This is a genomic window from Paenibacillus sp. LC231, assembly GCF_001860525.1.
GTDB lineage: Bacteria > Bacillota > Bacilli > Paenibacillales > Paenibacillaceae > Paenibacillus_AQ.
In genome coordinates this window covers 168401-225201 of the sequence record NZ_JFOM01000002.1, presented here as the reverse complement: position 1 = coordinate 225201, position 56801 = coordinate 168401, and the positions used below count along the sequence as shown (strand labels likewise).

The window sequence follows — 56801 nt, the reverse complement described above, 5'->3', positions numbered from 1 at the left end:
ATGCCTGAGTTCATTCTCTGCTTGGCATCTTCCATCGCTTTGCGACCTTCGAACCTCATCATGGCCACGCCAACCGCAGAGGTCAGCAGTGTCAATAGCAAGGTATTCATGCCGCCCACGCGATCCGCAACAAACTGAAAGCCGAATATTTCAATAGCAGGCACGAAGATCATCGCTGCCAGCAACCATTTGAACATGAAGCTACTCCTTCCTCCCCCAAAGGGTGTCCCTCAATGCATCATACAGCTTTGGCGCGCATTTATCCAGTCGGGCGGGCTTCCACTCTCTATTCAGCCATACATGACGGGTCGCGCCGGCCGTTAACAAGGCACCGGGAAGCTCGGATTCGGGAGACAGATCCATCGCCTCCAAATCTGCCTGCTCCTGTTCGCTCAGCAACCGGACCTCATATTCATAGTGTATTCGAAGCGGGGAGAAAGCAGTCATTCTGGTAAATACCGTTACAAGATCATCATACCTCGCAGGCTGGCGGTACTTGATATCAATATCAACCACCGGGAGGAGGACACCTTCTTCTTCCATTCCGCGATACGTAAATCCCATTTCACGGATCATTTGGGTACGTCCGATCTCGAACCAGTTTAAATAGTTCGCGTGGTATACGACACCCATTTGATCGCTTTCCTGGTAACGCACCCGAAATGATGTCCAGAACCAGCGGCTTAATGTCGGTACGGATGGTTTAGGCATCAACATCACCCCTTATCTATGCAAAAAGCAATGGTCGACAGAATCATCGTCCATTGCTTATATGCTGCTATATTCAGAATCCAACGGATTCTTGACGGTTGTATTACTTCTCCTGTGGAATTTGATCCACTTTCAGGAGGTTGGTCGAACCGGAACGGCCCAGTGGCACGCCTGCTGTAATGACAACAAGATCGCCTTCTTTCACGAGTCCGGACTTCACGCCGCCTTGCAGCGCGTAATCAAACATCTCGTCCGTAGAAGAAGCCTGTTCGCCTTTAACCGGCGTTACGCCCCAAGTCAGTGCCAAACGTCTCAATGTTCTGTCTTGAGTCGTGACGGCGACGATAGGAGCCTCTGGACGGTATTTGGATACCATGCGAGCCGTTTGACCGGATTCCGTGGACGAAATAATGGCTTTGGCATTCAGGTCAAGTGCCGAGATCGCAACGGATTGGCTGATTGCTTCGGTAACGCTGGTATCTTGAGCAATACGCTGCTTCAAGAACATTTCACGGTAGTTCAGCGCGGATTCCGCTTTCTCTGCGATACGGGACATAGTCAATACGGATTCTACAGGGTATTTACCTGCAGCCGTTTCGCCGGACAGCATGATGGCATCGGTACCGTCAAAAATCGCATTGGCAACGTCACTTGCTTCCGCACGGGTAGGACGTGGGTTGCGCTGCATGGAATCCAGCATTTGCGTAGCCGTAATGACCGGTTTGCCAGCCAGGTTACATTTTTCGATCATGCGTTTTTGAACCAATGGAACTTCCTCTGCAGGAATCTCTACGCCGAGGTCGCCACGGGCTACCATCAAGCCGTCGGATACTTCGAGGATTTCATCCAGGTTGTCAACGCCCTGCTGGTTCTCGATTTTGGAGATGATTTGGATGTGCTCGCCATTATGCTTCTTCAGCAATTCGCGAATTTCCAGCACGTCACTTGCTTTACGAACGAAGGAAGCGGCAATAAAATCGATGCCCTGTTCGATCCCGAAAATGATATCGTTGGCGTCTTTTTCCGTAATGCCTGGGAGAGAAATCGCGACTCCCGGTACGTTTACACCTTTTTTGCTCTTAATGGTTCCGCCATTGACGATGCGGCATCTGATTTCGGTGCCTTGAATCTCTACCACGGTCAGACCGATCAGACCGTCATCGATCAAGATCGTGGATCCGACTTGAACATCTTGCGGCAACTCTTTATAAGTAATGGACAAACGATTCTTATCACCAAGGATTTCCTCGGTAGTAAGGGTGATATATTCATCTTGTACAAGCTCAATCGGTTCCACTTCAAGTTTGCCTGTACGGATTTCCGGTCCTTTGGTGTCAAGCAGGATCGCTACCGTTTTGTTCAACTCTTCGCAAGCTTGGCGGATGTTCTTGATCCGGTTGCCATGCTCCTCGAAGTCGCCGTGAGAGAAGTTCAGACGAGCCACGTTCATGCCGGCCATAATGAGCTTCTTGGTGTTTTCCAACGATTCACTGGAAGGACCGATGGTACATACAATTTTTGTTTTGCGCATTTGGGTTTCCTCCGTTTATTCAAGGGTTCTCTATATCTCTTTTTCCAACAACTAAATCTACTACAAAAAGTCTAATTTGTATAGGAACTTTGTCATATCGTCACATACTCATCAGAACTTTTACATAATCACGTCTTCCTGTTCCGCCTTCGCAAAATCGAATTCGCCGATCTTGCGGAATTTGCGGTACCGGTCTTCCTTCAGCTCGCAGGCATCCATAACGGATAGTTCTTTCAGCTGGCTGATCAGTGCGCTTTGAATCGCGGCGGCTGTCTCTTCATAGTTTCGGTGCGCACCGCCCTTAGGCTCCGGTATAATTTCCTCAATGACTTCCATCTCGAGCAGGTCCTTAGCGGTGATCTTCATGGCTTCCGCAGCCTGATCCGCTTTGGATGCGTCCTTCCACAGAATGGATGCGGCGCCGTTCGGTGAAATGGCAGAGTAGATCGCATGCTCAAGCATCAGGACACGATTGCCTACAGCCATCGCAAGAGCACCGCCGCTTCCACCTTCGCCGATGACCACACAAACAATAGGCACCCCAAGGGACGACATTTCCCGTAGATTACGGGCAATCGCCTCGGACTGACCTCTTTCTTCTGCTGTATTACCCGGATATGCGCCTTTTGTATCAATAAACGTGATAATAGGACGCTTGAACTTGTTCGCCTGCTGCATAAGCCGCAGAGCTTTACGGAAGCCTTCCGGATGCGGGCTTCCGAAGAATCGCGCGATATTGTCCTTCGTATCCTTACCGCGCTGCTGACCGAGCACCGTGACGGGAACACCGTCAAGTTTGGCCAAGCCGCCGACAACGGCAAGATCGTCCCCGTAGAGACGATCTCCATGCAGCTCGATAAAATCCGTAAAGATCAGCTGGATCAAATCAAGCGACGTCGGTCGCTGCTGATGACGGGCCAGATGCATTTTCTGGGAAGGCGAAATCGAAGAATAGATTTCTTCCTCCAAGCGACTATATCGTTCTTCCAGGCGGGCGATTTCATCCGTGAAATCGATCCCTTTTTCCTGTCCGAATTGTTTCAATTCATCGATCTTCTTGCGCATTTCGGCAAGTGGCATTTCAAAAGGCAATTCGCCTGACATCAGAATCCCCCTTTCACGGTATGCATCTCCAGCAGCTTACCAAGCATGGAGCGCATATCTTTCCGATGAATAACCATGTCAAGCTGACCATGCGCCAAGTTGAACTCCGCTGTCTGGAAATCATCCGGCAGCTTCTGGCGAATGGTCTGTTCAATAACGATACGGCCCGCAAAACCGAATACCGCTCCCGGCTCGGCAATATTGATATCGCCAAGCGTCGCAAAGCTGGCGGATACACCGCCGGTCGTCGGATCCGTTATCACTGAAATATAGAGCCCGCCGAGCTCGTTAAACCTGGACAGGGCTGCGCTTGTTTTGGCCATCTGCATCAAACTAAGAATGCTCTCCTGCATCCGGGCGCCGCCGGAGGTGGAGAAAATAATGAGCGGTAAACGCTTGTCCGTCGCAAACTCGATCGCTCGGGTGATTTTTTCCCCGACGACGGAGCCCATGCTTCCCGTGAAGAAATCAAAACTCATCACGGCCACCACAACAGGCTGGCCGAGAATCGACCCTTGACCGGTAATAACCGCATCATGAAGACCGGATTTCATCTTCTGCTGCTCGAGCTTGGCCGCATATCCCGGAAACTTGAGCGGATCCACCGAGATCATATCCGCATCAAACTCTTCAAAGCCTGTCTCATCCAGCGTCATGGCAATCCGTTCTACCGCGTTCAGGCGCATATGATGTCCGCATTCCTGACACACTTTCAGATTCTTCTCAAGCTCTTTGCTGTATTGAATGGTGCCGCACTTAGCACACTTATTCATCAGACCTTCCGGAATTTCCCGTTTCGGGCGTTCGCCTTCCTGAGGCTGCCCTGCTGTCCCAAGTCGTTCCGATGGGATCGTTGCGTATTTTCTTTTTTTCTGAAACAAGTCTTTAAACACAACTACACCTCTCCAGCCGTAAATTTGAATGGCCGCTGCAATAGCACATCGCCGATCCGTACGCTAAGCTTCGCTATGTAACCCAGATGAAACTAGGGGTGCAATATCGAATTCAACACTTCCTGTACTTCCTCAAGCTCTCCGGAGGGTACCAAAATCTCAAACTGCTGTTTGGAAAGATTCACAGGACGGCTTTGAACCAAAAAACCTTCTTCCGTTAGCCTGGTCTTGATCATTTCCGCCACCTTTGCAGTTGGCGCAATATAGATTACCGTCCACATGCCTTTCAGATCCCCCTAATCTCGTCCCACAGGCATATCCTGAGCCGATATAATGGATAATGATAACATACTTCAGTTTTTACCTCAACAAAGAGAGCAGGGGGCTGAAAGCCAAATCTATACCCTCAGGCAGCGATTCGACACCGCTCGCGCAAATCAGTCAGAACCCGCGGTATAATGCGCCGCATCAGGATTGTTATGCGCGATGCGCGAGGAAGCGGCAGCGGCGATGCCTGCAACGAGATCATCCAGAAACACATGAATCCCGTCCGTTTTTTCATTTAATATCTCAATCACGCCAATTTTTTCTTTATCCAGGTAGCCGAAGCTGGTCAGTCCTATCATGCCATAAATGCTCGTGACGCCGAGCGCCATGGTCTCATCCACTCCGTAAAGCGGTTCGTCTTGCTCCATAATCGATTGCAGCGGCTCCGGCAGCAGTCTCTTCTCGGCCAACTCATCCAGCGCAATGCCTGTATACAGTGTATACTGCACTTCGCGCTTGCCGAGCACGGCCCGTACGCTTTCTTCACACTGCTCGATGGTTAACTTCGGATGATAACGCTGTTGAAGCTTCAATACAATATCCGCGATGGAGCTTACGCTGACTCCTCTGCGGCTGAGCATGCTTTCTGCCAAGTCCATTGACATCACAAATCCCCCCCGCGTCTCTGGCCGCGCTCTTTCAATCCTTCTCTATCATGAAAGAGCCTTCTTCATGCTAGTACTCGGCCAACATTACCTGTAGTGTCCTAATTGTATGCGGGAGGGATGCGAAACGTTCTTAAATTTTCATGTTACTTCACTTTAACGGTGTCCTTGCCCAGCATGCTTTCCATTTCGGTAAAAAGCTCTGTGGAAGGCTTGATTCGATAGGCATCGCTAAGCGCAAGCACCTTCTGGCTCCGCTCATAAAACAGCACCGTTGGCACATGCCCCGGATGCTGCTGCAGGAGCTCTTTCAGCTTCACCAGCAGCTCCGATTGCTCCGCATCGGCCGTTATTTTCACAAACACACGCTGCTCAGCCTTATGATTCGATACGACGGTACGAGATTCCTTCTCGGGCGATAGGCTGTCACCCGACGCTTCGTTTCGAATAGAGGTCGAATCCTGCCCACTCCGGGCGGCAAGCGGCTCCGGAGTCGGGACTGCCGATGGATTACCGGCCAAAACCGGCTGGATGCCGGCTGCACCCGATTTACCACTACGGCCGTTATTATCTCCGCCGGATCTTCCTCTGCCGCCCGCTGTTCCCCGAACCTTGCTCCGGTGAACCAGTTGACTCAAGGTTTGCGGCTCAAGCGGCGCGATTTCTTCGGCCAGCAGCTTGAAGCCTTCGTCCTGCAGTTGAACCTTCGCCCGGATCGCCAGCAGCGCGCCTTTCTCAATCAGATGCGCGCTTCGCTTCCATACTTCAGGAAAAAGAACGACCTCACAGCGCTCAATTTGATCCTCGCACTCCATGAAGGCCATCGCCTTTCCCTGTTTCGTCGTAATGGTCTTCAGTGTAACCACCATCCCGGCAACCGTAGCCATCGACTCATCTTCCGCTTCATGGAGATCCATTAACCGATCAGCTCCGGACTCCGTCAGCGTATCTTCGAAGCCGTCCAGCGGATGGCCGGACAAATACATGCCCAGCAGCTCGCGTTCGAATTCGAGCTGCTGACTTGCGGTATACGGCGGGATGTCCGGATATTCGATGTCCCAATTCGTGGTTTCCACGAAGTCGAAGAGCTGAATCTGGAGGTCATCCCGTTCCTTTCTCCACTTCACGGCCGCTTCGACCGTTTCGTCCAGCATGGCAATCAGCTGGGAACGGTGTCCCTGCAAGGAATCAAAAGCCCCCGCCTGGATAAGCGACTCGATCACACGCTTGTTGCATACGCGAAGGTCCACCCGGCGGCAAAAATCGAGCAGGCTTTCAAACGGCTTTTCACGCCTGATCTCGACGATATTCTCCACCGCCTGCGTGCCTACGTTCTTGATCGCGGCTAGCCCGAATCGGATTCCGCCTCCGGCAGGACGTTGGACTTCATCATCACCGCCCTGGGCAGCAGAACCGCTCATGACCGGCGTGAAATACGTTCCGCTTTCGTTGACGTCCGGCGGCATGACCTCGATGTCGAGGCGCCGTGCCTCCAGCACATATTCGGCTACCTTCCGGTGGCTGCCCATGACGGCAGTCAGCATGGAAGCCATGAACGGAACCGGATAGTGCGCCTTAAGATAAGCCGTCTGGAAGGCCAGCACGCCGTAAGCGGCGGCATGCGCACGGGGAAATCCGTAGTTCGCGAACCGGACGATCATATCGTACACGCGGTTGGCCTCATCCTCGCTATAACCGAGCTTGAGACTGCCCGAAACGAAATGGCTCCGCTCCCGGTCCAGCACTTCGCGCTTCTTCTTCGACACCGCTCTTCGCAGCAAATCCGCTTCCCCGAGCGAGAAGCCGGCCATCGTCGAAGCGATCTGCATGATCTGCTCCTGATAGACGATAATGCCGTACGTATCGCCTAGTATCGGGATCAGGTCCGAATGGGGATACTCCGGCTCGATCCGGCCGTGCTTGGCTTGAATGAACTTCGGAATAAACTCCATGGGACCCGGACGGTACAAGGCATTCACGGATACGATATCCTCAAACACCGAAGGTTTCAGATCCTTCAGCACCCGCCGGATGCCCGCGGATTCAAGCTGAAATACGCCCGTGGTATCGCCGCGCCCCAGCATCTCATACGTCAGATGATCGTCATCCGGCACTTGTTCGAAATCGAGTGTTCTGCCCGTCAATTCTTGAATCCATCTCAGCGTGCGCTCTATGATGGACAACGTCCGCAGACCTAAAAAATCCATCTTGAGCAGGCCCACGCTCTCCAGATTCTCCATGGAATACTGCGTCAGCGCCGTCTTCTCGCTGCCTTCCTGCAGCGGAACCGCATCCGTCAGCGGATCGCGGGAAATGACAATGCCTGCTGCATGTGTCGAAGCATGACGGGGCATGCCCTCAACCTTCATCGCCATATCGATCAGCTCGCGCACCTTCGGCTTCGTCTCGTACTGCTCCTTCAGCTGCGGGCTTTGCTCCATCGCTCCCGCGATGCTGATGCCCAGATGGTTAGGGATCAGCTTGGCCGCCTTGTCCACATCCCCGAACGGCACATTCAGCGCACGTCCAACATCACGGACGGCCGCCCTTGCCGCCATCGTACCGAACGTAATAATCTGGGCGACATGCTCTTTCCCGTATTTATCCACCACATAATCAATGACCTCTTCCCGGCGCTCGTCACTGAAGTCGATATCAATATCCGGCATCGTAATCCGCTCCGGATTCAGGAAGCGTTCAAACAACAATTTATATTTCATCGGGTCCACATTCGTAATCTGAAGAGTGTAGGCCACCAGGCTGCCCGCCGATGAACCCCGGCCCGGTCCAACCGCGATGCCTTGCCGGTGGGCGTAGGCGATAAAGTCCCATACGATCAGGAAATAATCGCTGAAGCCCATGTTCTCGATGACGCCGAGCTCATAGTTCAGTCGCTGCTCCAGCTCGCTGCGTTGTGCTTCATCCTGCCACCGCTCCGTATTCCCGTAACGTTCTTGCAGACCGTTCAAGCAGAGCTCCCGGAGGTATTCGGCTGCATTCTTCCCTTCCGGGAGCGAGCTGTATTCCGGCAAAATCGACTTGCCGAATTCCAGCTCCAGATTGCATTGGTCCGCAATCTTAGCCGTATTCAATATAGCTTCAGGCACATGGGGGTACAATCGCTCCATGTCACTGCCGCTCTTCAAATAGAGCTGGTTCGTCTGGATCTGCAGCCTGTCTTCATCTTCGACCGTCTTTCCCGTGCCGATGCAGATCAGGACGTCCTGAACCTCGGCATCGCTCTCGGTCAGATAATGCACATCGTTGGTCGCTACCAGCGGAATGCCGGTCTCGCGGCTTAGCTGAATCAGCTGGGGATTCACGCGCTTCTGCTCCGGAATTCCGTGATCCTGCAGCTCCAGATAGTAATCTTCTCCAAAAATCGCCTGATAACGAAGCGCGGCAGCTTTCGCTTCTGCTTCGCGTCCATGAAGCAGATGCTGGGGAACCTCGCCGCCCAAGCAAGCGCTGAGACATATGATGCCTTCATGATGGGCGGCCAGCGCCTCCATATCGATTCGGGGTCTGTAATGGTACCCCTCCAAATGCCCGATCGAGCACAGCTTCATCAAATTGCGATAGCCGGTCTCATTCTTGGCAAGCAGAATCAAATGATAGATCGGCTGATCCTTGCGGCTTCCCCGCTCCTTGCGGGAGCCTGCCGTGATATAGGCCTCGCAGCCGATAATCGGTTTGATGCCTTGCGCCAGGCAGGCTTTATAGAACGGAATGGCACCATACATCACGCCATGATCCGTCAGGGCCAGCGATTTCATGCCAAGCGCCGCCGCTTCCCGCACCAGGTCACCGATACGTGCCGCTCCATCGAGCAAACTGTATTCACTATGCACGTGCAAATGCACGAAAGAGCTCATCGTAACGCCTTCCTTTCGCCGGTACATGTATATTTGAAATCCATCCAGAAATATCTGAAAAAGTCTTTATACCATTTTATCATAATCCCGCTAGGCCCGCCCATAGAATGAAACTAGGGAATACGTGGACAGGCGTTTGCCATAACATCCACCGAGAGTAGAGAGTAGAAAGGAGACATGAGGGCATGAGCGTTTTTTTATCCAAAGCGATCCTGGACTTTTTTATAGCCTTCGGCATCGTGCTGGGGGGAGCCATGGTGGGAGGCGTGGGCGCCGTGCTGTCCTTGCAGCCCCCGACCCTGACCATGGTTGAAGTGGCCGACCGGATTAAGATATGGGCGCTTGCGGCCGCGATCGGGGGCACCATTGATCCGATGCGGGTCATTGAAAGCAACGTGCTTGACGGGAATTTATCCCCTGCCATCAAGCAGGTTTTATATCTGGGTTTTGCATTTCTTGGAGCACATATGGGCAGCGAGCTGGTCAAATGGGTGTGCTTCAGCCGGAGCTGAATGATGCGCGTACCTCCAGCCCACCGCTTCCGCCCCTTCTATCAGGTCGCATCCATCTTCGTGCTGGGGATGGTTGTCGGCAGCATCGTCTACAATTCGGTTTATCATGCAGCCTACAATAAATTATGGTTAACGAATCAGGAGCAGCAGCTCAAAATAACGCAATATGAAGAAGACATCGATTCTTTAAAAAAATACAATAAACAATCCACGGTCATCAAGGAAATCAAGATCCGCAGCGAACAAAACGACAAATTGCCGCTGGATCCCGTCATCATCAAAGAGCTCGTCAGGCTTATGAGCGACGATCTGGCAGCCCTTCGCGGCCGCAACGTGTTTGATATCGACGCAGACAGCAAGCTGACGCGCTCACTCCTCAGCGACAAAATTTATACGGTCCGCGAGAAAGATTACAAGGTCCAAATCAAGACCATGCTCGTCATGGAAGGCGTTCTGCAAATCTGGGTTAGCGTTGATCATGTGGATGCAAAGTCAACCGGATCATGATACAATACATACTATTGTAAATGATCGAATCTAACATGCTTTTAGAGATTGTTCAAAAAGTCATACTTTAGATCACGAAGCAGCACATGAACACATCCCTTTAGCCACATTGCGAGCATGTTACCGAATATGAAGGAGCCTTCCATTCATGATAACTGTCATCCACTATGTCCTGTACATCATTCTCGTTCTGTCCGTGGTCGCGGCGGCGCTCTATAGCATTCGCGCCCGGCGTGTAGCCGATCCCGCTGACCGCGGCATCTATATGTCCAAGATGAACCTCTGTATGGGCATTATGCTGGTTTCCCTATCGCTGGTCTGCATGTTTCTGTTCAGCGGCTCCACGCCGGCTGTCATTGTAGAAGCCGTGTTCTTGGTGCTTGGCGCATTTAATATATTTGCCGGCATAAGAAGCCGCAACTATTACAGCAGAATGAAGAATTCGAGGACGGCCAGCTAAGTTAAACTGAACGGAACAGGGGCATCCCGCAAGGTCCATGAAGACCTGCAGGATGCCCCTTTATTTGTCCGGAGTTTAACGTTAGCCGTGATCGATCGCCTGCATCGTCATGACCGCTTTTGCAATCAGGTTTGTCTGATGCTGGATCTCGATCTCCATCTTGCAGGTACGGCGGCTGATCTCCAGCAATTTTGGCATAATGACGATCGGATCCTCGATCTGCACGGGCCGGATAAAATACGTCGACAGATGATCCAGTACATGATCCCAGCCGCTAATATCCTTGGCCGCTTTAACCGCAGCTTGGCTCATGACGGTCGTGAGCACCCCTTGCGAAATCGTTCCAAGTTCTGAAGCCATTTGGGGCGTGATAAAACCGTGAAAGAACAAACGCCCTTCCTCATCCCGATCCTCTGCAATCCCATTCCAGATCAGCTGATCAAACGTCTCGCCGAGCTGAGGCTGGTTTCGCGCATCCCGCAGTGCCCCTAACACTTCTTTACGAGTAACCGTTGCAAGCAGCTTGCGGTTCCGATCCACAATCGGAAGAAAATCGATCCCTTCCCACATCATAATCTGCGCCGCAGATGCGAGCGACGTTTTCATGCTTGCCGTTACCGGATTGCGGGTCATCGCTTTCTCGATCGGCTGAGTTTCGGCGAGCCCTTCCACATCCCGAACCCCGACGATGCCGATGACCCGGTTCCATTCGTCTGTTACCGGATACCGGATTTGCCCGGTCGCCTGTGAAATCCGTTTGAATTCCTGAACGGTGACGGAGTTTTTCAACTGGTGATTCTTCGGCTTATCATGAGCGATATCCTCCACCAGCATAATTTTCTTCTTGATTAATCGGTCAAAAATGGCGCGGTTAATCATGGAGGCGACGGTAAACGTGTCATGCCTGGACGATATAATGGGCAGATGCAGCTGGTCTGCCAGCTGTTTCACTTCCCGGCTGGTTCCGAAACCGCCCGTAATCAACACGCCCGCCCCCTGCTCGAGTGCCAGGGAATGGGCATCTTCGCGGTTACCGACAATCATGAGGCTTCCGGCATCGATATATCGAATCATCGCCTCCACCTTCATGGCGCCAATCACATATTTATGCAGGCTTTTATTAAGCCCTTCCGCACCGCCAAGCACATGCCCTTCCACAATTTCAACGACATCGGCAAACGTAAGCTGCTCGGATATGTTACGCGGCTTCCGTTCCACACGAACCGTGCCGATCCGTTCCTTCGTGACCACGATGCCCAGGCTTTCCGCTTCCTTTACCGCCCGATAAGCGGTTCCCTCGCTGACGCCCATCTCTTTGGCTAACCGTCGTACCGAGATTTTACTTCCAACCTTCAAACTTTCAATATGCTGAACCAATTGCTCGTGTTTGGTAATCGTATCATCTCGAACGTCCAACTGTTACACCCCCAGAACACTATCTGTACCATACTGTATCTATTATATCACGTCCTATGAAGCTCCCATACCCGTCAGACACAAAAAACCTCCCCTGAAGGTTAACGGATGGGCGATCCAACCGTATCCCTTAAAGGAGGTTTTTGTTCATCACAGCGCTCGCTGTGATCCAACGCTTAATTGGCTTCTTGACTCTTCTGTTCCTCAGGCCATTTCAGTTCCCATTGACGCAATTTCTCCTTGCGGATCTCATCGAGCGCTTTCTGTTTCGCTTCATCTACACCGATAAGGTAATAGAGATGCGAACCGATCACGAGCAGGGCAAATCCTGCCCAGACTGCACCGAACAGCGAAACCCATGTGAACCCGCCAGAGAAAGAAATGCTGGGAAGGGCGTATATCAACATGCCGAGTGCAACCAATAAGTAAGCGGTGTGTTTAAACTTGTTCTTCTTTTTTTTCATTGTAAACGCAGCTCCTCTACTCTCTGAAATCTATATTTCTACTCTATGAGGAGCTTGCGCAATTTATGAGACAAGTTTTTAAAAATGTACCTAATTTGTGTTGAAGTTTATTGTCCGCAGCCCTAAAAAGGGAACGTCTAGGGTTGGGCTGGACCATACAGATGCTGAAGACTATCCGATATAATCTTGTTCACATCTTCGATGATGACACTCAGACGGCGCTCAGCGTCGAACAAACGGCGGATGTTCAGGTTCAGGCTCAGCACCTCAAACTGCTTCTCCATCTTCTCCATTTCGTCCTGTGCCGGCATATCGCCGGACATCATGCGCTGTTGAAGTTCCATCTGGCGCTGCCGGAAATCATCCAGCATGCGTCTGCTCTCCGGATCTGCATCCACGAGTTTCATAGCAGAGGTAATTTCTTCTACCTCCTTGCTTTCCTTCATCGCTTTTGCCAAATCATGTGCCTTGTCATAAATGTTCATTCGTAATTCCTCCAATATGCTCGGCTTAAACGCCGTATTTGAATTCGCCTCTCGCCTTAATCCTTACTCCATCAAAATTCTTATCTCCACAGTATGGTCAGCATGGATTGGAACAATCCGATCACTCCGCCCAGCAGCACCCCAAGCCAGGTGATGGCCCTGAATTCGCGGCCGGACACACTCAGGATGATCTCTTCCAGCCGCTCAATCGGGAACTTCTCCACCTGCTCCTGAACGAGCTGCGGTAAGTTTACAGCCTTCATGGCCGCCGGGATACTTCGCTCAAGGAAGCCCAGCCCCTTATCGAGCAGTCCAGGCAGAGCTGCTTCGATGGCAGCCATTCGCGGTCCAATCAGCTCGCCTACGCGAAGAGACTCGATTTGTTTAATCCACTTGGACCAAGGAAGCTTGTCATCCAATGTGCGGGAGATCCAAGCGAGGCCCGGCTCACCAGCGGCATGTTCGATGAAATTCCCGAGCGGCATTTCACCGTAATACGACAGCTTTCCTGAGATAATATCCGTGATGGTCTTGCGGACCTTCTCACTCTCCAGCTGCTGAATCAGCATGGGCGTCAGCTTCTGGACCAGCTTATCCTCATCCACAAAGATCGAAGCCATCGTCCCCAGAAATCCGCCTGCCTTATCGATGAGTGAAGAAGCCACATCCGATAGCATAAGCTGCCCCTTCGCGGACAACAGCGTGCTCCTCAGCTCCTTCAGCACAATATCGGCGGCAGCCCCGCTCCAGCCCTGAATCGTTTCCTCGGACCAACCGGGAACAAGCTCCTTCAGCGGTTTTGCCTCCAATCCGTATCCGTGCCATACTGCTGCGGCACCCCGGGCTGTGAACTGGCGGGCCGATTGTTCGGCACGGACCTTTAATTGCTCCCACTGTTCGGAGCTCCATACCTTTAGCGCCAAGTCTCCGAAGCTCAGCTCCGACTGGCTCCATTCCTCCAGCTTCCGATAGAGGCTGTCCTCTATCTTACCCCGAAACACCGGCTTTCGAATAAGCTCCTGCAATCCCTCGCTTGTCACCAGGTAATCCGAGACCACACGTCCCAACGACTCGGCTATTTCGTCCTTGCGCTTTGGAATGAGCCCTGGCGTGAAGGGTACGCGGCGGCCCAGGATGATTTTTTCTTCACGGGGATGAAACAGCATTTTTATTGCAAAGTGGTTCGTTATGCCGCCAACAAAAGCAGCAACACACACGTTCACCAAAATAAACAGCCAGTTCTGCATTTTCAGCACTCCTTTTTCCCGAGCAGTACAATCACCAAGGGATATATGTCCTCATATGATGCATTACATGCAATGATCAGATGAAGTCTTTTGTCTGTTCACTTAAGTATCCAGTTGTTGTCGGAAGGAGATCCATCATGCGCAAATCCAAGATCAAATCCAACACCAAATCCAAGATATCGACTCAATTAATCCGCTCAGCCCAGCTTTCGGATAACGATATCAAGCTTGGTGACCGGCTCATCAGACAGCTCCGTATCCCGACAGATTCAAAGGTACAGCTTGCCTTTGGCTCCTTCAAGCAGGAAGTCCGCGTTATCTCAGGAGGAAAATCGAACTCGCTGGCCTTAAACCCTTCGGTATTCAGCCATTCGGGACTTCTTCCTCGAACCGTCATGAATGTCAAATATTATCCAACGGAAAGAACGCTGAAGCTCGGTCCGCTTATCGGGATCATGGTCAGCCGATATCAACCGGATGAACCTGATAAACCTTTCGGATCAATCTCAGCTTTCTGCCTGGAAATGGTCAACGCGGCCAAAAAACAGGGCGCATATGTATATTTTTTCACACCTGACATGATCGGTTCGAACCCGTCGACACTTGAAGCCATTGCTTATGACGCGGGATGGAAAAAGCTCAGCGTTCCAGCTCCGGACGTCATTAATAACCGGCTGTCTACCCGCAAACTGGAGAATAGTCCTAGCGTACAGCATTTTATGAGAGAAGTAAAATCGCGATTCGGCACCCAAATCTTTAACGAGAAATTTCTCGATAAATCGGATGTCTTCGAGGCACTCGGGCCTGATGTGAAACTGCAGAAATATTTGCCCGAATCCTATTTGCTCAGCGGTTATCCGACGCTCAAAAAAATGTGCGCCACTTATCGGACGGTCTTCCTGAAACCGGTGCGGGGTAGTCTGGGAAAAGGGATCATCCGGATATCCCGCCAAGAGAACGGCAAATATCAAACGATGACCACCTCTCTTGAAGGAAGCAAGAAGAATACCTACTCCTCACTTCCAAAGCTGTTCAGCAGCTTATCTGGGAAAATAAAAAAAACGCGTTATCAAATTCAGCAAGGGCTGGATTTGATCCGCATCAACCGGCGAAACGTTGATTTTCGCGCGCTTGTTCATAAAGACAAGAATGGAAAGTGGGCAGTGACTTCGGTCGTGGCCCGTATTGCCGGCGGAAACCACTTTGTTTCCAATCTTGCCAGAGGCGGTACGCTATCTTCCGTCAAAGACGCGCTTGCCATGAGCAGTATCCCGTTAACCTCCAGACAAACGGCCCCCGCCCGAATGAATCAAGCGGCGCTCGATATTGCTCATGGACTGGAGGCTGCCATTCCTTATCATTTCGGGGAGCTCGGCATTGACTTGGCAATCGATACGGCTGGCCGCATTTGGCTCCTGGAGGTCAACTCCAAGCCGTCCAAAGGTGAAAATGCACCGCTGAATGCCGACTCCAAAGTAAGACCGTCAGCCGTGCGGCTCGTTCAGTACTGTCAATACTTGACGGGGTTCTAAAAAAGGAGAACATTATGTCGTCAAACAAGATAGGCACCCTGGGTGTCATGGTATGCCGCAAACCGGGCTTCCCTCCCTTCGCAGAGAAGGAATTCCTCCGTGAACTTAGCTCGAAGGCCAAGGGACTCGGCATGCAGGTATTTGTTTTTTGTCCGGATGATGCCTCTTCTGCTTCTGGTGTTGAAAGCTCCATAGATAGGATACAAGGATATCAATTCAATCCAGAAAAAGGCTGGAGTTTCGGCACCTTTCCTCCTCCAGATGTCATCTATGACCGATGTCTGCACCGAAACGGTGAGGAAACGGCTGCCGCCGGTGCGTATCTGAACCGAATGCTGCAGCAGGGCGTAAGACTGTGGGCACGCGGTCTGCCCGGCAAGCAGAAAGTGCATCAACTATTAAAGCGCTCCTCCGCCTTAAGGCCATATCTGCCGGCAACCTTAAGTTATACGGGAGCCGAATCACTGAGCAGGGCACTGCTGGCTTTTGACAGCAGACTTTTCATGAAGCCTAGCGGAGGCTCTCAGGGTCGGCATACTTTGTACCTCGCTTTGACAGATCAACAGCGTGTCAGACTGCAAGGAAGGGACCGGAGCAATCGCATGTTCCAGCAGACTATTCCCGCACAAGAGATGAACGAATGGGTGAGCCGTTTTACCGGTCGACGCCGGTTTATCATTCAACCCTACCTGGAGCTTCATAACCGCAACGGAGATCCGTTTGATATTCGGTCATTGGTTCAAAAGAATAACCGCGGCAGATGGTCCATCACAGGAATCGCTGCACGGCAAGGCGTAAGCCAAGGACTGACCTCGAACCTTCACGGGGGAGGCACCGCATATCCGGCCCTTCCCTATCTAACGACCGATTTCGGAGAAGAAAAGGCCATGAAGATCATTCAGACCATCCGAGATCTGTCCGCTCAGCTTCCATCCCTGCTCGAAGAAGGATTCGGCCGACTTGGCGAGCTGGGAATCGATTTTGGCGTGGATACAAAGGGACGGGTCTGGATCCTGGAGGTTAACTCCAAACCGGGCCGCCGCGCATTTACACTAACGGGAGATGGTCACGCAGCCCGGCTGTCCGTCGAACATCCGATTCAATACGCCCGTTATTTATTGCTTCGACAACTTAGGAGGGTAAATACATGAGTTTGAATTTCGGAAATATTCATTTCTCGCAGCAGCCCGAAAAAGTCGTCTTTTTATCCGGTTCGCTTCTGAAGAGCCTGGGGCTATCAAGCAGGAAATCGATTAAGCTACGCATCGGTACCAACACGGTTTCGGCTGCTGTAAAACCGATCGATCGATCGGGGAAACACATCTATTTAAGCAACGGTGTCCGAAACGGTATCCACGTTCCCAGACAGGGCCCTGTCTATATCCATTCCCCCCGTGAAGGAGAGATCGAGCTGGGGCCCGTGGTTGGGGTTCTCTCCGACGGACCTCATAATCCATCCAGCCCCTTTGGAGCCCGAACCTCGTATATTCGACAGCTTCTTCGTGAGGGCAACAAAAAAATGTTCGTATATGCCTTTGCCCCCCGGGATATCAATTGGCAGCGCGAAACAGTTCATGCCTATATGCTCGGTTCCGGCGGCGGTTTTGTCCGCAAAACCGTTCCGCTCCCAAATGTCGTCTATAATCGACTGCCTAGCCGAAAAACCGACTTCTCCCCTTTTACCAATCAACTGAGAGATCGGTTTCTGAAGCGCAACATTAAATTTTTCAACTGGGCCTTCTTCAATAAATCCGATGTGTACTCCCAGCTGGACGGCGACGTGCAGGCAGGCAAATATTTGCCGGAAACGCATAACAATCCTAGTCCCGAGCGGATTAAGGATATGATGGAGCGCCATAACTTTGTATATTATAAGCCCTCAGCCGGAAGCTTAGGCCTCGGGATTTACCGGTTAACCTATCTTCCCAAAAAAGGATACTTTGCGCGATATCACGGAAACGGGGGTAACACCCTTCTCAAGTTCCCAAGCTTTAACAGTCTGATGCGTATGCTTCAGGCCAAGCACGGCTCCAAGCTGCGTAACTATGTTATCCAGCAAGGAATCCGCCTCATTGAAATCGATGGCTGCCCTATCGACTTCAGATTCCATATGCATAAGAACAGCAAAAACCGGTGGTCCGTGGTTGGTATCGGCGCCAAAAAAGCCGGTCGGGGCAGCGTCACAACGCATATCAAGAACGGGGGCTCCTTGATGACGCCGGAGCAGGCGCTCAGCCGGGCCTTCGGCTCCAAAGCTCGGGATGTGCTGGAGCGTGCCAAGGACGCCGCCATCGCGATGTCGGAGGCCATCGAGAATCATCATCCGCATCTGTTAGGAGAAATCGGGTTCGATATAGGAATAGATGATAACGAGAGGATATGGATGTTTGAAGCGAATTCAAAGCCGGGCCGATCGATATTCAACCACCCTTCTCTTAAAGGGGAAGGAAAAGCATCGGTGGAGCATATTTTTGAACACAGTATGTATCTCAGCGGCTTCCACAGGGGGAATGACTCGTGAACAACCGAGTGGAGAGTGATGGAAGACCGGTTGTAGCCATCCTGACCATGCACGATTCGCATACGATGTTCAGGGGCAACCGGCAAAACTTTCAGGAAATCATCAAGACAGGGAAGGATATGGGCTTTCTGGTCTATGTCGTCACTGTACGTGATCTGAAGCTTGATACAGGTACTGTCAAAGGCTATATCCTGAACGGCGACCATTCCTGGGAGCAGAGGCTATGCCCTCTGCCCCAGGTTATATATAACCGGATCCCTTACCGAGAGGATGAAGCCCTTCCCTGGGTTCGACGCAAAATCAAGGAATGCCAAAAACATCCCCATATCGATATCTACAATCCACACTTCTTCAATAAATGGCGGCTGTTTGCTTGGCTGAACAAATCACGATTAACCAAAAAGTGGGCACCTTTGACAAAGCGTTTAAAGGGTTACCCTACTCTATATGAGATGATGAAGCGGAAGCCCTACCTGTATCTTAAACCCGAGGACGGCAAAGCCGGGCAAGGGATCATGAGGGTACGGTATCAGAAAAACAAATCGCTGCCCTACCGCATACAGATACAGAACAACAAAAACAGCACCACCTACAAAGCTGCCTCCTTAGAGCGGCTTTGGAACCGGGTTTATCAGGAGACTAAAGGAAGCTCATACCTGATCCAGCAAGGAATCGAGCTGGCCCAGGTCCACGGTCGCGCCTTCGACCTCCGCATACTTGTGCAAAAGAACGAGTACGGCTCCTGGGCAGTTACAGGAATTGGAGCTCGAATGGCAGGCGCCAAAAGCATCACCACACATGTTCCTCGCGGAGGAACGATTGAGGATCCGGAGAAGCTGCTGCCGATGGTGTTCGGTCAGGAACGGTCCGACGCCATCCTTAGCGAGGTTAAAAAAGCAGCCGTGCATATGGCACGGCAGATTGAAAAGAGCTCTGGTCAGATCCATGGCGAAATGTCCATGGACCTCGGAATTGATAGCGAAGGCGTTCTTTGGTTCTTCGAAGCCAATTCAAGACCCATGAAATTTGACGAACCCGCGATCCGGAAAAAGTCACTGGAGCGGATTTTTCAATATTCCGAATATCTGATCAATCAAAGATAGCCCCTGCATCAGCCAGAGCAACGGTTAAGGAAGACATGAAAGGAGGGGATCATGTGGAAATTTCATGTCTATCTCTCTCAAGCCCGGAAGAATGGCCGCATGCCAGACAGCAGTGCAGAGATTTCTTCCGGCGGTACAGCAACAAACGTCTAACCCGCGAAGGTTACCAGCGTCTGGCCTTGCTATCCTATGACGAGCTGCTGCAGCCCGGCACCTCGATTGTGGCAGCTACGGTTCGAAGTGATGTCGGCCGCATACCTGTGGGGATGTGCTTTGCGGCGGATTATGGGGAAGGTGCCTGCATGGTTGCTGTGCACCCTCTATACCGCAACCGGCATATCGGTTCTTCCCTGATCCGCTCACAATTATCCAAATTCGGGCGGCTGCGATGCAAAGTGGCCGCCGATCATTCGCCAAGTTTGCAAATGTGCTTTCATGCAGGGCTTCAGGCCATAGCGCTTGAGCAAGGTCCGACGGGCAAACCTACACTCGTTATGAGCGGAACCCTTCCCCTGCACCCATTCCACAGTTCTTCAGCATCTCGTGCTGACTCTGTTCAAGAAGGTGAACTTCTGTGTCAAAACCCGTCTTAGGTATTATGACGTTATACTTGGATGAACGGAAAACGCTGGAGGAGCGGCATATCTACGAGAATATGATCAGGGAAGGAAAAGCGATGGGGCTTGACGTTTACGTCTTCACCCCTGCTGACGTTAACAGTGCGCAAGGCCTGATCAACGCCATGGAATACGATCCGGATCGCCGGAGATGGGGCCGCAGATGGCGCTCGTTCCCCAATATGATCTTTGATCGCTGCCGCATTCAAAAGAGCCCTCGCTTTCAACAGCTGCTGCGCTTTCGTTCACGCTATCGGCATTTACTGTTTCTGAACAGACCTTTACGCAACAAATGGACGATTCATCAAGTATTATCCACCAAGAAACGCTTCCGTCCTCATCTGCCGGATACTCGGATCGTGACCAGCACAAGTGACATCCACCGGATGCTCAATGTTCATCCTACGGTCTATTTTAAACCGATTAACGGAACGGGCGGACGCGGAATTCTGCGGATTACGAAAGTCCCTGGTGTTGCGGGCACGTATGAAATCCGGGGACGAAATTCCAACCGGAGCATCATCAGACCCAAGCGAATGCCTTCAGGCCATTTGGCGCAATATCTGTCGGGCTGGGGCAATAGAGATCGATATCTGGTTCAAGAGGGGATCCAGCTGGAGCTGCCGGATGGAAGAGTGCATGATTACCGGATGCTCGTACAGAAAAATGGATCCGGTCAATGGCAGGTGACCGGCTGCGTGGGACGCGTCGGAGCGCCGAAAAGCGTGACCTCCAACCTGCATGGCGGCGGACGCGCGACCATGATGGAAGAATTGTTAAGTAAATGGATCGCAGATCCGGTAAAGCGCGCCAACATCCGCGAGGAAGCCGACTCCCTCGGTGTGGATGTAGCCCAATTTCTTGACGGACAGTATGGAGGCTTGTGCGAGATAGCCCTGGATCTGGCCGTGGACAAAACCGGAAGAGTTCTTCTTCTCGAGGTGAATCCGAAGCCATCAAGGGAAGTCTTCTCTCAAATCGGCGATATGGCTGCCTACCGTGAATCGATGGTGAAGCCTTTAGAATATGCACTGTGGGTGTACAGTCAGAAAAAATCCGCAAAAAATGCTTAAGTTAGATCGTAAGAAAACCGTATTAAAGAATCCAAAAAACGCGCAAAGGCTGTTTCCAAGAGGGTTGCTTGCTACCCTTGGAAACAGCCTTTGTGACTCCTATCTATCTATTCGGCTTGATCATGAAGCCTCAGCAGGTGTGAAAAAGAATGAATAACGACATCTGATCCCTTAAGCTCCTGCTCCCCGCCAAAGCCTGCATAGCGGCAGCCAATGACGGTTTGTCCGTTCTCTTTGCCCGCCTCCACATCCGATGACCGGTCCCCTACCATCCAGGCGTCCCGGATATCGTGTTCATCCAGCAGCAGCCTAACCAAATCCACCTTGGAAGCCGTTCCATGCTCTCCGGCACTGTAGACTCCTTCAAAGAGCGACATGATCCCTCTCGCTTCAGCTATGCCTTTCACATAATGCTCCAGGCCGTTGCTGGCAACAAACAATCGGACGCCCCGCCGATGAAGCTCCTCCAGCGTCTCCTTCACCTCGGGATACAATACGGCTGCTTCATTGCTTAAGCCTTCGAGCTCAAGCTGCAGCAGCAGCTCGTCTGCACGTCGATGGGCTGCCGGCGTTCCATTCGGTATGACAATCTTCCAAATGTCTTCGAGCAGCATTCCCAGACATCCAAGCATGAGCTCCTCATCCGGCGTTTCTCCTTCATAGTGCCCTTCTTCACGCAAAATGTCGAACAATTTGTGATAGGCGGGCAGCAGCAGGGTTTCCGTCTGAAACAGCGTTCCATCCATGTCAAATATCATCGCTTCCGGCTTGATCAACGTTGCAGTATTTTCCAATTTGGTCCTTCCCTTCGCTCCATATAATCTGATTCTAGTCTAATCTTTCCTCATCATATAGGAACCATATCACATCTGCAAACCCCAATTCCTCATTACTTTTGATCTTCTGCCCATAAAATATGCATAACCGAGGGAGCTTTATCGTTGTTATACATATAACGCGTACTAACGAGAGGAGGATTTACATGCCTGGAACAAGGGAGTCTGAACCTGCACCGCCAATCAAGCAGCTGGAAGTCGAGCTGATCGCAGAGCTGAGCCGCTATGAGCCCCATGAACAAGCTGCGATTCTCAAGCGGATGGTGTACCGCCTCAAGAAGGGGCGATATGTCCGCAGCCCGATCATAATTGTGAAGGATATGATCCGGACGCCGCTTATATGGCTGCTGCTGTCCATGGGAGTGATGATTCCCATTCTATTCTATATCCTGTTCGTTTGGGTATCGCTGGCGGTTGAAGGGTAAAGGCGGAACGAAGCGCTATGGTTTATATTCCGGGCGCCGCCAGATCATTAAAGTAGCGGCGTACCATGCCGAGGTAACAAACGGCAGGTACTTGAGACCCTTCAACCCGCTCTCATCTCCTCCATATATGATGTGCGACATAACGGCAATCGCTGCATTCAGAACGACCCCGCCCGCAAAACCTCCGATTAAAGCCATAACCACCGCGGCAAGGCTTCTCATGTTCGTGCTACCCCTACTGTTCCCGTCGATAGGACGGCAGGACACCACGCGCCGTATCCACCGCAAGCCAGAACAATCCGATGGCGATGACCGGATGCCAGGCCCCGGCGCCAGGCAGGTTGGCGGTGAGGTATTGGCTGAAGACCAATAACAACAGAACCAGCGATTTCCATTTATACGGGGCGGGCAGTTTGCCTGCAATACCAAATATCAGCATGAGGACCGGCACGATTTCAAAAAAATGGACAAACAGGGTATGGCTTCTCCACATCGATCCATCATGAAACAGCGCCATGCCGGCAAACAGCGTCTGAATGGCAATACAAACAACAAATATCCATGCCAGCCCTAACGATATCCATACGACCAGCGGTGTTTTTCCTACAGCTTGTTGCGTCATGTCGACACCCCTCTCTTGATTCAAATATCTTTACGAAATCATCCTATCACCGAAATGTTGCGATCTTGTGATGATGGCTTGCGGATTCCGTGAAATTTTCCAATTGTGGTTGGAAACCGTATATAATGGGGGGGATTTACGGCTGAACCTAACGAATCAAATGGAAAGGCAGGATCCTTGCATGGCACATACCTTGCTTCTTGTGGACGATGAACGAAAAGTCATTGAGTTTATGGAGCCGTTCCTCCGGCAGGAAGGATTTCACATCATTACTGCTGCGACAGGCACGGAGGCTTTGGCCAAAGTAAGGGACTTTAAACCGTCGCTGGTCGTATTGGATTGGATGCTGCCGGAACTAAGCGGCATTGAAGTATGCCGGGAGCTCAGAAAATCAAGCCGTGTCGGCATCATAATGGTTACCGCCCGGGTTGAGGAAACCGATAAGCTGATCGGGCTGGAGGTAGGGGCAGACGATTACATGACCAAACCTTTCTCCCTCCGGGAGCTGGCCGCGCGTATCCGGTCGGTCCTTCGCAGAATAGAAGGCGAAACGGTTACCGAAGAAATGCTGAAGCGCGGCGAGTTGATGATCTCGGAAAACCAATGCCGGGTATGGAAACGCGACCGGGAAATCCAGCTTACACCTACCGAGTTCAAACTCCTCCTGACCCTTGCTTCCAGGCCTGGCGTGGTTTACAGCCGCCTGCAGCTGCTTCAGGCGGCCATGGAGGATGATATTCACAATGATGAACGGACCGCAGACGCCCATATCAGCCGAATCCGCAAAAAAATCGAAGATGACCCGGCCGAGCCCGTTTTTGTCAAAACGGTGTATGGATTCGGTTACCGGTTTGAGCAGCAGCCATGAGCGTGGGCCGCAAAATATTCATCGTCCTCTCATCGTTCATTATCGGTTTCAGCACCGTCTTCGTTCTTCTTACTTATGTCGTCATCCGCGATTCCATGGATGCCATGCTGCAAACCTCGCGCGAAGAAGAGCTGGATCAGCTACAGGAGCGGCTGCTCGGTTACTACGTGAAGAATGGGCATACTTTCCGTGCCGTTCAGGATCAGGCGTGGTTAGCGGACAGTCCCCGTTCAGCCGACCGCTTGGAAAGCATCCTTCTGACATCCGGGGAACAAAAGACCCTCTTGCATGAGGGGGAGGCTGTGGAGAAGCAGATCAAACGCCTCGGGGTAAAGCGGACATTGCATGTTGAAGGCGAACCGGTCGCGGAGCTGTATTATTATGATACGGATGTGGCAAACCTGACCAAGCTTCGGGTCGGCACGCCCACATCGATCATCATTTTGCTGGGAGGAGGCACCATCCTCTTCGTCCTGCTTTCCCTCGGGGCGGCCTACTGGATATCGCGGAGGCTCACTGCCCCCCTGCGCAAACTCGTCCCGGCTATCGAACGACTCGGTCAGGGCGAGTATGGTGTTCAGGCTCCCGTTACCTCGGAGGATGAATACGGGAGGGTCGCGGTTGCTTTCAACGGCATGTCTTCCAGGCTCGAGCAGTCCGAGATGGTCCGCCGCAATCTGGTGGCTGATGTCGCCCATGAGCTTCGAACACCGCTGACGATCGTAAGAGGCAAGCTGGATCTGCTTCAGCAGAGCAGGCAACCGATCCAGCCGGAACTATTGCTTCCCATCCAGGATGAGTTGATTCGCTTAACCCGTCTCGTGGGCGACCTTCATCAACTATCTCTGGCCGAAGCGAAGCAGCTCCCGCTGGTTCGGAAACCCACGGATATGCTGGATCTTCTGGGTCAGATACAGGAACGCATCGAGCCAGATGCCGATGCCAAGAACTTGACCCTGCGTTTGACGAGCGCTACAGAGCACACTTCCGTTCCTGTGGATCCAAGCCGAATCACACAGGTGTTTTTGAATCTCTTCATCAACGCGGTTCGGTATACACCTCAAAACGGGCTTGTCCACACCACGATCCAAGAGGAGCCCGCTTCCGGCATGCTTCGGATTGATATTCGGGATACAGGTCCAGGGATTGAGGAGGAGCATCTTCCCTATCTCTTTGACCGCTTCTACCGTACGGACGGAGCACGTGCGCGGCATCAAGGCGGTATGGGACTGGGTCTGGCGATTGCCAAGGAATTTATCGTATCGCATGGCGGCACGATTCAGGCACAGAGCCAGCAGGGGCAAGGAGCTACATTTACGGTCCGGCTCCCCTATCATAATCATGACTCGGAGCAGCCGCACGGGATATAGCGGCCCCCCTAAATCCTATCTAACATAAACAGACAGGCCCGGACAGATAGCGACCAGGCCTGTCATTGTTTATACATTCGGATGTCGAAACGATACCCTCTCCCTAGAATATTTTTTTCGTTGCCCGATCTTCCTTGATGATCTCTACGGCTTCCCTGAAGCGGATGGAGTGGATAATTTCACGTTCCCGCAAAAATTTGAGACTGTCCTGCAGGTCCACATCATCCGTCATGTCGATGAGCCATTGATATGTAGCGCGTGCCTTCTCTTCCGCCGCAATGTCCTCATACAAATCCGCAATCGGATCGCCCTTGGCTTGAATATAGGTTGCCGTCCAAGGGACCCCGGCCGCATTCTCATAATACAGCGCATTGTCATGGTTGGCGTAGTGCGCTCCCAACCCGGCAGCCTCCAGCTCCGCCACGCTGGCATCCTTCGTCAATTTGTACACCATCGCGGCAATCATTTCGAGGTGTGCAAATTCCTCGGTTCCGATATCGTTGAGCAATCCGATCACTTTGTCCGGAATCGTATACCGCTGGTTCAAATAACGCAGTGCAGCAGCCAGTTCGCCGTCGGCGCCTCCATACTGCTCCATCAGAAATCTTGCCATTCTCGGATCACATTTACTGACGCGCACCGGATACTGAAGTTTTTTTTCATATACCCACATGGGCTCTTCCGCCTCCTTGTTCTCGCTTTTCCTCTTCATGAGGGCTGCATGAATAAGGTGAAAAAAAGCCGCAGCCCCCTTGCCATACCGTCATTGTTAAACCTGCCAAGGCCAAGGACCCTCGGCCCATTCAAACGGATACTTGGAATAAGCACGGCCAAAATTTTGCAGCGGCCCATACAGCTCTTGAAATTGCTTCGCTAGCACCGTTCTCTCCTGCGTCAGTTTATTGAACTGCTCGATGCTCTTGAGATCATTCGGATGAGTGTCCAAGAACAGATTCAGCTCCACCAGGACAAAATCCAATGCCTGAAGCTGCTCCAGCATTTCGTAATACTTCAGATCTCCAACCTGGGGTCTGGCTTCATTCACGGCATATCACTCTCCTTTAAATTTTCGCGAAGTATACGGGCTATACAAGGATGGCCATAACGTTCCGTGCCTTAGCGCCTCAGCAGGGCTAAACTGGGGCAGACCCGGCGGTTGAAACACGACATACTGGTTAACAGGTACCACATACGATCTGTAAAGCTTAGGCGGGCATGGATCAAATGGCGAATGAAACACCGGGTATACACGCACCTCTGGATTTTCCTTCAAAGGGATTTCCTCCTTATCGTTACGATCCGTCGTTATCAAGGACTCTTCGTATTTAACATATGTCTTCCGCCCAGAAAATGAACTCCAAAATGACAAAAAAACCCTCTTCCCTGGAATATTTCCGGGAAAAGGGTCTTCATGAAGTTGTCCTCAAAATTTGATTTTGATTTGGAACAAGCCCGCTTTACGCATAGCGGAATAGATAATAACGACAAGGGGGCCGATAAAAAATCCGATCACGCCAACCAGTTTAAATCCGATATACATGCTGACCAGGGCAGGCAATGCGCCGATGCCGACAGCATCCCCTATGACCTTCGGTTCCAGCACGCGGCGGATCACGGTAATCAGAATGAACATGAAGATCAAGCCGACTCCTGTAAAAATATCGCCTACCGCGAGCAGGTAGATGGACCATGGTATCAAAACGGATCCTACGCCCAGAATCGGCAGAATGTCGACAATGGTGACAAGCAAAGCGATGGCAAGCGGATAGTTAACGCCTAATACCAGTAAGCCGAGCAGCGTAATCACGTACGTAAACAGGCTGAGGATCAGCTGTGCCCGCAAAAAGCCGAAAATTGATTTTTTCAGGCTGATCAGCACCTCGTTCACCTGCGACTGTGATGTCTCATCAAACAGCGACAACACTTTCTCACGCATCGTATCGAGGCTGAAAGCGAACAAGTATACCGCTACGCAGAATACAATGAACGTGACGAACAGGTTCGGCAGCGTTTTGGCAAAGGACAAAAATGTTGATGATACAGAATTGACAAGCGACCGTATATAGGAAGAAATATTCGACATGAATTCGGTAAGACTGTCGGCAAGACCCGGCGAAATGCCGTTCAACATGTCTTGCGCTTGTATTATCGTATGCTGAAGGAATTCGTTGGCCCCTTCAAAATATTGCGGAGCCCGGCTCCAATATTCGACCAGCTGGTTAAACACCTGCAGACCGATCAAATAAGCCAGGAGCAGCATCAACAGGAGGAATAGCGTGCTTGTCACCGTTGCGGCCGCAATGCGGTTCATGCGAAGTCTTTTCATTAAGAGCCGATTTAACGGCTCCAATGCAATAGCAATCACGATGGCCAGCAAGAACGGAGCTCCAACCGTAAACATTCCGTACAGCAACAGGAGACTGAGACCGATAAAGATCAGCTGCTTAATCGACATAATCCACTTCCTAACAAATAGAGTCTTGCTAGTTCTAAATGAAGCTGCTCTCGAGCTTCTGATGAATCATGACGCGAGTTACACGCAACCGTGTAGACTCCTCTACCTCAAAGACCACCCCGTCAAAGGTGGTTTTCTTCCCGACCACCGGGTTCCCTTCAAGCTCTTTGAACAACCAACCGCCGATGGAATCCACGTTATGCTCTTCAATCATTAAACCGGTCAAATCATTCACTTCTTCAATGAGCATCCGCCCGTCCACTGAAAAGTACTCATCATACACTTCAATTTCAGGCCGCTCATCTTCAAATTCATCGTACAGGTCCCCAACAATCTCCTCCAAAATCTTCTCGGCTGTGAGAATGCCTGCCGTCCCCCCATATTCGTCCACCACGAGCGCAAGCTGCTCATGTCTTGCCTGCATCTTCCGCAGCACCTCGCTGATTTCCGTTGATTCCGATACGTCCATAATCGGTCTCATCAAGGAAGCCAGATCACGCTGCTTCTCAGGCTCCGCCAGCAAGAGATCGGTAATGTGGACAAATCCGATGATGCGGTCTTTGTTGTCCGTTGCGACCGGGTAACGGGAGTGCTTCGTCTCATTGACGATCCGAAGATTCTCTTCCAAGGTATAATTGGTGAAAAGAACGTCCATGTCCGTCCTTGGCAGCATAATTTCTCTGGCTCTCAAGTCAGAAAAATCGAACAGGTTGTCCATTAATTTCATCTCGTTCTCGTCAATGACACCGCTCTTTGCGCTCTCGTTCATCAGAATCCGAATCTCTTCCTCGGAGTGGGCCGCTTCGGCCTCGCTTGCCGGCTCGATGCCAACCATCTTCAGAATGCGATTAGCGGAAGCATTCAGGACCCAGATCACCGGCAGAAAAATGCGGTAAAACCAAAGCAGCGGCGCCGACAGAATCAAAGCCGTGCCCTCCGTCCGCTGAATAGCCAACGATTTCGGTGCAAGCTCCCCTAACACAATATGCAGGAAAGTGATAATACAGAAGCCCACCGCCACCGATATTGTGCCTATCAATCGCTCATCCGTAAATCCAATGCTATGCATAATAGGGGCCACCAGCAAATCTGAAATGGCAGGCTCCCCAATCCAGCCAAGACCCAGGGAAGTTAATGTGATCCCAAGCTGGGTTGCGGACAAATAGGCATCCAGCTTCTGGTTTACTTTCAGGGCAATGCCTGCCAGCCGGTTCCCTTCGCTAACGAGCTGGGTCAACCGGGATTGACGCATTTTTACCAGTGAAAATTCTGCCGCTACAAACACGCCGTTCAACAAAACGAGCAGGAAAACCAAGAGCAAATTCAAAATCAGTTTCCCGACCTCAAATTCCTCCGCCATGATGACACGCCTTCTTTCTAGGGTTCTAGTTTGTCTTTGCTTGCCTTGACTTGAAATCCACACCCCGGTAGTACATGTCGGCCACCAACAGGTTCGGCCCACAGCAGCTCACTGCATCGCAGTGACAGTTAACCGTCTGGTTCAACGGGTGTCCTGTTGTCCATTCGTTAAAAATATCGTCAAGCTTCTGTTCCTTAATATTACCAAAAGCCGGGATATCAGCAAAATCCGTTACATACACGTCGCCCGAGAATAAATTCACATTCACCCGGTTACGGCCATCCGGATCATTCCGGACCGTTACGTTCGGTTCTTGCCGCAGGCGGCGAATGATCTCCTGGTCATCATCATCGGAGCTGCAGGCATAGAAGGGCAGTGTTCCGAACAGCATCCACATGTCCCGATCCCGGACATCCAGCAAATGGTGGATGGCTGCTTTCGTGTCGTCCAAGGACAATACGGGCAGAGCGGAAGCAAAGTTTGAGGCATACATCGGGTGAACCTCGTGCCGCTTGCAGCCCATATCCTTGATCAGCTTGTGGATGCCGCTGAGTTTCGTATGCGTCCGGTAGTTAATCATCGATTCAGCGGATATGTACATCCCTGCCGCACTTAGTTTCTCCGAATTGACCAGCATTGTATCGTACATTTTGTATGCCGTTTCCTTGGAGACGGGACGTGCACTATTCGCAAACCCGACTTCATAGAAGTCGTCCCCGTTCAAATAATTGAATGAGATATGCATAACGTCCAGATAAGGCAGCATTTTCTCATACCGACTTATATCGAGCGTCAAATTGGAGTTAATCTGGGTCCGGATGCCCCTTTCCTTGGCATACTTCAGCAAGGGAACAATCACGTTATCCACCGTCTTACCAAGAAATGCCGGTTCACCGCCCGTCAGACTGATCGTCTGCAGATGCTCTACCTCGTCCAATCGCTTCAGCATCGTATCGAGGGGCAGCATCGGCGCTTCCTTCATGACAAGCATATCACCGACAGCGCAATGTTCACAGCGCATATTACAAAGATGCGTCACTGTCATTTCCACACTGGTCAGCACATGACGACCATGCTCGCGCAGTGAAGTTATCGGATCCCACGGATCATAACTCGGCGAAATGGGCCTTACGGCTGATGGAAATGGCTGTGCTGTATTACTCATGGTTCACTCACCTTATTTCTTTGAATTACCGATTCATTCAGTACAACTTACGCTATATGTACTCTACGGTTTTGATAATGTCCATTATATGATTATAACATACCCGAACAGAAGGCCTTCGGCTGGGAAATCATCCACTGTCCCCATGTTGGTCTGGGCCTTCCTTGGAAGTAAGCTTATGGGCCGGAAACATCCATCTTGGACTCCACCAATTCGCTCTGCCCATCATCTTCATAAACGCAGGCACAAGCAGCACCCGAATCACGGTGGCATCCAGCAGAATGGCTGCAGTCAGGCCTAAACCGATCGCTTTCATCACTTCATTATCCGTAAATACAAAGGCACCTACGACGACAGCCAGAATCAGGGCTGCGCTTGTAATCAGCCCGCCCGTACTCTCCAAGCCTTCGGCTGTGCTGAACTCGTTATCTCCCGTCCGTTCGTAATTCTCCATGATTCGCGAGAGCATCATGACTTCATAGTCCATCGATATGCCGAACACCACGCAGAATATCAGGATCGGCAAAAGCGCAAAGATGGATCCCGTGGAGGATACACCCAGCCACTGCGCGCCAATCCCCTCTTGAAACACCCATACCACGATACCGAGTCCGGCTCCGAGGCTGAGCATATTCATTATGCTTGCTTTTAAAGGGAGCACGACCGATCGAAACGCCAATAGGAGAATGACATAGGTAACTACAAATACAAAGACCAGAACGTAGGAGATATTCTGATGGATGGCTTCCATGATGTCCAGTTTATATGCGGGGCTTCCGGTGACATAGGTCGTCAGCTCATTCGTATCCATCGTCCGTAACGCTCGGACGAGAGCCATAGTCAATGCATGGGATTCGCCATACTCCGGGATCACGGCGACGGCTGCGAAATTTCCCCTAACAAAACGATGCTGCTCCAGCTGATGGCGGATATCTTCGCGGGACAAATATTTCGAGGCTTCCTCCACCGAACCTCTGCCGATGCTCAGATAACTCTCTACCTGCTTCACACCCGGCATCATCCTGATTTCATCCGTATATGCCTTCATTAGCTCGATGCTGCGCGAATCCTCATAAGAGGCCGGAAGCTCGACTGCTACAACAATCGAATTCAATTCACGCTTATCATAAGCCTGTGTGAGCAGGTCGTGTCCATATCGGGATTCATAGGCGGGGGGAAGCACTTCGGCTGCGGGGATGGCGATATTCATGTCCCGAACCGGATAAATCGCCACCAATAGTAAACCGATCGCTGCGATAGAGATGGTCACAGGATGCGCCATGACAAATTTGGAGAGCCTTCTCCACAAACCGGAGGTCTGCCGTGCCCGAAGCGTCCGGTAAGCGGCAGGGAATAGAGGAAGCGTTTCTATACGCGGACCCAATATTCCCAATAATGCGGGAAGAAGCGTATTACCGGCCAACACTGATAACAGCACCACGGTAATGCCGCCTATGCTGAAGGAACGGAAGATCGGCAGATCTATGAAACTCATCGCCACAAAACCGATCAACACGGCTGCCCCGGAGAACATCACCGCTTTGCCGGCGGTTGCGCAAGTGACAGCCAGGGCAGTGCCCACATCTCCGCTCCGTGTCCGCATCTCTTCTTTGAATCGGCTTACGACCAGCAACGCATAATCGATGCCCACGGCCAGGCCCAGCATCGTTACGACATTCGGTAGGAAATTGCTGATCGAGCCGTCGGCCAAAGCGACGAAATACAGGATTCCCATCGTGACCACCACACTGGCAACACCGGCTAACAATGGCAGGATCGCGGCAGTCAACGTTCCGAATACGACCGCCAGAATGAGCAGAGCTGCGGGAATGCCTATCATCTCGGCATGGATTATATCGCTTTTGACGGCTTGGTTCATATCGGCGAAGATGGCGGTATTCCCTGTTATGTAAGTATCCGCTCCCGTGATGCCCGGAACCGAGTCTCGAATCTCTTCAAACTGCTTCAAGGCTGCCGTGGAATCCAGATCCAGCAGCACCGTCACGGATACGATATGATCCTGGCCTGCCTTATGAGCTGCCATATTCATATAAATATCCCTGACATAGGGACGGGCTCGCAAAGGCTCAAGCTCCGTCAATATTCGCCGCTGTGCCGTGCCTGCCGTCAAATTCTCATCGTGCTGGCTCACTACGACAATATCCAGCGAAGCTGCCGACAATCCTAATCCCTCTTCCAGCTTCTCAATCCCGATCTGGGCCGGACTATCCTTCGGCGTAAACCCGTTGTGCTGCAGAATGGACGGCAGCTTGAATGCAAATGGAAGCAGCCCGCAAAACAAAAGAAGCCAGGTTACAACAATGGCTTTACGGTAGCGGTATATCTGTCGCCCCCATGTATGCAGCAATGTTGTATGGCTGTTACGTCTCACGAGTCTACCTCCTTAAGTGTAAGTTTGATCTATGGTGCTCGCCCGATACCAGCGATCATAATGGCCAGTGTTTCAGCCAAATCCAATTCATAAGGTGCAGATAGCGGGGTGCCTTCGGCATCGGTTAATACGCGGACAACAGGTCGATGCGGCACATGTGCGTGAATTTTGGATACCACCCCACTCTCACCCGTATGTAATTTCACGGTGATCCCAGGAGGATATATCGCTACCCGATCCCGAAACATGGCCAGGAATGACTGTTCATATAGTGTTCCCGAGCCTGCATACATCACCTCTACCGCTTCATGCGGCAATAAGGCAGGCTTGTACACCCGCTGCGTTGTCATCGCATCGTAAGAATCCGTAATCGCAATCCATTTAGCGTATTCATGAATCTCAGGTCCCTTCAAGGCTCGGGGATAACCGCTGCCATCCAGGCGTTCATGATGCGACAGGGCGCAATGCGCCGATAACAACGGAATGTTCGGTTCGTCTTTCAATATTTTGAACCCGATCTCGGTATGCTTCTGGACCTCGCGAAATTCTTCTTCGCTCAGCCGTCCTGGATGATTCAACAGCTTCTGCGATATCCTCGTCTTGCCGATATCGTGAAGCAATGCCCCCAAGCCCAGCACCTTCAGATCCTCCCGATTATAGCCGTAAGACACCCCAAGAACCGTTGAATATAGACAGACGTTAAGCGAATGACGATACAGGTTGTAATCGTTCGTATTCATATCCGTCAGGAGCACCATGCCCTCGTCATGATCCGATATTTCATCCATAATAGACTCCATCATCCCGGAGAACGTTTTGCCTAAATGAAGGAAGCTTCCCTTCAGAGCAGCCTGGCTCTCCAGGGTCTTAAAGCTCGTCCGTATCGACTGGATCGCCTGCAGCCGTGTCTCCTCGGTCAACAACTCCGGAACCAGGATATCCTCTGTCATCGGCTCCTCGATATAGACATACCCGATTTCCAACGTGCCCAGACGGCGAATCAGTCCTGTCGTCAGCTCCACGCCTTCGGCAAGCAGAATTAAACCGTCACTATTATATATTCTCTTACCAAGAACCATTCCCGGCCTCAACGCGTTGATAGGTATAAGACGCAAAATCCGTCACTTCCTCTGCTATTCTCAAACTTGTGTGGGATATAGCGTCCAGTCTTCAGTGGATCACGATACGAAGAAGCCGGATCTCCTCCTTGTGTCTACTCCTGCTTAATGCATGATAAACAGCCAAAAAACGGCAGCGAGAACAAAACGGTAGATCGCAAAATGAGTAAGCCTTATCTTCTGTATGAGCTTCATGAAGGCCAAGACGACAAAATAGGCAACAACAAACGAAACGATAAATCCGGCAAGAAATACGCCGATCGTATCTAAAGTAAAATATCGGTAAGAATCCAGCAATTCATATCCGGATGCAGCACACATAATGGGAATTGCAATAATGAACGAGAAATCGGCCGATGCCTTATAGCTCACCCCGCTAAGCATTCCTCCGGAGATGGTGGAGCCCGAGCGGGAAAAGCCCGGCCATAATACGGATATGATCTGGTAGACGCCAATCTGAAGGGCCTGCTTGTATGTCAAATCATCCAAATCATGCGATGTCACTTGAACTTTATGCTTATTGTACCATTCTGCAAAAATCATAAAAATACCGCCGGCAACAAGTGCAAACAGCACCGTCTGCGCATGGAACAGGCTCTTGATAAAATCCCTCGCGAAAAATGCAACCAGCAGGGCCGGAGCAATTCCCAAAAATATATGAATCAGATTCAATCTTTTTCGAGGCTCTTTCTTGGTCAGCGGTTCACTTCGGCTCCAGCCGAGCAGGTTCAAAATTCGATTCCAGTAAACGATCGCGATCGCCATAATGGCGCCAAGCTGAATGACAACCTCAAACGTCTTCATGATCGGAGTTTGATCGTCGTAACCGAGCACCTTGGCCGTCAAGATCATATGACCTGTGGAAGACACCGGAATGAATTCGGTTAGTCCTTCCACGATCCCCAGTATAATGGATGTGATAAAATCCATGGTCCTTCCCCTCCCTTACCTTTGTCCTCCTCATATGTATGCTCGGCCAAAGGAAGTTAGTCGGGATTGTCAGGATATCCAGCGTGGAATCATGGACTCTTCAAGCGAACCGGGCCTCGATAGCTCACTTCGCAGCAGGTCTCTAATAAACTCCGGCAGCATATATACCGTATCCTTACCAAGTGACAACGACTCGTATCCGATTTTAAAAGTGAACATGTCGAGTGTCCCCACCTTATATTCCCGCTGCGGCTCTAGCGGTTGCCCCTTCATGGAGATGTGCGTGATCTTTCGGTAAGGCTCTCCGTTCTTGTCATAGTGAATTTTCAACCCATCGACTGCCAGGCCGCCTAATATATAACCGCGGAAACCAAAGCCCATTATCTTCTTTCCGCTGAACTCCTGAAGCAAACTCTCCTCAAGTGCCTGATAGATATGTTCTCCGCGCAGCTTCACGATGCAGGGGTTAATCGGTGACGGGCACAGACCGTGCAGCATACCTGTGCTGATCTCGCCCTCCGGCAGCGGCCCGAGCAGCTGCCCCGAGTTCACGATGGCAAAATCCGCATCCGTGTGCTGCAGCACCGCCTGAGCCAGCAGGTTTGCAAACGGCGACTCCTCCTCATAGTGAATGGGCAGACTACGATCATTAACGGCAACGGCCTCCGTTAATTTCTCCCTTGCCAGCTCATGGTGCCTCATGATCGCCTGCTCTACGATGGGTTCCATCAAGTTTTTATCCACGGGGAGCAAACTTCCCTCTATACAGGTAAAGCGATCTTCAGCATGACTGCGCTGCATGACGAGGCGACCTACGTATTGTCCGAACTTGCCTGCACCGCACACGGCTGTCTTTCCAATCATCAGGGGCTCCTCGAGTATATGATGGGTATGACCGCCAAGAATAACATCAATCCCCTCAACACTTTCTGCTAATCTTTTATCAATCGTTAGTCCTAAATGGGATAAAACGATTATGATATCACACTGGCCCTGAAGCGCTCGCACTTGCTCAGCAATAGCCTGCACCGGATCTCCGGCTTCCCAGCCTAACAATTGATAAAAACCTGCAAAAGCAGCCGTTGCGCCGGTGAGCCCGATTCGAATGCCTTCTCGTTCCAGGATCACATGCGGCTTCATCCATCGAGGAGGATTACCACTCTTAGTCTCACTAATGTTGCAGCACACAACGGGACACTGCAGTCCGGCGTATACACTCTCCAGAACATCATATGAAATGGTGAGCCCTTCGTTATTGCCAATCGTAACGGCGTCGTATCCTGTCAAATTAATGACATCCACATTGGCTTGGCCCATGGTGCCTTCGGTTTCCACCGATGCCCGGTCCATATGATCACCGATATCCAGTACGATTGCCCCATCACCGGCAGCCGCCTTTTCCCGGGAAATAAGTGCCGCCACACTGCTCATCATCTCAAAATGGCTATGTATATCGTTGGTATACAATATCGTCAGCTTCTGTTTGTTGCTTCCTAACCCCATTTGGCGGCCCCCTCCCCAAGTTCGTTATTCGATAATTTCCGGTCTTACAAGCATAACATTTTAGCGAAGAATATGGTATATTGTAGCCCATAAGAATTACGAGGTGATGAAGAATGTCAACAACCATTTCTATATTACTATTTGCAGGATTAGCTGATCGAATCGGCACAGCTACGCTTACATTCAGCGTGCCTGGCTTGCCCCTTACTGCCGGGGAATTAAAGCTGCTGCTTAGTAAGGCTTATCCTGATGCCCAATCTCAGATTTCCACGGCTTTCGTCGCGGTCAATCAAGAGTATGCGCCCTCGGAACAGCTTATTCAGAGCGGCGACGAGGTAGCTCTAATTCCGCCTGTGTCCGGTGGTGACGGTACAACCCCGCAGGACTCCGGATCCAGGTCCTCGGCAGATGGGAAATGCACGATATCCTACGACCCCCTGTCCGTAGAGGCAACCATTGCCAAAGTTCATGACGATAATCATGGAGCAACGCTATCCTTTGTAGGTACAACGCGAGAGATGACCGGCCAGATGCGAACGGTTACGCTGGAGTATGAAGCATACATCCCGATGGCGCTTAAAGAAATGCAGCAAATATGCGCGGACATCTTTCGACAATGGCCCGGTACGCAATGTGCGATTTCCCACCGTATCGGTACCGTCGGAATTGGAGAAACCAGTGTTGTGATCGCTGTATCCTCCCCGCATCGGAATGCATGTTATGAGGCCAGCCGTTATGCCATCGAACAACTGAAACGATCCGTTCCAATCTGGAAAAAGGAGATCTGGGACAATGGTTCAGAGTGGAGAGGCCCGCAGACCGGACCATGGGACCCAACCGTTAGGCAATAAGTCATGATTACACATTGTAAAACCATAATTTTCTTGCTAAGATAGTTTTGATCTTTTTACTTATATAAGGGCAAGAGGTGCAATGATTTGAGAGTACATGTCACGGACCTGATACCCGGTGATCAAATGCAGCATGATGCTTACAACACAAACGGCGTTCATGTTCTACAAAAAGGAGTTACCCTTCGTTTAGAGGATATATCCAAGCTACTGCAGCACGGTATCGATTACATAGAAATAAAGCCACGCGCACTGTCTGTATCCCTCGATTCTTCGTCTGAAATTTCAGATTCATACAACAAAGTTAAACCTCATTTCAATCTTGCATTTGACGGGTGCTCTACCTTATTTACGGAAGCGTCACAATCCGGTAAATTCAATGAGTCCGTTGTGGACGATGTTTTCATGCCCTTAGTCGACTCACTGAACGAGCATACGGATGTTGTCTCCCTGCTATTGCTGTTTAATGGTAAAGACGATTATACCTACAGGCACTCCATTCAAGTTGGAATGTTATCTTACTACATCGCGGATTGGATGGGTTACTCCGACAAGGAAGCTTATGAAATCGGCAAAGCCGGCTATCTCCATGATATCGGCAAAAGCAAGATTCCTAGAGATATATTGGACAAGCCAGGGAAACTGACTTCTCAAGAATATGAAGAAGTAAAGCTGCACACCATTTATGGTTACGAGATGATCTCTGAATCCATGGATGATAAGGTCACCGCTATGGTCGCGCTCCAGCATCATGAACGGGACGACGCTTCCGGTTATCCACGAGCGCTCCGTGCAGACCAGATTCATCCATACTCTCACATTTGCGCTGTAGCCGATGTATATAGCGCGATGACAACGAACCGGGTCTATCAATCCAAGCAGCAGCTGTTAACCGTACTTCGGGAGCTGTATAGTCTTAGCTTCGGGAAGCTGAACGGCAAGCCGACGCATGCCTTCATCCAGCAGATGCTGCCGAACTTTATCGGTAAGAAGGTTCTACTGACGACTGGCGAATCCGGCATCATCGTCATGAACAATCCTTCGGATTACTTCCGTCCGCTTGTGAAGACCGAGGATCGATTCATCGACCTCTCCAAGGAGTATAATACCGAGATCCAGGAGATTCTTCTGTAACCGGGGTTTCGGCTAAGGCCCCTTATAAATAGCCCATATAACCGTCAGACTGTATGTTGGCGGTTTTTCGCGCGCTTTTGTGACATTTCTCACATCCCCTCACTCTTGATTTCTGGCAAAATAAAAGGCGGATCCTCTCAAGACGGGCTCACGCAACTATATAAGTCACATTGAATCAACATAATATAAACAATCCAGACATCCCCAGCATTAAAAAAAAGAGGCAAACCACTCGTGCCCGAGTGATTTGCCCCCTTGTACATAAGAAATATTTAGCCGATGGAACCTTCCATCTCGAATTTGATGAGTCGATTCATCTCAACGGCATATTCCATTGGGAGTTCTTTGGTGAATGGCTCGATGAAGCCCATAACGATCATTTGCGTAGCTTCAGACTCGCTAAGGCCACGACTCATGAGATAGAACAATTGTTCCTCGGACACCTTGGATACGGTCGCTTCATGCTCCAGCGTAATGTTGTCATTCTTGATCTCATTGTAAGGAATCGTATCAGACGTCGATTCATTATCGAGGATGAGTGTATCGCACTGGATGTTGGCTTTCGCGCCTTCTGCATTCCGGCCGAAGGAAGCCAGTCCACGGTATGTTACTTTACCGCCATGCTTACTAATGGACTTGGATACGATCGTAGAAGTCGTGTCCGGCGCCAAGTGAATCATTTTGGCTCCTGCATCCTGATGCTGGCCTTTGCCTGCTACAGCGATGGACAATACCATCCCTTTTGCACCGCGACCCTTCAGGATAACGGCAGGATACTTCATTGTAAGCTTGGAACCGATGTTGCCGTCCACCCATTCCATCGTGGCGTTCTCTTCAGCAACGGCACGCTTGGTCACGAGGTTGTAGATGTTTGGCGCCCAGTTTTGAATGGTTGTATAGCGAACGCGCGCATTCTTTTTACAGATGATCTCTACTACCGCACTATGAAGCGAGTTCGTGCTGTAGATCGGAGCCGTACATCCTTCTACGTAGTGCACAAAGCTGTCCTCGTCCGCAATGATCAGCGTACGTTCGAATTGACCCATGTTTTCGGAGTTGATACGGAAATACGCTTGCAGCGGAATTTCACATTTCACGCCTTTTGGAACATAGATGAAGCTTCCGCCAGACCACACGGCACTGTTCAGCGCAGCGAATTTGTTATCCGTTGGAGGCACAACCGTTGCAAAATACTCTTTCAAGATCTCCGGATGCTCTCTAAGAGCCGTATCGGTATCCATAAAGATAACGCCTTGATCCTCAAGATCCTTTTGCATGTTATGGTATACAACTTCGGATTCGTACTGTGCGGATACACCCGCCAGGAACTTCTGCTCTGCTTCCGGGATACCCAATTTATCAAAGGTTTCCTTGATCTCGGTAGGTACTTCCTCCCAAGTCTTGCCTTGCTTGTCGGAAGGTCTTACATAGTACTGGATATCGTTGAAGTCCAACTCATCGAGATCGCCGCCCCAGCGAGGCATTGGCATTTTCTCGAACTGCTCCAGTGCTTTCAAACGGAATTCCAGCATCCATTCCGGCTCGTTCTTGATTTTGGAAATTTCCATAACAACTTCACGCGTCAAACCTTTGCCGGTTTGAAAAATAGCTTTGTGCTCGTCACGGAAACCATATTTATACTCTTCAATTTCTGGTGCTTTTTTAGCCATTTAACTTACCTCCCTATCGATCTATTCATTCGCTTACTTCGCGTCTATTCCTTTTCGGAGTGCGTTCCACGCAAGTGTTGCGCATTTAATGCGTGCAGGAAACTTGTTGACACCGGATAGGGCTTCAATATCCTCGTACTCTTCAAAATCTACGGCCTCGCCTTTCATAAGGGAGGAGAAGCGGTCTGCCAGGCTGATCGCTTCATCCAGCGTCCTGCCTTTTACGGCGTCCGTCATCATCGAAGCGGAAGACATGCTGATGGAGCAGCCTTCCCCCGTATATTTGGCATCGGCTACCACGCCGTTCTCTACCTTAAGCTGCAAGGAAATGCGATCTCCGCAAGTCGGATTGTTCAAATCGATGGTTACCGCATCTTCTTCAAATTTACCACGATTGCGGGGGTTCTTATAATGATCCATGATGACACGTCTGTACAAATCGTCAAGTTGCATCGCCAAAATACTCCTTTGTCTGGATTAAGGCGCTAACTAATCGATCAACGTCCTCTTCTGTATTATACAGATAAAAGCTCGCGCGTGCCGTAGAGGATACTTTTAACCAACGCATAAGCGGTTGACAGCAATGATGTCCTGCACGAATCGCAACCCCCTGTGCATCCAGCACCGTTGCCACGTCATGCGGGTGAACGTCGCCGAGATTAAAGGTAACAAGGCCCACTTTACGTTCACGAGGACCGTAAATGGTAATCCCGTCGATCTCGGAGATGCGGTTCATGGCGTAGGCCGCAAGCTGCGTCTCATGCTGTTCGATGGCGTCCATTCCGATTTCCTCCAGGAAATCGATGGCAGCGCCCAAACCGACAGCTCCTGCAATGATAGGGGTACCCCCCTCGAACTTCCAAGGGAGCTCCTTCCAGTTTGATTCGTACAATCCAACATCATTGATCATTTCTCCGCCGAATTCGATCGGCTCCATTGATTCCAGCAGCGCCTTCTTGCCGTATAATGCGCCGATACCTGTTGGAGCACACATCTTATGGCCGGACAAAGCGTAAAAATCGCAATCCAGGTCCTGGACGTCCACCTTCATATGCGGTGTGCTTTGCGCACCGTCAACTACTATGACGGCACCGTGGCGGTGTGCGATTTCCGCAATTTGTTTCACGGGATGCACAACGCCCATGACGTTGGATACGTAAGCGATGGCTACAACCTTGGTCCGTTCGGTAACGAGTGCCTCGACATCTTCGACACGGATCGTGCCGTCAGGCTGCAGAGGAATATATTTCAGCGTAGCGCCAACGGCAATAGCCGCCTGCTGCCACGGTATGAGATTACTGTGATGCTCCATTTCCGTCAGGACGATTTCATCCCCGGGACCGCAAACGGAGCGCGCGTAGGACGATGCTACCAGATTTAGGGCCGTCGTCGTACCACGGGTGAAAATAATCTGTTCCGAACTCTCGGCATTAATGAAACGGGCAACCTTCTCCCTGGCTCCTTCATAAGCATCGGTAGCACGGCTGCCGAGTGTATGAACCCCGCGGTGCACATTGGAGTTCTCCCACTCGTAGTACCGCTTGATAGCATCTATGACCACCTGCGGCTTTTGTGATGTCGCGGCATTGTCGAGATATACCAGCGGATGTCCGTTGATCTCCTGATGAAGAATGGGAAATTGCTCACGGACAGAGGCGATCATTGTCCCAGCTTCCTTTCAACGAGCCCCTGCAGTTGGTCACGAAGTCCCTCAAGCGGAATTTCGCTGACAACCGGAGCCAAGAAGCCGTAAATAATCAAGGATTCCGCCACGGGACGCGAGATACCACGGGACATCAGGTAGTAAATTTGCTCCTGATTCACTTGTCCTACGGATGCTGCGTGGCCGGCTGTTACATCATCCTCATCAATCAACAGAATCGGGTTCGCGTCGCCGCGGGCTTTCGGGCTAAGCATCAGCACGCGTTCGGTCTGTTGTCCGTCCGCCTTCGTTGCACCCTTCTCAATCTTGGTAATGCCGTTGATGATGGCTTGTGCCTCTTCGCGCATGACTGCACGGGTGATCATCTGGGACGCCGAGCTCTTGCCGAAATGCTTCGCTTGCGTGGTGTAGTTGATCTTCTGGGAGCCGGAGCCGACCGCGATGACTTTCGCATCGGATGTCGAACCGTTGCCCTTCAGAATACTCATGGTATCGCTAGCTGTATCGCCATCGTTCATCTCGCCAACAATCCACTCAATCGAAGCGTCATTGTCCAGCACCGCACGACGGAATGTAACATCGGTTGCTTCGACAGCCAACTGGTGAACGGAAGCATAACGCACCTTCGCTCCGTTTTTAACGAAGACTTCCACCGCTCCGTTATGGGTCACCGGCGCAGCCAGGGAATCCGAAATGTAGTTGTCTACATAAGTGATCTGACTGTTTGCTTCGGCTACTACCAGCACATGCGGTGCAAATGTCGCTTCGGCATCGTCTGTCAGCATAACGGCTTGAAGCGGAACATCAACCTCCACATTTTTAGGAACATAGAGGAATACCCCGCCGTTCCATACCGCAGCATGCAGAGCAGCCATCGCATGCCCGTCATTCTTAAGCGCTTGGTGCAGATAAGGCTTAACCAAATCCTCGTGTTCTTTAACCGCTGTTTCCAAATCGGTGAAAATGACGCCTTTGGCAGCCAGTTCCGGAGCCAGACTCACATATACGGTTCCCGAATTACGTTGGATAACCAGGCCGCCTTCTCTTGAACCTTCAACAAGTTTGGCTACCTGTTCAGGCAATTCGTCAAGGGAAGCAAGTTTATTGCTCTCTTTATATTCACCATAGCTTTGGATGTTCCAGCGCTCGATGCGTTGTTTCTCCAGCTTGGGCAGTTCCAACTGGCCAGCCAGTTCCAGGGAAGCCAGACGGCTGTCTGTCAGCCAGGCCGGTTCCTGTTTACTTTCGGACAATGCCTTCAGAGCCTCAGCGTTGACCGGAAGAATGGTTTGTGTAGTCATATCGTTTCCTCCTCCCGTCTATTTACGCGTCTTGACCTACAGTTTCATCAGTAATGCCCAGCTCTTCCTTAATCCAGTCATAACCTTCTGCCTCCAGGCGCTCTGCCAATTCAGGACCACCGGATTTTACGATGCGTCCTTGCATCATCACGTGAACATAATCTGGAGTGATATAGTTAAGCAAACGTTGATAGTGGGTAATAATCAAGAAACCGCGTTCTTCGGATTTCATGGCATTTACACCGTTCGCTACAATTCTCAAAGCATCGATATCCAGACCGGAGTCGATTTCGTCAAGCACGACAAGTTTCGGATCCAGCATCATCATTTGCAGGATTTCGTTACGTTTCTTCTCACCGCCGGAGAAACCTTCGTTCAGGTAACGGTGAGCGAACTCAGGATTCATCTCGAGTTCTTTCATTTTACCTTCCATTTGGCGAATGAACTTGATCAGGGAAATCTCGTTGCCTTCACCGCGGCGCGCATTGATGGAACTGCGCAGGAAGTCGGAGTTCGTAACGCCGGCGATTTCGCTCGGATATTGCATGGCCAGGAACAGACCTGCGCGTGCGCGCTCGTCAACTTCCATCTCCAGCACGTCTTCGCCGTTAAGGAATACCTTACCTTCGGTAACTTCATATTTAGGATGACCCATCAACGCGGAAGCCAAAGTACTTTTGCCTGTACCGTTTGGTCCCATGATGGCATGAACTTCTCCGCCTTTCATCTCAAGGTTGATACCTTTAAGGATCTCCTTGCCTTCGATTGCTGCTTTCAATCCTTCAATGACAAACTTGGTTGACATATTAGATTCCCTCCGTTGAATAGGTAGTGTATTGTTGTCCTATATGATAACAGGATTGGACGCCCTGATTTCATAAAACAAAAAATAATTATTTATTTATAATCATTCTAAACTGATTATCAATGATTCTCAAGCCATTTTATAATAAAATATGACGTATTTCAACCGGACAAGCGTTTTGCAGACAACATTCGGACAACCGTAACAATTAAAAAACAGGCATGACCGATAGACCGGCCAAGCCTGTTTGGTTCACCCTGTTCCCCTCCATATATGCGGTTGCTTCCGAGATTCTATTACGGCATCCGGCACCGGCGTTTATCGCGCGTTGACAGACGGTGCTCAGGTCAACATCTTGAGCTATAAGGCACACGGCATCATAACCGGCACCCTCAGCTCTTGCAAATACAAGGGAAGAACAGGCAGCATTCTGTTGTATTACGCTTTACCCAAGGAACGAACGCAGCATCCACATGTGCTTCTCAAGATCAGCCTTAAAGCCGGTGAACATGTCCGCTGTTGGCGCATCGCCGGCTTCCTCGGCCATTTCGATGCCTTCCGCCAACTCCTCGGATACGGTTGCAAAGTCCTCAATCAAGGCTTGTACCATGCCACGGGTATCCTCGTTGCCTGAAGCCTCCTGGACTGTCGCAAGTTCCAAATATTCTTTCATCGTAGCAGCCGGCTTCCCTTTAATCGAGAGCAGGCGCTCCGCCACCTCGTCCATCTTAAGTGTAACTTCGTCATACAATTCTTCAAATTTAACATGAAGGGAGTAGAATTGCTCTCCGGATACATACCAGTGATAGTTGTGGAGTTTGACATAGAGCACGTTGAAGTTCGCAACCTGTTGATTCAACAATTGCTCCAGACTTGCGTTTTTCGTTTTTCCTGCAGCTTTGCCAGATGTAGTTTTTGCCATGGTTAATCCCTTCCTTTTCTATATGAAATGCACCCTGTACTGCGTCAAAGGAACATTGTGCAGAGCGGTGTATACCCATTGTAACTGGTACCATCTGCTAATGCTATTCCTTCATTAATATATGAGTACATCCTGTGCTTGGGCGTCTATTTGTAGTTTACCCTTTGGACTACGGAGCGAATCAGGTTCATAAACCTTTCGTCTTGCCAAAAAATTATACAAAATTCGCGAAAAAACGTTATACTAGGTAATACCAAGCAAAAAAGTTGGCTTTGATTTTCTTCTATTCTATTTGGGGGTGACCATCCATGTCTGCATATCATCCGCTGAACGCGGAAGAAGCTATACAATTAGCTAAAAGTATACCGGGCCGGTTCCCGGACCATGCCCAGCTCGAATGCCGCGAAATCGGCGACGGCAATCTCAATCTGGTGTTTCATGTCACCGCCAAAAATACGGCTGATAGTATCATTATCAAGCAAGCTGTTCCTTATGCAAAAGTTGTAGGCGAATCTTGGCCGCTGTCTCTCGACCGGGCCCGCATCGAACGACTGGCGCTGGAGACGGAGTACTCCATTTGCCCCGACCTTGTGCCCGAAGTATACGGTTATTCGGATGAGCTCGCCTACACCGTAATGGAAGACCTGAGCGAGTATACCATCATGCGCAAAGGCCTGATTGAGGGCAATGACTATCCGAAGTTCGCAGAGCATATCGGCCGCTTCCTGGCCAGAACGTTGTTCTACACGTCGGATCTCGGGATGAATCAACAGAAGAAGAAGGAACTTGCCGGCCGCTTTGTCAATCCGGATTTATGCAAAATCACCGAAGACTTAATCTTCGAAGATCCATACCGCGAATCCGCCAATAACAATTATGCGCAGAGCATAGCTGATGAAGCGGAAGCCCTACGCGCCGACCTGCCGCTTCACTTTGAGGTCGCGCTGCTTCGGGAGAAGTTTCTGACTCACGCACAGGCTCTGCTGCACGGGGATCTGCATACAGGCAGCATCTTCGTCACGCCGGAATCCACCAAGGTAATCGACCCGGAATTCGCTTATTTCGGTCCGATGGGATTCGATATCGGTGCGGTCATCGGCAACCTGCTGCTAAACTATGCGTCACAGCCGGGCTGGAGTCGGGACGAGCATACACAGGCTGCCCGGGAAGCCAGACTCCTCGAGATGGCAAGCGAAGTCTGGACCCACTTCGAGAACAACTTCCGCGCGCTGTGGAATGATGATCTCTTGGACGAGATGTCCCGCACGCCAGGTTATCAGGACCACTATGTATCACAGATTTTGAAGGATACCGCAGGATTCGCGGGCTGCAAAATGATTCGGCGCATCGTCGGATTGTCCCATGTTGCGGACATTGACACCATAGCCGATGATCAAGCCAGGGAAGCTGCGCAGCGCAAAGCGCTGGCGATCGGCAAAAATCTCGTGCGACATCATCGCAGCATCAAGTCCTTTGAAGACATTTTAACTTTGATTACGCAAGCAACTAAAGGAAATGAGGTATCGATATGAGCGGTATGACTACCGGCAATGCCAGCACCTATGAACCGCTAAGCTCCGTTTATTGGGGGGGAGACCATCTGGTCCTGTTGGACCAGCGATTGCTCCCGGAAGAAATTGTATATCTTCAGCTCTTCACACCGGAGGAAGTCTGGGAAGGCATTCACTCCATGAAAGTCCGCGGCGCGCCGGCTATCGGCATCGCGGCAGCATTCGGCGCAGTCCTTGGCGGCATGCAGGTTGAAGCCAACGATAACAAGGGATGGCTGCAACAAGTCGCAAAAACTTGCGCTTATCTCGCAACGTCCAGACCGACAGCCGTCAATCTGTTCTGGGCGCTGGACCGTATCAAGCTTGCGGCTGAGAAGCTGGCAGCTTCGGATCTCGATACAGCCGGACTGAACGCGGCGCTGCTCGCCGAAGCGGAAGCCATTCGTGCCGAGGATGAGGATGTATGCCGCCGCATCGGTGAAAACGCGCTGCCGTTCTTCCAGGACGGCATGGGCGTGCTCACCCACTGCAACGCTGGCGGATTGGCAACTGCCAAATACGGTACCGCCCTGGCGCCGATGTATCTGGCTCATGAGCAGGGCCTGAACATCAAGGTGTTCGCGGATGAGACAAGACCTGTCCTGCAAGGCGCGCGTTTAACTGCTTTTGAACTCCAGCAGGCAGGGATTGACGTTACACTGCTGGCCGATAACATGGCCGCCATGGTCATGTCCAAAGGCTGGATCCAAGCGGTTATCGTCGGAACGGATCGCGTTGCCGCAAACGGCGATGTCGCCAACAAGATTGGAACGTACGGAGTAGCGGTACTTGCTAAAGCTCACGGCATTCCTTTCTACGTGGCTTGCCCGCTGTCCACGATTGATCTGAATACGAAGACAGGCGCCGATATTCCGATTGAGGAACGTCCTGCCGAAGAGATCACGGAAGGTTTCGGCAAGCGCACAGCGCCGCAAGGCGTAAAAGTGTACAACCCTGCCTTCGACATTACGCCAAATGAATATGTGACAGCCATCATTACGGAAAAAGGCGTCGTGCAAGCTCCTTATCATGAGAGCTTAAAAAGCTTGTTCGAATAACCGCTATATCCGCCAAATGTTTTATGGCATCATAAAACGGACAACCGGCCCTCCAGCCGAATTGTCCGTTTTTTACGGTTTGCGTTTTAGTGCATCTGAAGTCTAAACCTTGTTATCTCTAAAAAAAGAGCGATCCGCACGGGAATCACTCTTGGAACAGAAGGCATACATGACTCATAACATGCGCAGGATCGCATCCTTGCCAGCCAAGCCAGGATGAATGCCCCACTTCTCTGCCTCCAGGGTTACCGATTCCAGCGGCGCTTCCAGCAGCTGCTCCAATGTGCGAACCCCTACGGCTCTTCCTGCGATAATCTTGCGGTCAACAAGCTTTTCGTTAAGAAGGCCCACATCGAGTGCACCGCACATAATATAGCCGCGGGAAGTGTATACGGCCAGCAGCGTTGTTTTCGGAAGCTTTACTTCGACGCCCATAACGGTATGTCCTTCAATATCGATCGGCAGTAAAGTCACCAATATCAACAAACCTCCCCTCACGTCGGCTTAGAATTATGTTTATTCTTTTGGAACCGACATGGTGCGAATGTCTCTCATATTATGCATTCCAGCCCACACGTAATGGTGCGAATGACTCGTAAGTCAATAGAATAAAGATGAAATATGCATGACATTAGGACTATGAATATTCGAAAATTATGGTATATTTGATTCAGTAGAAACAATGTGAAAGCTGGTGAATAATAAAAGCTATGAACACAATTCCTGCCACCGACGATAACGGCTTTTTATTCAACGTTGATATTCTGGTCAAGAGTTCCTCCAACGCACTGGCTTTGCAATATTTGCTGGAAATGCTGAACGACAAGGCTGAAGTCGTCGATTTCCGGGTTAAGTCCGGAATGGAACTTGGAGAAATTATCAACACCTTGGTTCAAGCCAAGAAAGATTCCGTTATTAGCAAAGCCTCCGGGAAGATGGCTTCTGCCGCTTCTCAGATAGAGAAACCTGCGCCACCTGCGGCTTCCTCGCCGGAAAAAAAGATCGCTGCAAGCGCTCCTCCTGTCCAAACTCCACTCACCGGAAGTGATCCCTTTGAATGGATAAAAGTATACAGTAAGGACAATCGCCTTGTTCGCCTGACAACCAACCGCCACGGTAAGCAGACAAGTCTTCCCTGCCGAATTCTCAACTATGATGAAAGCAATTTCCTGGTCAACGTCTATCATGTCGATGAGAAACAGGTGTATACCTTCAAGCTCAATGAAATTGATGAGTTCAGCGTCAGCTGAGTCGGTATTAAGTCCACGGTATTCATCAAAAAAACGGCTTCGCCGCCCCATAAGAAGGGATCGGTGAAGCCGTTTTTTTTAATATCAAGCATTTTTTCGGGACAACGCCGAAGACATCAGCATCAGCCAGCCCACGATAAAGGATACACCGCCGATCGGCGTAATCGCACCGAGCCACTTCAAGCCCGATAAACTTAACACGTAGAGACTTCCGGAAAATATGACGGTTCCCGCAATGAATAAAGTCCCTGCCCAGAACAGCTTCCGGGATTCGCCAAGAACCTTCGCCACAATCCCCGTAATCAGCACCGCAAGTCCGTGAATCATATGATAATGGACTCCGGTCTCATAAATGGCAAGTTCGTCCGGCGTAATCTTATCCTCCAGCATATGGGCGCCGAATGCCCCGATAGCGACAGATAATGCCATCAGGATCGAACCCCATGCGATGAATCTACGACTCATGCCTCTTCAACCCCTTTTTTCAGCGGACACCCGTGTCCTTATGTAATCAAATTAAGTGTAACGGATTCAAGGAAGCTTTTCCACCGGCATGTGAGACGCTTTGGACTTGATTTCAGGGCCATTTTGTGAAAGATTAATAAGGATGTCTTTTTATTGAAGACCACACGAACCCATTAGAGAATGAATTCTTATGTTAGGAGCGATTATGTACATGGATCAACAATCACCTGTCTCCCCATCCGAGGACCAAGGTTCACCTAAGCGACCCAAAACCACCTTTATTCCACCCGAGGATAGAAAAAACTCCCGCTTCGGCATCGCCTCATTCATCTTGTCGATCGTGACGCTGCTCGGGTATATTCTGCTCGGCGCGCTCGGCACCACGATGATTGAGCCATACATGACGGAGAACGGACCGCTCCTTGAGCCGACTCAGGAAACGCTGGAAGCGATGACCACGCTGGCGGCCGTGTTCATCATCGTGATGATCATCAATATCACCGGCTTGGTGCTTGGCGTTGTAGGCTGCTTATCCAAAACACGCAAGCGTGCTGTCGCCGTGATTGCCACCATCGTGAACGGCGTAGTCATCATCACCATCGGAGCTCTTTTCTTATTCGTATTAAATGCTTAAGGAGTACCACTTCAAGACACTTGCCTGATTCATCTCGGGTTAAGTGTCTTTTTCATGACAAACCCGGATTGATACTCACATATCGCTCTTTCTCCCGAATATAATGAATTACTACAGCCAAAAAGACGGCAACCGTGTCAAGGCAATACTTGGGAGGTGACTGTCCATGCAAAATGAAGACGCCCTGTCGTTTGTCGTATCCCGTGAAGACTGGTCGCTGCACCGCAAGGGCTATCAGGATCAGGTACGTCATCAGCATAAAATTCGTGAAGTCATCAAACGCAACCTGCCCGACCTTATTACCGAGGAAAACATTATTCTGTCCGACGGAAAGCAGATCATCAAAGTTCCGATCCGCAGCCTTGACGAATACCGTTTCATCTATAACTATCAAAAGCAAAAGCATGTCGGTCAGGGCGACGGTGACAGTCAGGTTGGGGACGTCCTTGGACGCGACCCTTCGTCAGCCCAGCCCGGTAAGGGAGAATCGGCCGGCGATCAGGCAGGGCAGGACATCGTGGAAACCGAGGTCAGCCTGGAAGAACTGGAGAATATGCTGTTTGAGGAACTGGAGCTCCCGCTGCTGCAGCCCAAGGATAAAGAGCAGATCGAGACAGAGTCCATCGTCTTCAACGACATCCGCAAAAAAGGCATCATGTCCAACATTGACAAGAAACGCACCATCTTGGAGAATTTGCGCCGCAATGCAAGAGACGGCAAACCCGGCATCCACGGAATCAGTCCGGACGACTTGCGTTACAAGACCTGGGACGACACCGTCATCCCGGAATCCAATGCGGTCATTATCGCCATGATGGATACGTCCGGATCCAAGAGTGTTTCATAATTAACTATCGAAGTCATAAACGTACTCAATCCGTAAATTATCCCCTTTTACCGTTATGCTACCAACGGTCTCATGAATCAGAACCCGAAGGCGTCCCACATCTTCAATATCCAATTCTTTAAACTCCTCGATAATGTGTTGAAGGGAGGAGGATTCGGTTATCTTCTCTTTAATCCCTTCAATCTGTTTCTCAATAATCTCTTTCTCTTCCTCAAGATGTGCAATACTATTCTTGATTTCGATCATCTTAGAGCGGTACAAGTCATCAGGGAAGAGTTCTCTTTGCTCGAATATATCTAACTGATCCTTCATAAGCTTGTCCCTACGTGAATTATTATCCTTAAGTTCAGAAGTCAATTTCTTTATATCCTGTTCCCGATCGGCAGTAATAAGTAGGGTGTCCGCCGGCAGACGGGATATTTTATTTCTAACCGCCTCCACCACTGCACGCTCAATATCATCGGCATTAATATTGGCTTGTGAGCATGCCTCACGGCCATACTTGTGATATGTCTTGCAAATGTAATATCTGTACTCTTTATCTTTGAAGCTTCTTTTCTGACAGACCATTCCTTCCCCGCAAGAACCGCACACAAGAACGCCGGTAAGTGGATGATGTGCTCTTTTGGCTCCGCCACGTTCATGTGTCCGTGACATCAGAATTTTTTGGGCCTTATAGAATAACTCCTTATCCACTAGAGCAGGATGAGCATCCTCAACGATCTGCCATTCTTGACGGTTGATCTTAATCTGCACTTTCTTTTTAGTCATTGCCCCTCTTTCGTCATATTCCCTTTTTAAAACATTCCTACGAGTTCCATAGGCTACTTGTCCGATATACGCTTGGTTTCTTATTAATCGGTTAACGGTTTCTCTGCTCCACAGTTTTCCGTTCTTGGTCACATACCCTTTTTTGTTTAGGTACTCGGCTACTTTGAAAGTACCCATCCCTCGATTTACATAAAGATCAAACACCAAAGGAGGTATCTTTCCTCTCTCTTCATGTATCTCCAGCCGCTTTGTCTCCGGGTTAACTATATACCCATAAGGGGGCTCACCGTTCCATTGTCCTCTGGCAGCCTTTTGTTTACGAGCCGTACTTACACGTACAGAGGTTTTCCTACTCTCTTGTTCTGAGAGAACAGAAAGGATATCAAACGTAATGTTATCCTTGTTCATCGAATCATAATTATCATTGATCGCGATGACCCTTACTCCGTACTGTTCGAACATGCCGATAATCGCCGGATTCTCTTGCTTATCCCTGCCTACCCGACTCACTTCCTTAAAGACTAGCAGCTGTATCTTTTTCTCTCTAGCATATTCAATTGCTCTTTTCATTTCTGCTCTATCAAATACGCTTGTATAATAACCAGAGACAGCCTCATCACGAAAAACCTCAATGTTTTCAGTGTCGTACTCGTCACCTAAACGCTTGATATACTCAGTACCTTGTCCCACCTGGTTCTCGATGGAATCACCTTGACGATCTGTACTTACACGCGCATAAATTCCACATTTAATCTTATTCTCCATAACCGGACTCCTTTAGTTAAATCAATGGCACTACTGGTTAAAATTATAAGTGTATCATTAACTAAAAAGCACCCTCTTTTTAGGGGGTGCCCGATAAATCATTTTTATCACCTTTATGAGATTCGATAATTTCCACGTTCACATCTAGGCCATATTGGTCTTTTGCGAACTCCTTCACTTTCTTCGCAAACCATTCAGTGGGAGATTTCGTTCCGTTTACTTCAGTTATTGTAAATTGAATGTCCATCTCCTCCTCTCTTGCGCATCATACTCTCATGTATATTAATAGCTGAAGTTGTCCTATTCATTGTTTTTAGTGATAGCAATGTTAAGGATTAATGCGAGCTTATAGAAAGCCTTCCAACGGTATTTATAATAGGTGCCTTCGCTTATGCCCATGATCTGCGTATAAATCACATAATCGAAAACATAATCCTCTTTCATGTACCGCTCTTGTATAAGCATTCTCTCTTTGGGATGCAGTCTTTTAACTGCACGCTCAACTTTCTCGCAATATGCTTTCCTGGCAGCCGGGGCATCAATATTATATGCCGCGATATCACCGGTTTGATCGCTGGTTACATTGGTTTGTCCTCTTGGCATATCTGAAAGAGATGCTGTTACTTTAGCTTCCCTTTCATCAACATCGATCGTCTTAAACATTCGGTATTTGAGTAGAGCAGACTCAACAGCATCTTTGGTCTTCTCTCGATCCAGTTCAGGCAGATCAAAAGACATTTGCTTCATGCTTTCACCTCACTATGAAGGGAATCCCCCGGCCGAAGCCGGGGCCTGTTTCTCTTTACTCCGGCAAGCAGTCAATAATCACTTCCGGACCATCAAGCATCCAATATTTCCTTACATGATCACCCTTGAATGCTTCATCCAGTACAGCTTGAATCCGGTCATAATGTTCTTGCTTCAAACAGTCCCGAGCTCGTTCATTCCAATCCTCGTACATTACGTCATATTCGTTTTCGATGTATTGATCCAGCATGTATTTCGCATTAGGTCCCCACCGCTTTTCAACAGCGACATACCATGTGTGCTCTACGAGATCCTCTCCGTCCCCGATTCTTTTGATTAGGTCACTGGCTGATATGGTATAAGGTGCGTCTTCATAGCTAAGCTGGGTATCACCAGGCAACTCGGATAATTTAACTGTAGGCATGGATGTTCACTCCTTCGATTTTTTTGGTTTTTATCAAAACGGCAGAACATCATCGTTTGGCATCGGCGGCCCTTCTTCACTGTCTGCCTCAGATCCCGCAGCTACCTCATCGAGAGTCACCTGGTTCGGATCCGTTTCAATTGTTCCGTCCGGATTGATCTTGCCTCGGATACCTTCCCTTGGCTCATTAAATTCCTCGATGCTCATCTGGCTTGGAGCAACCTTCAAGGTGACGTTACGGCCGGCGAATCTATAGAGCTTGGCAGCCTTGTCATCGCTGTCCCCTTTGATGCCGAACTTCATCACTGTCTTTTTGCTATCGCGCTGCATGGAGATAAACTCAGAATTGATCTCGCCACAGACATCATCCCCGCCGACTTCCATCGAGATAATCACGATGTCACCGGACAGATCGAACAGTTCTGCTTCGCCGTCCAGATCCTCAGCACCCTTGATTTCAAACTTCAGAATCTCCTTCTTATCATCTTTCTGCATCGACTTGAAAAGCACGTTCATATTGATCATTGGTTATTTCCCCTCTCGTTTTTTAGTTAGATTAATTGCATTGCCTTGCGGTTTATTGACCACCTGCAGCGGTTCGAACAGTTTGGCTGTGAATTGGAGCATGCTGTTCTGCTCCTCCGTTAGTGCTACAGGGTATAAGATTCCGTCTTTGCAGTAGAAGAGAACAACGCCGTCCTTCATTTCTCTCCCTCAGTAACGTCCACCTGGATATTCAATCCGTACCGTGCTTGAGATTTTGCAAACTCATCCGTGGATATTTCAAGTATGTTTATGAGTGCAGCCTTCATTCGCAAATAGTCTTTCTTCGTCATTCCACTACCTCCAATACAGTTACTTTCTCGTGGAAAGTTGGGCAAAGGTTCCACTCTTTACAAGAGTAACTTTCATCAACCTTTTCATGCTCTTCCTCAACGGTGCAGATTAATTCGTCATTGTCATCTGAAAATGCATGGATACAAGAGAGGCAGTTTTGGTTATTCATCCCATCACCTCGTCCCAACACTTATCACATAGAGGTGGTTCTATGGGCTTCCCCATGCAGCCACACTCTCGACCGTTACAACAAAACACAGGTGTATAGTTTTCTAATGGCGTTCCACATTTCAAGCATTTCTCTTCTCGTTGATCATCCATGCGGCACCTCCAGCATTTCATGATCCTCGACGACTTCATATTCGATATCCCACTCGCCTTCCTCCCACTTTCGCAATGGGAAAGTATCAACGGTGAAATATCCATCCTGACAAAGGTTTACTTCTCGTTTCTTGATGACATCCAAGTGAAATCCGCATTCTTCGTCCGACCATTTGACTATGGCCTTTTCATTCCATTCGAATGTTAAACCGCCACCCAGTTCCTGCGTTCCAGTGATTAAGACCGTGGCCTTATCGTATATTTCCTTGCTGTTACGATCAGGGAGCCCAATGTATTGACCTACTGTTTCGGGATCGACTTCAAATATTCCGTATGTGCTGTGTATCTCTGCTCTTTTGACTCCGTCGTCTTCCCATATGAAGGCGCCGAACCCGAATGCCAACTCGCCGTTATCCAATCGCTTGCCGCGGAATTTGTACATGGCTTGCCTCCTAATATCCATTCGCCTGCCGCTCGTGGTTCACGGCATTCTTTGCGGCATATGCCTCTGCAATCTGCTCGAAGGTAAAGCCCAAACGATGCTCGCCCAGCGAGTAAAAAATCCATAGTCCTAGACGTAAGGCCGTTTTGCGATAGTAAGTGTCTTTTTGAAGACTCACACCACCAACATGATGCAGAATTTCAGTGAACACATATGTCGTACTGCCTTTCACCATCTCATCTGGACCCGGTGCATAAAGATCGTCCACGGGCAGCTCTATCTGCCGGGCTAAGCTCAGGAAGAAATGCAGGCAATCGACGTATTCTTCGAGCAAGGGATTTCGATACGGTTCACCCCATGCAGTTATAGGGGCTTTGGTTCGTGGTTCACGGTCATTGCTCCAGTGCTTAAACCCGCGCCATTCATTCGCCAACTCGCCGATCTCTACCTGAAGAGCGAGGACTGTATTCGGCAGCAGGTCCTGCCCTTCCAACCCCTTCTCCTTGATGATCTTGGCGTCCAGCTCTTTCTGCATTTCGTACATTTGCTCTATGGTCAATGTCATATCGTTCATCGCTCCCTTTTCATGTTATCGAACCCAGTTAAATCCCCTGTTATGGTCCTCGATCAGGTACGCCCGGCCACGCGGGACAAAGTTGTTCGGCTCCACTCGCAGCGTTCCGAATTTCGTTTGAACAAATCTCTGTTCGGCAATCTCAGAACCCGCAGCAACGACCATTTTGATCTGCTCAATGCGGCAGCCGGATTCGATCAACGGATTCAACGCCTGGTCAATCAACTGAATTGCTTTTGGTGAAATCGCCATTCCATCATCTCCGATCTTGGTTAGGGGGAGGGTTCCTTCCTCCTTAATGCACCATAGCCGGGATCTTATCCTCTTGCGGTGCAACCCATACCGGGTCCCAGCTCATCTCAAAGGTAATCCCAGCATCAGCCTGGGCTGCAGCCAGCAGGATGACATTGCCCATAGCCTCGGCAGCATCCGGAGGCACTGCGTTTCCGATGTATTCCCGGGCCTTGGCGTCAGAGCATCCCTCAAGTTGGAATGGTCGTCCATCGGGCAGATGTGTTGGAAAGCTTTGCAGCATTGCAAGTTCATAGGTTGTCAGTGGACGGTGCCATGTTCCATCCTGACTGATAATCGTCCAAACTCCCCGTTCATCATCTGATGGGATACGTGGGTCTGATACTGCAGCAGCCGCAGCATGAACATCTGCACTACCGATAACCGTCTTACTCGGCTGATCCCACTCCAGTACGCCCATCGTGTCGGCCCGCGGTGCACTCTTGATTCGCGGATCAGCGATCAGTTGCGCTCCGTTTTGAACATCGGTCGATCCGGTTACTGTCCCGGCTGGTCCATCTGCCGCCTGCATGCGGAATTGGTCTGTGTATCGGCCTGGCCTGTCCGGTACCCGTGGATCGGACACGCTGCCCGCGGCCTGCATTATCCGATTCGCCGAACGGACTGTCTTGGCCGTTGAATCCCAATCTTGCACGCCGTAGCTGTCCGGATGCAGTTTGGTGTTTACGCGAGGGTCAGCGACTGCAATCGCTCCTGAACCAAACCTCGTACCAGTAACGCAAGGTGCTGGTTCATCTGCGCGAACAATCCGATATACTCCCGGATGCCTCCCAGGACGTTCTTGCAAGGCAGGATCTGAAATACAAGTTGCTCCTTGATTCGGCCCTGCTGCCCCGGTCACACAAGTTGCTGGGTCAGCAGAAGATTGAACTCTGAACAGATTGGTCTTTCCATCCCCGTTGATCTGGAGACGCGGATCAGATACGGCCGTCACGCCATTGCTGCGCCCTGGGCCAGCCGTGCTTGTAACTGCTCGGCTTGGCTTGCTCCAATCCGCCACTTCAAATGCTCCGCGGCGAGGTTCATGTACCACCCTCAGGTTTTGATAATCCACCTTATTGAGATCACGCCAATCTCCACCGGATGGGATAAGCGCAAGACGCATCCATGTTTTCCATTGCAAGCGTGGAAGCTTGTGGAGTGGCCCCCCTGCGTCTGTATCTCCTGGAGCAGGCAGCGTGCTTATAACATCGCCAATACTTTTCAGCGGCTTCTTCTCTGGATAATAGATCACATTCGGTACCTGTGATTCGTGCCGCGCCTTGATCAGGAATCGGACACGATTCTGTCCAAGTCCACCGATCTCCCCTAGGTTGTGATCCGCACGAATGCTCACAGCGTATCCGTACTTTGTTAGTAGTTTCTTGATCTGCCGGAGCAGCGGCTTTCCGCGGGATGTAATCCGCGGCACGTTCTCCAGCTGAATGACAG

The 56801-nt window shown here is 50.4% G+C and carries 62 protein-coding genes and 1 pseudogene (2 of these 63 running past the window's edge); 19 read left to right on the top strand and 44 right to left on the bottom strand.

Annotation, left to right across the window (positions count from 1 at the left end; translation table 11 throughout):
• From AK95_RS01180 to AK95_RS01145, 8 genes are all read right to left on the bottom strand, one after another.
• Window positions 1-197: the 5' portion of an FxsA family protein gene (locus tag AK95_RS01180; RefSeq protein WP_071218067.1), read on the bottom strand. It extends 196 nt beyond the left edge of the window; only the first 197 of its 393 coding nucleotides appear in the window; it begins with the start codon at window positions 195-197; its stop codon lies beyond the left edge, outside the window.
• 4 nt (window positions 198-201) lie between these two features.
• Entirely contained in the window at window positions 202-711 is a 510-nt protein-coding gene (locus AK95_RS01175; RefSeq protein WP_071218066.1) for an acyl-CoA thioesterase, read from the bottom strand.
• 103 nt (window positions 712-814) lie between these two features.
• Window positions 815-2242: a pyruvate kinase gene (pyk, locus tag AK95_RS01170; RefSeq protein ID WP_071218065.1), complete on the bottom strand. Its 1428-nt coding sequence runs from the start codon at window positions 2240-2242 to the stop codon at window positions 815-817.
• Between the two features lie 120 nt (window positions 2243-2362).
• Window positions 2363-3346 (bottom strand): acetyl-CoA carboxylase carboxyltransferase subunit alpha, encoded by a 984-nt coding sequence (locus tag AK95_RS01165; RefSeq protein ID WP_071218064.1) that lies wholly within the window; start codon window positions 3344-3346, stop codon window positions 2363-2365.
• On the bottom strand, window positions 3346-4239 hold the full coding sequence (gene accD / locus AK95_RS01160) for an acetyl-CoA carboxylase, carboxyltransferase subunit beta (protein ID WP_071218063.1): 894 nt from the start codon (window positions 4237-4239) through the stop codon (window positions 3346-3348). The genes AK95_RS01165 and accD overlap by 1 nt, the downstream gene beginning before the upstream one ends.
• A 92-nt stretch (window positions 4240-4331) precedes the next feature.
• Entirely contained in the window at window positions 4332-4520 is a 189-nt protein-coding gene (locus AK95_RS01155) for a hypothetical protein (protein WP_006212044.1), read from the bottom strand.
• A gap of 156 nt (window positions 4521-4676) precedes the next feature.
• The gene (locus tag AK95_RS01150; RefSeq protein ID WP_071218062.1) at window positions 4677-5171 is read right to left on the bottom strand and encodes a phosphatidylglycerophosphatase A family protein; all 495 of its coding nucleotides are present in this window, start codon (window positions 5169-5171) and stop codon (window positions 4677-4679) included.
• 146 nt (window positions 5172-5317) lie between these two features.
• Window positions 5318-9046 carry a DNA polymerase III subunit alpha gene (locus AK95_RS01145; RefSeq protein WP_071218061.1) on the bottom strand — a complete coding sequence of 1243 codons (3729 nt, stop codon included), beginning with the start codon at window positions 9044-9046 and terminating at the stop codon, window positions 5318-5320.
• 185 nt (window positions 9047-9231) lie between these two features.
• Between AK95_RS01145 and AK95_RS01140 the strand changes: the two genes are divergently transcribed.
• The 3 genes from AK95_RS01140 (at window position 9232) to AK95_RS01130 (ending at window position 10525) form a co-directional block, all read left to right on the top strand.
• A complete protein-coding gene (locus AK95_RS01140; RefSeq protein ID WP_071218060.1) occupies window positions 9232-9558 on the top strand; it encodes a YtrH family sporulation protein in 327 nt (108 codons plus the stop codon).
• 3 nt (window positions 9559-9561) lie between these two features.
• Window positions 9562-10065 (top strand): sporulation membrane protein YtrI, encoded by a 504-nt coding sequence (locus tag AK95_RS01135; RefSeq protein ID WP_071218059.1) that lies wholly within the window; start codon window positions 9562-9564, stop codon window positions 10063-10065.
• A 148-nt stretch (window positions 10066-10213) separates the two neighbouring features.
• A complete protein-coding gene (locus tag AK95_RS01130; RefSeq protein WP_071218058.1) occupies window positions 10214-10525 on the top strand; it encodes a YtpI family protein in 312 nt (103 codons plus the stop codon).
• Between the two features lie 81 nt (window positions 10526-10606).
• On the opposite strand, the gene AK95_RS01125 is transcribed toward AK95_RS01130, so the two are convergent.
• The 4 genes from AK95_RS01125 to AK95_RS01110 form a co-directional block, all read right to left on the bottom strand.
• Complete coding sequence (locus tag AK95_RS01125; RefSeq protein WP_071218057.1) at window positions 10607-11941, bottom strand: DRTGG domain-containing protein; 1335 nt, start codon at window positions 11939-11941, stop codon at window positions 10607-10609.
• Window positions 11942-12117: 176 nt separating this feature from the next.
• The gene (locus AK95_RS01120) at window positions 12118-12405 is read right to left on the bottom strand and encodes a hypothetical protein (protein WP_071218056.1); all 288 of its coding nucleotides are present in this window, start codon (window positions 12403-12405) and stop codon (window positions 12118-12120) included.
• A 137-nt stretch (window positions 12406-12542) separates the two neighbouring features.
• Window positions 12543-12890 carry a YlbF/YmcA family competence regulator gene (locus tag AK95_RS01115; protein ID WP_071218055.1) on the bottom strand — a complete coding sequence of 116 codons (348 nt, stop codon included), beginning with the start codon at window positions 12888-12890 and terminating at the stop codon, window positions 12543-12545.
• A gap of 80 nt (window positions 12891-12970) precedes the next feature.
• Window positions 12971-14137 (bottom strand): DUF445 domain-containing protein, encoded by a 1167-nt coding sequence (locus AK95_RS01110; RefSeq protein ID WP_071218054.1) that lies wholly within the window; start codon window positions 14135-14137, stop codon window positions 12971-12973.
• Window positions 14138-14274: 137 nt separating this feature from the next.
• Between AK95_RS01110 and AK95_RS01105 the strand changes: the two genes are divergently transcribed.
• The 6 genes from AK95_RS01105 to AK95_RS01080 are packed head-to-tail and all read left to right on the top strand — an operon-like array spanning window position 14275 to window position 20983.
• Window positions 14275-15669: a YheC/YheD family endospore coat-associated protein gene (locus AK95_RS01105; protein WP_071218053.1), complete on the top strand. Its 1395-nt coding sequence runs from the start codon at window positions 14275-14277 to the stop codon at window positions 15667-15669.
• Window positions 15670-15683: 14 nt separating this feature from the next.
• Window positions 15684-16820 (top strand): YheC/YheD family endospore coat-associated protein, encoded by a 1137-nt coding sequence (locus AK95_RS01100; protein ID WP_071218052.1) that lies wholly within the window; start codon window positions 15684-15686, stop codon window positions 16818-16820.
• Complete coding sequence (locus AK95_RS01095) at window positions 16817-18190, top strand: YheC/YheD family endospore coat-associated protein (protein WP_071218051.1); 1374 nt, start codon at window positions 16817-16819, stop codon at window positions 18188-18190. The genes AK95_RS01100 and AK95_RS01095 overlap by 4 nt, the downstream gene beginning before the upstream one ends.
• Window positions 18187-19293, top strand: coding sequence for a YheC/YheD family endospore coat-associated protein (locus AK95_RS01090; protein ID WP_071218050.1), 1107 nt, complete (start codon window positions 18187-18189; stop codon window positions 19291-19293). Before AK95_RS01095 ends, AK95_RS01090 begins: the two co-directional genes overlap by 4 nt.
• 53 nt (window positions 19294-19346) lie before the next feature.
• Window positions 19347-19886: a GNAT family N-acetyltransferase gene (locus tag AK95_RS01085; RefSeq protein WP_071218049.1), complete on the top strand. Its 540-nt coding sequence runs from the start codon at window positions 19347-19349 to the stop codon at window positions 19884-19886.
• Window positions 19868-20983 (top strand): YheC/YheD family endospore coat-associated protein, encoded by a 1116-nt coding sequence (locus tag AK95_RS01080; RefSeq protein ID WP_071218048.1) that lies wholly within the window; start codon window positions 19868-19870, stop codon window positions 20981-20983. The genes AK95_RS01085 and AK95_RS01080 overlap by 19 nt, the downstream gene beginning before the upstream one ends.
• A gap of 107 nt (window positions 20984-21090) precedes the next feature.
• Here AK95_RS01080 and AK95_RS01075 read toward each other — a convergent pair whose 3' ends face one another.
• Window positions 21091-21777, bottom strand: coding sequence for an HAD family hydrolase (locus tag AK95_RS01075; protein ID WP_071218047.1), 687 nt, complete (start codon window positions 21775-21777; stop codon window positions 21091-21093).
• 188 nt (window positions 21778-21965) lie between these two features.
• Here AK95_RS01075 and AK95_RS01070 point away from each other — a divergent pair, with 188 nt between their 5' ends.
• Window positions 21966-22244 carry a hypothetical protein gene (locus tag AK95_RS01070; RefSeq protein ID WP_071218046.1) on the top strand — a complete coding sequence of 93 codons (279 nt, stop codon included), beginning with the start codon at window positions 21966-21968 and terminating at the stop codon, window positions 22242-22244.
• 15 nt (window positions 22245-22259) lie between these two features.
• On the opposite strand, the gene AK95_RS01065 is transcribed toward AK95_RS01070, so the two are convergent.
• Together AK95_RS01065 and AK95_RS01060 are read right to left on the bottom strand one after the other, a co-directional pair.
• On the bottom strand, window positions 22260-22466 hold the full coding sequence (locus tag AK95_RS01065) for a DUF5957 family protein (protein ID WP_071218045.1): 207 nt from the start codon (window positions 22464-22466) through the stop codon (window positions 22260-22262).
• 13 nt (window positions 22467-22479) lie between these two features.
• Window positions 22480-22866 carry a DUF6220 domain-containing protein gene (locus AK95_RS01060; protein ID WP_071218044.1) on the bottom strand — a complete coding sequence of 129 codons (387 nt, stop codon included), beginning with the start codon at window positions 22864-22866 and terminating at the stop codon, window positions 22480-22482.
• Between the two features lie 181 nt (window positions 22867-23047).
• Between AK95_RS01060 and AK95_RS01055 the strand changes: the two genes are divergently transcribed.
• Both AK95_RS01055 and AK95_RS01050 read left to right on the top strand, forming a co-directional pair.
• Window positions 23048-23734, top strand: coding sequence for a response regulator (locus AK95_RS01055; RefSeq protein ID WP_071218152.1), 687 nt, complete (start codon window positions 23048-23050; stop codon window positions 23732-23734).
• The gene (locus AK95_RS01050; RefSeq protein WP_071218043.1) at window positions 23731-25104 is read left to right on the top strand and encodes a sensor histidine kinase; all 1374 of its coding nucleotides are present in this window, start codon (window positions 23731-23733) and stop codon (window positions 25102-25104) included. Before AK95_RS01055 ends, AK95_RS01050 begins: the two co-directional genes overlap by 4 nt.
• Before the next feature lie 103 nt (window positions 25105-25207).
• Here the strand turns inward: AK95_RS01050 and AK95_RS01045 are convergent, their stop codons facing one another.
• From AK95_RS01045 to AK95_RS01005, 10 genes are all read right to left on the bottom strand, one after another.
• Window positions 25208-25777, bottom strand: a complete 570-nt coding sequence (locus tag AK95_RS01045) for a manganese catalase family protein (protein WP_071218042.1) — start codon at window positions 25775-25777, stop codon at window positions 25208-25210.
• Window positions 25778-25873: 96 nt separating this feature from the next.
• A complete protein-coding gene (locus AK95_RS01040) occupies window positions 25874-26149 on the bottom strand; it encodes a spore coat protein CotJB (protein ID WP_071218041.1) in 276 nt (91 codons plus the stop codon).
• Between the two features lie 6 nt (window positions 26150-26155).
• Window positions 26156-26377 (bottom strand): spore coat associated protein CotJA, encoded by a 222-nt coding sequence (locus AK95_RS33285; protein WP_074961779.1) that lies wholly within the window; start codon window positions 26375-26377, stop codon window positions 26156-26158.
• A 150-nt stretch (window positions 26378-26527) separates the two neighbouring features.
• Window positions 26528-27559, bottom strand: a complete 1032-nt coding sequence (gene ytvI / locus AK95_RS01035) for a sporulation integral membrane protein YtvI (protein ID WP_071218040.1) — start codon at window positions 27557-27559, stop codon at window positions 26528-26530.
• A gap of 34 nt (window positions 27560-27593) precedes the next feature.
• Window positions 27594-28919 (bottom strand): hemolysin family protein, encoded by a 1326-nt coding sequence (locus tag AK95_RS01030; protein WP_071218039.1) that lies wholly within the window; start codon window positions 28917-28919, stop codon window positions 27594-27596.
• A 25-nt stretch (window positions 28920-28944) separates the two neighbouring features.
• On the bottom strand, window positions 28945-30084 hold the full coding sequence (gene yfkAB / locus AK95_RS01025) for a radical SAM/CxCxxxxC motif protein YfkAB (RefSeq protein ID WP_071218038.1): 1140 nt from the start codon (window positions 30082-30084) through the stop codon (window positions 28945-28947).
• Between the two features lie 130 nt (window positions 30085-30214).
• Entirely contained in the window at window positions 30215-32476 is a 2262-nt protein-coding gene (locus tag AK95_RS01020; protein ID WP_071218037.1) for an MMPL family transporter, read from the bottom strand.
• Between the two features lie 29 nt (window positions 32477-32505).
• Window positions 32506-33591: an HD-GYP domain-containing protein gene (locus AK95_RS01015; RefSeq protein WP_071218036.1), complete on the bottom strand. Its 1086-nt coding sequence runs from the start codon at window positions 33589-33591 to the stop codon at window positions 32506-32508.
• 108 nt (window positions 33592-33699) lie between these two features.
• Complete coding sequence (locus AK95_RS01010; protein ID WP_071218035.1) at window positions 33700-34524, bottom strand: undecaprenyl-diphosphate phosphatase; 825 nt, start codon at window positions 34522-34524, stop codon at window positions 33700-33702.
• 69 nt (window positions 34525-34593) lie between these two features.
• On the bottom strand, window positions 34594-36027 hold the full coding sequence (locus AK95_RS01005) for a bifunctional metallophosphatase/5'-nucleotidase (protein WP_071218034.1): 1434 nt from the start codon (window positions 36025-36027) through the stop codon (window positions 34594-34596).
• Between the two features lie 113 nt (window positions 36028-36140).
• Between AK95_RS01005 and moaD the strand changes: the two genes are divergently transcribed.
• Together moaD and AK95_RS00995 are read left to right on the top strand one after the other, a co-directional pair.
• A complete protein-coding gene (gene moaD, locus AK95_RS01000) occupies window positions 36141-36878 on the top strand; it encodes a molybdopterin converting factor subunit 1 (protein ID WP_071218033.1) in 738 nt (245 codons plus the stop codon).
• A gap of 87 nt (window positions 36879-36965) precedes the next feature.
• Window positions 36966-38012 carry an HD-GYP domain-containing protein gene (locus AK95_RS00995; protein WP_071218032.1) on the top strand — a complete coding sequence of 349 codons (1047 nt, stop codon included), beginning with the start codon at window positions 36966-36968 and terminating at the stop codon, window positions 38010-38012.
• 272 nt (window positions 38013-38284) lie between these two features.
• Here AK95_RS00995 and sufB read toward each other — a convergent pair whose 3' ends face one another.
• The 6 genes from sufB to AK95_RS00965 all read right to left on the bottom strand — a co-directional run bounded on the left by sufB (window position 38285) and on the right by AK95_RS00965 (window position 44373).
• Window positions 38285-39682, bottom strand: a complete 1398-nt coding sequence (gene sufB, locus AK95_RS00990; RefSeq protein WP_071218031.1) for a Fe-S cluster assembly protein SufB — start codon at window positions 39680-39682, stop codon at window positions 38285-38287.
• A 33-nt stretch (window positions 39683-39715) separates the two neighbouring features.
• Entirely contained in the window at window positions 39716-40135 is a 420-nt protein-coding gene (gene sufU / locus AK95_RS00985; protein ID WP_071218030.1) for a Fe-S cluster assembly sulfur transfer protein SufU, read from the bottom strand.
• The gene (locus tag AK95_RS00980) at window positions 40125-41345 is read right to left on the bottom strand and encodes a cysteine desulfurase (protein WP_071218029.1); all 1221 of its coding nucleotides are present in this window, start codon (window positions 41343-41345) and stop codon (window positions 40125-40127) included. Before AK95_RS00980 ends, sufU begins: the two co-directional genes overlap by 11 nt.
• Window positions 41342-42646: a Fe-S cluster assembly protein SufD gene (gene sufD, locus AK95_RS00975; RefSeq protein WP_071218028.1), complete on the bottom strand. Its 1305-nt coding sequence runs from the start codon at window positions 42644-42646 to the stop codon at window positions 41342-41344. The genes AK95_RS00980 and sufD overlap by 4 nt, the downstream gene beginning before the upstream one ends.
• Before the next feature lie 22 nt (window positions 42647-42668).
• Window positions 42669-43451, bottom strand: coding sequence for a Fe-S cluster assembly ATPase SufC (gene sufC / locus AK95_RS00970; RefSeq protein ID WP_071218027.1), 783 nt, complete (start codon window positions 43449-43451; stop codon window positions 42669-42671).
• Window positions 43452-43896: 445 nt separating this feature from the next.
• Window positions 43897-44373 carry a Dps family protein gene (locus AK95_RS00965; protein ID WP_071218026.1) on the bottom strand — a complete coding sequence of 159 codons (477 nt, stop codon included), beginning with the start codon at window positions 44371-44373 and terminating at the stop codon, window positions 43897-43899.
• A gap of 308 nt (window positions 44374-44681) precedes the next feature.
• Between AK95_RS00965 and mtnK the strand changes: the two genes are divergently transcribed.
• Both mtnK and mtnA read left to right on the top strand, forming a co-directional pair.
• Window positions 44682-45905: an S-methyl-5-thioribose kinase gene (gene mtnK / locus AK95_RS00960; protein WP_071218025.1), complete on the top strand. Its 1224-nt coding sequence runs from the start codon at window positions 44682-44684 to the stop codon at window positions 45903-45905.
• A complete protein-coding gene (gene mtnA, locus AK95_RS00955; protein WP_071218024.1) occupies window positions 45902-46981 on the top strand; it encodes an S-methyl-5-thioribose-1-phosphate isomerase in 1080 nt (359 codons plus the stop codon). Before mtnK ends, mtnA begins: the two co-directional genes overlap by 4 nt.
• A 174-nt stretch (window positions 46982-47155) precedes the next feature.
• Here mtnA and AK95_RS00950 read toward each other — a convergent pair whose 3' ends face one another.
• Window positions 47156-47458, bottom strand: a complete 303-nt coding sequence (locus AK95_RS00950) for a YunC family protein (protein ID WP_071218023.1) — start codon at window positions 47456-47458, stop codon at window positions 47156-47158.
• 233 nt (window positions 47459-47691) lie between these two features.
• Here AK95_RS00950 and AK95_RS00945 point away from each other — a divergent pair, with 233 nt between their 5' ends.
• Window positions 47692-48231: a hypothetical protein gene (locus AK95_RS00945; RefSeq protein WP_235612961.1), complete on the top strand. Its 540-nt coding sequence runs from the start codon at window positions 47692-47694 to the stop codon at window positions 48229-48231.
• A gap of 84 nt (window positions 48232-48315) precedes the next feature.
• Here AK95_RS00945 and AK95_RS00940 read toward each other — a convergent pair whose 3' ends face one another.
• Complete coding sequence (locus AK95_RS00940; protein ID WP_071218021.1) at window positions 48316-48696, bottom strand: DUF423 domain-containing protein; 381 nt, start codon at window positions 48694-48696, stop codon at window positions 48316-48318.
• A gap of 211 nt (window positions 48697-48907) precedes the next feature.
• Here AK95_RS00940 and AK95_RS00935 point away from each other — a divergent pair, with 211 nt between their 5' ends.
• Both AK95_RS00935 and AK95_RS00930 read left to right on the top strand, forming a co-directional pair.
• Window positions 48908-49330 (top strand): hypothetical protein, encoded by a 423-nt coding sequence (locus AK95_RS00935; RefSeq protein ID WP_235612960.1) that lies wholly within the window; start codon window positions 48908-48910, stop codon window positions 49328-49330.
• Window positions 49331-49496: 166 nt separating this feature from the next.
• Window positions 49497-50162, top strand: a pseudogene (locus AK95_RS00930) (DUF444 family protein); the annotation flags it as partial.
• Between the two features lie 15 nt (window positions 50163-50177).
• On the opposite strand, the gene AK95_RS00925 reads toward AK95_RS00930, so the two are convergent.
• From AK95_RS00925 to AK95_RS00890, 11 genes are all read right to left on the bottom strand, one after another.
• Entirely contained in the window at window positions 50178-51713 is a 1536-nt protein-coding gene (locus tag AK95_RS00925; RefSeq protein ID WP_071218019.1) for a recombinase family protein, read from the bottom strand.
• Window positions 51714-51792: 79 nt separating this feature from the next.
• The gene (locus tag AK95_RS33995; protein ID WP_162487508.1) at window positions 51793-51960 is read right to left on the bottom strand and encodes a hypothetical protein; all 168 of its coding nucleotides are present in this window, start codon (window positions 51958-51960) and stop codon (window positions 51793-51795) included.
• Between the two features lie 53 nt (window positions 51961-52013).
• The gene (locus tag AK95_RS00920) at window positions 52014-52460 is read right to left on the bottom strand and encodes an ArpU family phage packaging/lysis transcriptional regulator (protein WP_162487507.1); all 447 of its coding nucleotides are present in this window, start codon (window positions 52458-52460) and stop codon (window positions 52014-52016) included.
• A gap of 55 nt (window positions 52461-52515) precedes the next feature.
• The gene (locus AK95_RS00915; RefSeq protein WP_071218018.1) at window positions 52516-52884 is read right to left on the bottom strand and encodes a hypothetical protein; all 369 of its coding nucleotides are present in this window, start codon (window positions 52882-52884) and stop codon (window positions 52516-52518) included.
• Between the two features lie 33 nt (window positions 52885-52917).
• Window positions 52918-53409: a hypothetical protein gene (locus tag AK95_RS00910; protein ID WP_071218017.1), complete on the bottom strand. Its 492-nt coding sequence runs from the start codon at window positions 53407-53409 to the stop codon at window positions 52918-52920.
• A 3-nt stretch (window positions 53410-53412) separates the two neighbouring features.
• Window positions 53413-53589 (bottom strand): hypothetical protein, encoded by a 177-nt coding sequence (locus AK95_RS34430; protein WP_201259342.1) that lies wholly within the window; start codon window positions 53587-53589, stop codon window positions 53413-53415.
• On the bottom strand, window positions 53586-53720 hold the full coding sequence (locus AK95_RS35080) for a hypothetical protein (protein WP_268801951.1): 135 nt from the start codon (window positions 53718-53720) through the stop codon (window positions 53586-53588). The genes AK95_RS34430 and AK95_RS35080 overlap by 4 nt, the downstream gene beginning before the upstream one ends.
• Window positions 53721-54034: 314 nt before the next feature.
• Window positions 54035-54484, bottom strand: a complete 450-nt coding sequence (locus tag AK95_RS00905; RefSeq protein ID WP_071218016.1) for a YopX family protein — start codon at window positions 54482-54484, stop codon at window positions 54035-54037.
• A 10-nt stretch (window positions 54485-54494) separates the two neighbouring features.
• A complete protein-coding gene (locus AK95_RS00900) occupies window positions 54495-55049 on the bottom strand; it encodes a dUTP diphosphatase (RefSeq protein WP_343225143.1) in 555 nt (184 codons plus the stop codon).
• 24 nt (window positions 55050-55073) lie between these two features.
• Complete coding sequence (locus AK95_RS00895) at window positions 55074-55310, bottom strand: hypothetical protein (protein WP_071218015.1); 237 nt, start codon at window positions 55308-55310, stop codon at window positions 55074-55076.
• A gap of 43 nt (window positions 55311-55353) precedes the next feature.
• A protein-coding gene (locus AK95_RS00890; protein ID WP_162487506.1) for a DNA cytosine methyltransferase crosses the window boundary here: on the bottom strand, window positions 55354-56801 show its 3' portion. Its footprint extends 472 nt past the window's final position; the window shows 1448 of its 1920 coding nt (coding positions 473-1920); its start codon lies off the right edge, out of view — the gene reads right to left on this strand; its stop codon occupies window positions 55354-55356.

Excerpts from the sequence above, each read along its gene's own strand:
- AK95_RS01175 (WP_071218066.1), bottom strand. The coding sequence starts at position 711 with ATGCCTAAACCATCCGTACCGACATTAAGCCGCTGGTTCTGGACATCA.
- pyk (WP_071218065.1), bottom strand. The coding sequence starts at position 2,242 with ATGCGCAAAACAAAAATTGTATGTACCATCGGTCCTTCCAGTGAATCG.
- AK95_RS01165 (WP_071218064.1), bottom strand. The coding sequence starts at position 3,346 with ATGTCAGGCGAATTGCCTTTTGAAATGCCACTTGCCGAAATGCGCAAG.
- AK95_RS01155 (WP_006212044.1), bottom strand. The coding sequence starts at position 4,520 with ATGTGGACGGTAATCTATATTGCGCCAACTGCAAAGGTGGCGGAAATG.
- AK95_RS01150 (WP_071218062.1), bottom strand. The coding sequence starts at position 5,171 with ATGTCAATGGACTTGGCAGAAAGCATGCTCAGCCGCAGAGGAGTCAGC.
- AK95_RS01145 (WP_071218061.1), bottom strand. The coding sequence starts at position 9,046 with ATGAGCTCTTTCGTGCATTTGCACGTGCATAGTGAATACAGTTTGCTC.
- AK95_RS01140 (WP_071218060.1), top strand. The coding sequence starts at position 9,232 with ATGAGCGTTTTTTTATCCAAAGCGATCCTGGACTTTTTTATAGCCTTC.
- AK95_RS01135 (WP_071218059.1), top strand. The coding sequence starts at position 9,562 with ATGCGCGTACCTCCAGCCCACCGCTTCCGCCCCTTCTATCAGGTCGCA.
- AK95_RS01130 (WP_071218058.1), top strand. The coding sequence starts at position 10,214 with ATGATAACTGTCATCCACTATGTCCTGTACATCATTCTCGTTCTGTCC.
- AK95_RS01120 (WP_071218056.1), bottom strand. The coding sequence starts at position 12,405 with ATGAAAAAAAAGAAGAACAAGTTTAAACACACCGCTTACTTATTGGTT.
- AK95_RS01115 (WP_071218055.1), bottom strand. The coding sequence starts at position 12,890 with ATGAACATTTATGACAAGGCACATGATTTGGCAAAAGCGATGAAGGAA.
- AK95_RS01110 (WP_071218054.1), bottom strand. The coding sequence starts at position 14,137 with ATGCAGAACTGGCTGTTTATTTTGGTGAACGTGTGTGTTGCTGCTTTT.
- AK95_RS01105 (WP_071218053.1), top strand. The coding sequence starts at position 14,275 with ATGCGCAAATCCAAGATCAAATCCAACACCAAATCCAAGATATCGACT.
- AK95_RS01100 (WP_071218052.1), top strand. The coding sequence starts at position 15,684 with ATGTCGTCAAACAAGATAGGCACCCTGGGTGTCATGGTATGCCGCAAA.
- AK95_RS01095 (WP_071218051.1), top strand. The coding sequence starts at position 16,817 with ATGAGTTTGAATTTCGGAAATATTCATTTCTCGCAGCAGCCCGAAAAA.
- AK95_RS01070 (WP_071218046.1), top strand. The coding sequence starts at position 21,966 with ATGCCTGGAACAAGGGAGTCTGAACCTGCACCGCCAATCAAGCAGCTG.
- AK95_RS01065 (WP_071218045.1), bottom strand. The coding sequence starts at position 22,466 with ATGAGAAGCCTTGCCGCGGTGGTTATGGCTTTAATCGGAGGTTTTGCG.
- AK95_RS01060 (WP_071218044.1), bottom strand. The coding sequence starts at position 22,866 with ATGACGCAACAAGCTGTAGGAAAAACACCGCTGGTCGTATGGATATCG.
- AK95_RS01055 (WP_071218152.1), top strand. The coding sequence starts at position 23,048 with ATGGCACATACCTTGCTTCTTGTGGACGATGAACGAAAAGTCATTGAG.
- AK95_RS01050 (WP_071218043.1), top strand. The coding sequence starts at position 23,731 with ATGAGCGTGGGCCGCAAAATATTCATCGTCCTCTCATCGTTCATTATC.
- AK95_RS01045 (WP_071218042.1), bottom strand. The coding sequence starts at position 25,777 with ATGTGGGTATATGAAAAAAAACTTCAGTATCCGGTGCGCGTCAGTAAA.
- ytvI (WP_071218040.1), bottom strand. The coding sequence starts at position 27,559 with ATGTCGATTAAGCAGCTGATCTTTATCGGTCTCAGTCTCCTGTTGCTG.
- AK95_RS01030 (WP_071218039.1), bottom strand. The coding sequence starts at position 28,919 with ATGGCGGAGGAATTTGAGGTCGGGAAACTGATTTTGAATTTGCTCTTG.
- yfkAB (WP_071218038.1), bottom strand. The coding sequence starts at position 30,084 with ATGAGTAATACAGCACAGCCATTTCCATCAGCCGTAAGGCCCATTTCG.
- AK95_RS01010 (WP_071218035.1), bottom strand. The coding sequence starts at position 34,524 with ATGGATTTTATCACATCCATTATACTGGGGATCGTGGAAGGACTAACC.
- AK95_RS01005 (WP_071218034.1), bottom strand. The coding sequence starts at position 36,027 with ATGGGGTTAGGAAGCAACAAACAGAAGCTGACGATATTGTATACCAAC.
- moaD (WP_071218033.1), top strand. The coding sequence starts at position 36,141 with ATGTCAACAACCATTTCTATATTACTATTTGCAGGATTAGCTGATCGA.
- sufB (WP_071218031.1), bottom strand. The coding sequence starts at position 39,682 with ATGGCTAAAAAAGCACCAGAAATTGAAGAGTATAAATATGGTTTCCGT.
- sufU (WP_071218030.1), bottom strand. The coding sequence starts at position 40,135 with ATGCAACTTGACGATTTGTACAGACGTGTCATCATGGATCATTATAAG.
- AK95_RS00980 (WP_071218029.1), bottom strand. The coding sequence starts at position 41,345 with ATGATCGCCTCTGTCCGTGAGCAATTTCCCATTCTTCATCAGGAGATC.
- sufD (WP_071218028.1), bottom strand. The coding sequence starts at position 42,646 with ATGACTACACAAACCATTCTTCCGGTCAACGCTGAGGCTCTGAAGGCA.
- sufC (WP_071218027.1), bottom strand. The coding sequence starts at position 43,451 with ATGTCAACCAAGTTTGTCATTGAAGGATTGAAAGCAGCAATCGAAGGC.
- AK95_RS00965 (WP_071218026.1), bottom strand. The coding sequence starts at position 44,373 with ATGGCAAAAACTACATCTGGCAAAGCTGCAGGAAAAACGAAAAACGCA.
- mtnK (WP_071218025.1), top strand. The coding sequence starts at position 44,682 with ATGTCTGCATATCATCCGCTGAACGCGGAAGAAGCTATACAATTAGCT.
- mtnA (WP_071218024.1), top strand. The coding sequence starts at position 45,902 with ATGAGCGGTATGACTACCGGCAATGCCAGCACCTATGAACCGCTAAGC.
- AK95_RS00945 (WP_235612961.1), top strand. The coding sequence starts at position 47,692 with ATGAACACAATTCCTGCCACCGACGATAACGGCTTTTTATTCAACGTT.
- AK95_RS00940 (WP_071218021.1), bottom strand. The coding sequence starts at position 48,696 with ATGAGTCGTAGATTCATCGCATGGGGTTCGATCCTGATGGCATTATCT.
- AK95_RS00935 (WP_235612960.1), top strand. The coding sequence starts at position 48,908 with ATGGATCAACAATCACCTGTCTCCCCATCCGAGGACCAAGGTTCACCT.
- AK95_RS00925 (WP_071218019.1), bottom strand. The coding sequence starts at position 51,713 with ATGGAGAATAAGATTAAATGTGGAATTTATGCGCGTGTAAGTACAGAT.
- AK95_RS33995 (WP_162487508.1), bottom strand. The coding sequence starts at position 51,960 with ATGGACATTCAATTTACAATAACTGAAGTAAACGGAACGAAATCTCCC.
- AK95_RS00920 (WP_162487507.1), bottom strand. The coding sequence starts at position 52,460 with ATGAAGCAAATGTCTTTTGATCTGCCTGAACTGGATCGAGAGAAGACC.
- AK95_RS00915 (WP_071218018.1), bottom strand. The coding sequence starts at position 52,884 with ATGCCTACAGTTAAATTATCCGAGTTGCCTGGTGATACCCAGCTTAGC.
- AK95_RS00910 (WP_071218017.1), bottom strand. The coding sequence starts at position 53,409 with ATGATCAATATGAACGTGCTTTTCAAGTCGATGCAGAAAGATGATAAG.
- AK95_RS34430 (WP_201259342.1), bottom strand. The coding sequence starts at position 53,589 with ATGAAGGACGGCGTTGTTCTCTTCTACTGCAAAGACGGAATCTTATAC.
- AK95_RS35080 (WP_268801951.1), bottom strand. The coding sequence starts at position 53,720 with ATGACGAAGAAAGACTATTTGCGAATGAAGGCTGCACTCATAAACATA.
- AK95_RS00905 (WP_071218016.1), bottom strand. The coding sequence starts at position 54,484 with ATGTACAAATTCCGCGGCAAGCGATTGGATAACGGCGAGTTGGCATTC.
- AK95_RS00900 (WP_343225143.1), bottom strand. The coding sequence starts at position 55,049 with ATGACATTGACCATAGAGCAAATGTACGAAATGCAGAAAGAGCTGGAC.
- AK95_RS00895 (WP_071218015.1), bottom strand. The coding sequence starts at position 55,310 with ATGGCGATTTCACCAAAAGCAATTCAGTTGATTGACCAGGCGTTGAAT.